Source organism: Clostridium sp. TF06-15AC, from assembly GCF_003481165.1.
In the GTDB taxonomy this organism is placed as follows: domain Bacteria; phylum Bacillota; class Clostridia; order Lachnospirales; family Lachnospiraceae; genus Otoolea; species Otoolea fessa.
Window position 1 is genome coordinate 410,121 of sequence record NZ_QUKS01000001.1, and the last position, 57,671, is coordinate 467,791.

44 protein-coding genes, 1 tRNA gene, 1 riboswitch and 1 other annotated feature (1 of these 47 only partly in view) are annotated in these 57,671 nt (G+C 50.3%); of the genes, 4 read left to right on the forward strand and 41 right to left on the reverse strand.

Translation table 11 applies throughout. The features are described from left to right. Positions 1 to 18 precede the first annotated feature (18 nt). Positions 19 to 1,197 carry a phosphoribosylaminoimidazolecarboxamide formyltransferase gene (locus DXC57_RS01840; protein WP_022358717.1) on the reverse strand — a complete coding sequence of 393 codons (1,179 nt, stop codon included), beginning with the start codon at positions 1,195 to 1,197 and terminating at the stop codon, positions 19 to 21. 122 nt (positions 1,198 to 1,319) lie between these two features. Beyond that, positions 1,320 to 2,033 carry an IMP cyclohydrolase gene (locus DXC57_RS01845; RefSeq protein WP_117795557.1) on the reverse strand — a complete coding sequence of 238 codons (714 nt, stop codon included), beginning with the start codon at positions 2,031 to 2,033 and terminating at the stop codon, positions 1,320 to 1,322. A 566-nt stretch (positions 2,034 to 2,599) separates the two neighbouring features. Between DXC57_RS01845 and upp the strand changes: the two genes are divergently transcribed. Next, positions 2,600 to 3,229: a uracil phosphoribosyltransferase gene (gene upp / locus DXC57_RS01850; protein WP_022358719.1), complete on the forward strand. Its 630-nt coding sequence runs from the start codon at positions 2,600 to 2,602 to the stop codon at positions 3,227 to 3,229. 91 nt (positions 3,230 to 3,320) lie between these two features. Here upp and DXC57_RS01855 read toward each other — a convergent pair whose 3' ends face one another. From DXC57_RS01855 to DXC57_RS01915, 12 genes are all read right to left on the reverse strand, one after another. Further along, positions 3,321 to 5,279, reverse strand: coding sequence for a fructose-1,6-bisphosphatase (locus DXC57_RS01855; RefSeq protein ID WP_118650920.1), 1,959 nt, complete (start codon positions 5,277 to 5,279; stop codon positions 3,321 to 3,323). A gap of 405 nt (positions 5,280 to 5,684) precedes the next feature. Beyond that, positions 5,685 to 7,088 carry a HAMP domain-containing sensor histidine kinase gene (locus DXC57_RS01860; protein ID WP_118650922.1) on the reverse strand — a complete coding sequence of 468 codons (1,404 nt, stop codon included), beginning with the start codon at positions 7,086 to 7,088 and terminating at the stop codon, positions 5,685 to 5,687. Then, complete coding sequence (locus tag DXC57_RS01865; protein WP_022358722.1) at positions 7,085 to 7,789, reverse strand: response regulator transcription factor; 705 nt, start codon at positions 7,787 to 7,789, stop codon at positions 7,085 to 7,087. Before DXC57_RS01865 ends, DXC57_RS01860 begins: the two co-directional genes overlap by 4 nt. 85 nt (positions 7,790 to 7,874) lie before the next feature. Beyond that, the gene (locus tag DXC57_RS01870) at positions 7,875 to 9,398 is read right to left on the reverse strand and encodes a sulfite exporter TauE/SafE family protein (RefSeq protein ID WP_118650924.1); all 1,524 of its coding nucleotides are present in this window, start codon (positions 9,396 to 9,398) and stop codon (positions 7,875 to 7,877) included. A gap of 82 nt (positions 9,399 to 9,480) precedes the next feature. Further along, on the reverse strand, positions 9,481 to 9,963 hold the full coding sequence (locus tag DXC57_RS01875; protein WP_118650926.1) for a GNAT family N-acetyltransferase: 483 nt from the start codon (positions 9,961 to 9,963) through the stop codon (positions 9,481 to 9,483). Positions 9,964 to 10,350: 387 nt separating this feature from the next. After that, the gene (locus DXC57_RS01880; protein ID WP_118650928.1) at positions 10,351 to 13,002 is read right to left on the reverse strand and encodes a valine--tRNA ligase; all 2,652 of its coding nucleotides are present in this window, start codon (positions 13,000 to 13,002) and stop codon (positions 10,351 to 10,353) included. A 110-nt stretch (positions 13,003 to 13,112) separates the two neighbouring features. Beyond that, on the reverse strand, positions 13,113 to 13,304 hold the full coding sequence (locus DXC57_RS01885; protein ID WP_022358726.1) for a DUF6472 family protein: 192 nt from the start codon (positions 13,302 to 13,304) through the stop codon (positions 13,113 to 13,115). 131 nt (positions 13,305 to 13,435) lie between these two features. Then, positions 13,436 to 13,732, reverse strand: a binding site (T-box leader). A gap of 270 nt (positions 13,733 to 14,002) precedes the next feature. Then, a complete protein-coding gene (locus DXC57_RS01890; protein WP_207722904.1) occupies positions 14,003 to 14,935 on the reverse strand; it encodes a prepilin-type N-terminal cleavage/methylation domain-containing protein in 933 nt (310 codons plus the stop codon). A 194-nt stretch (positions 14,936 to 15,129) separates the two neighbouring features. Beyond that, positions 15,130 to 15,996 carry a MetQ/NlpA family ABC transporter substrate-binding protein gene (locus tag DXC57_RS01895; RefSeq protein WP_118650930.1) on the reverse strand — a complete coding sequence of 289 codons (867 nt, stop codon included), beginning with the start codon at positions 15,994 to 15,996 and terminating at the stop codon, positions 15,130 to 15,132. Between the two features lie 98 nt (positions 15,997 to 16,094). Next, positions 16,095 to 16,760 (reverse strand): methionine ABC transporter permease, encoded by a 666-nt coding sequence (locus DXC57_RS01905; RefSeq protein ID WP_022358729.1) that lies wholly within the window; start codon positions 16,758 to 16,760, stop codon positions 16,095 to 16,097. A gap of 1 nt (position 16,761) precedes the next feature. Next, positions 16,762 to 17,775 carry an ATP-binding cassette domain-containing protein gene (locus DXC57_RS01910; protein WP_118650932.1) on the reverse strand — a complete coding sequence of 338 codons (1,014 nt, stop codon included), beginning with the start codon at positions 17,773 to 17,775 and terminating at the stop codon, positions 16,762 to 16,764. Positions 17,776 to 18,190: 415 nt separating this feature from the next. Beyond that, complete coding sequence (locus DXC57_RS01915; RefSeq protein ID WP_118650934.1) at positions 18,191 to 19,282, reverse strand: glycosyltransferase family 2 protein; 1,092 nt, start codon at positions 19,280 to 19,282, stop codon at positions 18,191 to 18,193. 307 nt (positions 19,283 to 19,589) lie between these two features. Between DXC57_RS01915 and DXC57_RS01920 the strand changes: the two genes are divergently transcribed. After that, positions 19,590 to 20,729, forward strand: coding sequence for a DUF362 domain-containing protein (locus DXC57_RS01920; RefSeq protein ID WP_106999989.1), 1,140 nt, complete (start codon positions 19,590 to 19,592; stop codon positions 20,727 to 20,729). A 113-nt stretch (positions 20,730 to 20,842) separates the two neighbouring features. On the opposite strand, the gene DXC57_RS01925 is transcribed toward DXC57_RS01920, so the two are convergent. From DXC57_RS01925 to DXC57_RS02035, 23 genes are all read right to left on the reverse strand, one after another. Next, positions 20,843 to 22,261, reverse strand: a complete 1,419-nt coding sequence (locus tag DXC57_RS01925) for a D-alanyl-D-alanine carboxypeptidase family protein (protein ID WP_118650936.1) — start codon at positions 22,259 to 22,261, stop codon at positions 20,843 to 20,845. A 195-nt stretch (positions 22,262 to 22,456) separates the two neighbouring features. Then, the gene (locus tag DXC57_RS01930) at positions 22,457 to 23,443 is read right to left on the reverse strand and encodes a diaminopimelate dehydrogenase (protein ID WP_117795607.1); all 987 of its coding nucleotides are present in this window, start codon (positions 23,441 to 23,443) and stop codon (positions 22,457 to 22,459) included. 181 nt (positions 23,444 to 23,624) lie between these two features. After that, positions 23,625 to 25,490 carry an ABC transporter ATP-binding protein gene (locus tag DXC57_RS01935; protein WP_118468696.1) on the reverse strand — a complete coding sequence of 622 codons (1,866 nt, stop codon included), beginning with the start codon at positions 25,488 to 25,490 and terminating at the stop codon, positions 23,625 to 23,627. Further along, the gene (locus DXC57_RS01940) at positions 25,487 to 27,169 is read right to left on the reverse strand and encodes an ABC transporter ATP-binding protein (protein ID WP_107000415.1); all 1,683 of its coding nucleotides are present in this window, start codon (positions 27,167 to 27,169) and stop codon (positions 25,487 to 25,489) included. Before DXC57_RS01940 ends, DXC57_RS01935 begins: the two co-directional genes overlap by 4 nt. A gap of 105 nt (positions 27,170 to 27,274) precedes the next feature. Beyond that, positions 27,275 to 30,502 (reverse strand): SNF2 helicase associated domain-containing protein, encoded by a 3,228-nt coding sequence (locus tag DXC57_RS01945; protein WP_118650938.1) that lies wholly within the window; start codon positions 30,500 to 30,502, stop codon positions 27,275 to 27,277. 22 nt (positions 30,503 to 30,524) lie between these two features. Next, entirely contained in the window at positions 30,525 to 32,294 is a 1,770-nt protein-coding gene (argS, locus tag DXC57_RS01950; protein ID WP_118650940.1) for an arginine--tRNA ligase, read from the reverse strand. Positions 32,295 to 32,490: 196 nt separating this feature from the next. Then, entirely contained in the window at positions 32,491 to 33,267 is a 777-nt protein-coding gene (locus DXC57_RS01955; RefSeq protein ID WP_118490748.1) for a peptidoglycan recognition family protein, read from the reverse strand. A 305-nt stretch (positions 33,268 to 33,572) separates the two neighbouring features. Further along, entirely contained in the window at positions 33,573 to 34,130 is a 558-nt protein-coding gene (efp, locus tag DXC57_RS01960; RefSeq protein WP_022358740.1) for an elongation factor P, read from the reverse strand. Positions 34,131 to 34,368: 238 nt separating this feature from the next. Further along, the gene (locus tag DXC57_RS01965) at positions 34,369 to 34,884 is read right to left on the reverse strand and encodes a YqeG family HAD IIIA-type phosphatase (protein WP_118650942.1); all 516 of its coding nucleotides are present in this window, start codon (positions 34,882 to 34,884) and stop codon (positions 34,369 to 34,371) included. Further along, a complete protein-coding gene (nrdR, locus tag DXC57_RS01970; RefSeq protein WP_118472763.1) occupies positions 34,884 to 35,381 on the reverse strand; it encodes a transcriptional regulator NrdR in 498 nt (165 codons plus the stop codon). Before nrdR ends, DXC57_RS01965 begins: the two co-directional genes overlap by 1 nt. A gap of 122 nt (positions 35,382 to 35,503) precedes the next feature. Then, positions 35,504 to 35,755 carry a YlmC/YmxH family sporulation protein gene (locus DXC57_RS01975; protein WP_106999996.1) on the reverse strand — a complete coding sequence of 84 codons (252 nt, stop codon included), beginning with the start codon at positions 35,753 to 35,755 and terminating at the stop codon, positions 35,504 to 35,506. A gap of 87 nt (positions 35,756 to 35,842) precedes the next feature. Then, positions 35,843 to 36,766, reverse strand: coding sequence for a hypothetical protein (locus DXC57_RS01980; protein WP_118650944.1), 924 nt, complete (start codon positions 36,764 to 36,766; stop codon positions 35,843 to 35,845). Positions 36,767 to 36,771: 5 nt separating this feature from the next. Further along, positions 36,772 to 38,001: a sirohydrochlorin cobaltochelatase gene (locus DXC57_RS01985; RefSeq protein ID WP_118293199.1), complete on the reverse strand. Its 1,230-nt coding sequence runs from the start codon at positions 37,999 to 38,001 to the stop codon at positions 36,772 to 36,774. Positions 38,002 to 38,042: 41 nt separating this feature from the next. Continuing rightward, positions 38,043 to 38,220, reverse strand: a riboswitch (cobalamin riboswitch). 297 nt (positions 38,221 to 38,517) lie between these two features. Continuing rightward, positions 38,518 to 39,279 (reverse strand): hypothetical protein, encoded by a 762-nt coding sequence (locus DXC57_RS01990; protein ID WP_147354067.1) that lies wholly within the window; start codon positions 39,277 to 39,279, stop codon positions 38,518 to 38,520. 86 nt (positions 39,280 to 39,365) lie between these two features. Continuing rightward, positions 39,366 to 40,067 carry a (d)CMP kinase gene (gene cmk / locus DXC57_RS01995; RefSeq protein WP_118650948.1) on the reverse strand — a complete coding sequence of 234 codons (702 nt, stop codon included), beginning with the start codon at positions 40,065 to 40,067 and terminating at the stop codon, positions 39,366 to 39,368. A 23-nt stretch (positions 40,068 to 40,090) separates the two neighbouring features. After that, positions 40,091 to 41,356, reverse strand: coding sequence for an NAD(P)/FAD-dependent oxidoreductase (locus tag DXC57_RS02000; protein ID WP_118650950.1), 1,266 nt, complete (start codon positions 41,354 to 41,356; stop codon positions 40,091 to 40,093). A gap of 37 nt (positions 41,357 to 41,393) precedes the next feature. Then, on the reverse strand, positions 41,394 to 41,810 hold the full coding sequence (locus DXC57_RS02005) for a VOC family protein (protein WP_227589675.1): 417 nt from the start codon (positions 41,808 to 41,810) through the stop codon (positions 41,394 to 41,396). 298 nt (positions 41,811 to 42,108) lie between these two features. Further along, the gene (pap, locus tag DXC57_RS02010; protein ID WP_118650952.1) at positions 42,109 to 43,617 is read right to left on the reverse strand and encodes a polyphosphate:AMP phosphotransferase; all 1,509 of its coding nucleotides are present in this window, start codon (positions 43,615 to 43,617) and stop codon (positions 42,109 to 42,111) included. A gap of 52 nt (positions 43,618 to 43,669) precedes the next feature. After that, positions 43,670 to 44,170, reverse strand: a complete 501-nt coding sequence (locus DXC57_RS02015) for a DUF3783 domain-containing protein (protein WP_118650954.1) — start codon at positions 44,168 to 44,170, stop codon at positions 43,670 to 43,672. 235 nt (positions 44,171 to 44,405) lie between these two features. Continuing rightward, complete coding sequence (locus DXC57_RS02020) at positions 44,406 to 45,521, reverse strand: hypothetical protein (protein ID WP_118650956.1); 1,116 nt, start codon at positions 45,519 to 45,521, stop codon at positions 44,406 to 44,408. Between the two features lie 378 nt (positions 45,522 to 45,899). Then, complete coding sequence (locus tag DXC57_RS02025; RefSeq protein ID WP_118472754.1) at positions 45,900 to 49,664, reverse strand: phosphoribosylformylglycinamidine synthase; 3,765 nt, start codon at positions 49,662 to 49,664, stop codon at positions 45,900 to 45,902. A gap of 169 nt (positions 49,665 to 49,833) precedes the next feature. Then, positions 49,834 to 50,460, reverse strand: coding sequence for a histidine phosphatase family protein (locus tag DXC57_RS02030; protein WP_118472753.1), 627 nt, complete (start codon positions 50,458 to 50,460; stop codon positions 49,834 to 49,836). A gap of 6 nt (positions 50,461 to 50,466) precedes the next feature. Further along, on the reverse strand, positions 50,467 to 51,021 hold the full coding sequence (locus DXC57_RS02035; RefSeq protein ID WP_022359291.1) for a sigma-70 domain-containing protein: 555 nt from the start codon (positions 51,019 to 51,021) through the stop codon (positions 50,467 to 50,469). Positions 51,022 to 51,160: 139 nt separating this feature from the next. Here DXC57_RS02035 and DXC57_RS02040 point away from each other — a divergent pair, with 139 nt between their 5' ends. Further along, entirely contained in the window at positions 51,161 to 52,084 is a 924-nt protein-coding gene (locus DXC57_RS02040) for a LysR family transcriptional regulator (RefSeq protein WP_118472752.1), read from the forward strand. Here DXC57_RS02040 and DXC57_RS02045 read toward each other — a convergent pair. Together DXC57_RS02045 and DXC57_RS02050 are read right to left on the reverse strand one after the other, a co-directional pair. Then, entirely contained in the window at positions 52,020 to 54,404 is a 2,385-nt protein-coding gene (locus tag DXC57_RS02045; RefSeq protein ID WP_118650958.1) for an ATP-dependent DNA helicase, read from the reverse strand. The two genes, DXC57_RS02040 and DXC57_RS02045, sit on opposite strands and share 65 nt — an antisense overlap. A 355-nt stretch (positions 54,405 to 54,759) precedes the next feature. Next, complete coding sequence (locus DXC57_RS02050; protein WP_118472750.1) at positions 54,760 to 55,002, reverse strand: HPr family phosphocarrier protein; 243 nt, start codon at positions 55,000 to 55,002, stop codon at positions 54,760 to 54,762. 493 nt (positions 55,003 to 55,495) lie between these two features. Between DXC57_RS02050 and DXC57_RS02055 the strand changes: the two genes are divergently transcribed. Further along, positions 55,496 to 55,566, forward strand: a tRNA-Trp gene (locus DXC57_RS02055). A 251-nt stretch (positions 55,567 to 55,817) separates the two neighbouring features. Here the strand turns inward: DXC57_RS02055 and radA are convergent. Next, positions 55,818 to 57,221 carry a DNA repair protein RadA gene (radA, locus tag DXC57_RS02060; protein ID WP_118651326.1) on the reverse strand — a complete coding sequence of 468 codons (1,404 nt, stop codon included), beginning with the start codon at positions 57,219 to 57,221 and terminating at the stop codon, positions 55,818 to 55,820. Between the two features lie 161 nt (positions 57,222 to 57,382). Then, a protein-coding gene (locus DXC57_RS02065) for a hypothetical protein (protein WP_022359635.1) crosses the window boundary here: on the reverse strand, positions 57,383 to 57,671 show its 3' portion. Its footprint extends 125 nt past the window's final position; 289 of the gene's 414 nt are visible here — the last part of the coding sequence; its start codon lies off the right edge, out of view — the gene reads right to left on this strand; it ends in the stop codon at positions 57,383 to 57,385.

A 57,671-nucleotide genomic window follows, 5' to 3' on the forward strand; every position in this document is an offset into this window, starting at 1 on the left:
TTCACACGCCCTTTTTCATTAATGATGGAACAGACGGATTCCCGTAAATGCCATTACAATACCATATTTATTGCAAACCTCGATTACATTGTCATCACGAACCGATCCGCCCGGCTGTGCGATGTACTGAACGCCGCTCTTGTGCGCGCGCTCAATGTTGTCGCCAAATGGGAAGAATGCATCAGAACCAATGGTTACACCCTTCATGCCGTCCAGCCATGCGCGTTTTTCCTCACGGGTAAATACCGGAGGTTTTACCTTGAAAGTTTTCTGCCATGCGCCCTCTTCCAGCACATCCATATATTCTTCTCCGATATAAACATCGATCGCATTGTCGCGGTCTGCACGCTTGATTCCATCCACAAACTGAAGATTTAACACCTGCGGAGATTGGCGCAGATACCAGTTGTCGGCTTTCTGACCTGCCAGACGGGTACAATGTACACGGGACTGCTGACCTGCGCCGATACCGATCGCCTGTCCATCCTTCACGTAGCAAACAGAGTTGGACTGTGTATATTTCAGGGTAATCAAAGATACGATCATGTCGATCTTCGCGTTATCCGGCAGCTCTTTATTCTCAGTCACGATATTTTCCAGCAGCTCACGGTTGATTGTCAGATTATTTCTACCCTGCTCAAAGGTCACGCCAAATACCTGTTTTCGCTCCACCGGAGCCGGTACATAATCCGGATCGATTTCAATGACATTGTACTTGCCATTTTTCTTTGATTCCAGAATCTCCAGCGCCTCCTTGGTATATCCCGGAGCAATCACGCCATCCGATACTTCTCTCTTGATGATGCGCGCCGTATCTGCATCGCAGACATCCGACAAAGAAATAAAATCGCCGAAGGAAGACATGCGGTCTGCACCTCGTGCTCTGGCATATGCACACGCAAGCGGAGATAAGTCTCCCATATCATCGACCCAGTAAATCTTACGCATCGTCTCATCTAACGGAAGTCCTACCGCTGCACCTGCCGGAGAAACGTGCTTAAAAGAAGTTGCCGCCGGAAGCCCGGTTGCCTCTTTCAGTTCTCTTACCAGCTGCCAGCCATTGAACGCATCCAGGAAATTGATATATCCCGGTTTGCCGCAAAGTACCTTGATTGGAAGCTCACTGCCGTCCGCCATAAAAATGCGGGACGGTTTCTGGTTCGGGTTGCATCCATATTTTAACTCAAGTTCGTTCATCTTCATTCCTCCTGTATACCCATTTAAACGCATGATTCAAATGCTGTATAAACAATTTTGTCTCTGACCTGTTTTCATTTTCAGACGGTTTTTGACTTTTTTAACTATTTTCCAGTCTGTTCCTACTTATTTTTATTAATGATCTTCGTCTGTGTCTCTCTGGTCGCAATATCAATATAGCGCACAAACAGAGATACCTTATTATCCGGGTTCAGATTCTCCCAGAGTGTCGCTGCAAACTCATCCAGGCTGTCCGGAATCTCGATCTTTTTCGGCTCACCCTCGAAGCTCGGAAGCGGATTGCCGTCGTGCATATAGGTGTGGATGAAATGTCCCTCGCCTGCAACCGGCTTCTCATACGCATATGTATAACGATGGCAGGAATCCGGATTGCCGTCGTTGGATTTCAGAATCGACAGCGCATAGTTGTAACCGCCATCCTCGATATGCAGGATACCGGAAATACGAGGTGTGTAGTTCGGCGCATCCGGCTCGAACTCGCGGCTTCTGAGGGACTGCTCAAAGGTCATCTGGCGATCCATTCCCTCATAAATCGTATCAGTCTGATCGCCGTTGGTCACGATCGTTTTATTTCCCAGCACACGGACCGGTGCATAGATAATCAGACTCGGATCTTCCAGCTTCGCCGGGTCAAATGCCTGTGTGCGGATGCCCTCACCTTCTTCTACAAACACACGGTTGCGGCTGTTCTCGCTTCTTCCCATGATAAAGTATGCCGTAACCGCCTTCTTTCCGTCCGGCGTCCGTCCAATGATAATTCCGCGTCCCGGATAAGAATTGTTTTTCAGTTCCTCTGCTATCGATACAGTCTTCATAATGGCAAAGCTTCCTCCTTCATTGTTGTGCAATAATTCACTACTTTATATTTTACCACATTCTATTCTCATTTCCAGTTAGATTTATTGATTTGTTTTCAGAAGTATTACTTATATATAGTACTGGTATTATTTTTTATTCTAATAAACATATAAAAGCACCTGCATCCTTTTACAAATGCTCTGCACTACTTCGTGACAAACCGCGTTACTGTTCACGCATACGTGCCCAGTAACGGAATTTGCCGTGGCTTCGCATTTAAATACGGCAAATTCCTGCTGCCACCACGTTTTCTTACGGCACTTTCGGTTCCAAAAGTGCCTACTTGTGAACAGTAACCAAACCGCTCTTTTACCAAAATACATCATAAAACAGACTGTTCAATCTGTACAATTCGGTGTATAATTAAAGAAAATATGCCATCAGGGCGATACATTTCACATATGTATACAGATTTTGGGAAATGACGGCATGAAGATAGCACAAAATTCGCAAGCGGTTTGCGCTATGCACCGTTACGAAAAAACGTTCATCATCAAAATTCAAGAAAAGGCAGGTTATGAATATGAAAAATGTAACAATTCTCGATCACCCGTTGATTCAGCACAAGATCTCGCTCCTCCGCAACAAGAACACCGGAACCAACGAATTCCGTTCCCTGACCGATGAGATTGCGATGCTGATGGGCTATGAAGCGCTTCGCGATCTTCCGCTGGAAGATCAGGAAGTAGAAACTCCGATCGAAACCTGCAGCACTCCGATGCTGGCTGGTAAAAAACTTGCCGTTGTCCCGATCTTACGTGCCGGTCTCGGTATGGTAAATGGTATTCTGGCACTCGTTCCGTCCGCAAAGGTTGGTCACATCGGACTCTACCGCGACGAGACAACCCATGAGCCGCACGAATACTACTGCAAGCTGCCAACCCCGATCGAACTGCGTACCATCGTTGTCACCGACCCGATGCTGGCAACCGGCGGTTCCGCAGTGGAGGCAATCGACTTTATCAAAGCACGCGGCGGAAAGAACATCAAATTCATGGCAATCATCGCTGCTCCGGAAGGATTAAAGAGACTGCATGAGGCACATCCGGATGTCCAGATCTATGTCGGTCATGTCGATCGCTGCCTGAATGAAAACGCTTACATCTGCCCAGGTCTGGGAGATGCAGGGGATCGGATTTTTGGTACGAAATAAATACTATAGCATTCACAAAAAATCGCTCTTCCCTCTTCCGGGTTGAGCGATTTTCCATTTTATCTTTATTTAAGATTTCGTTCTCAAATCGCTATCGCGTAAATTTCTCTGCTATAGCACCGCTATAGTACGCGTTCAGCAATTTTTCCAGATCCTTGATCTTCTCTTTCAGTTCCCGTCCGATATCGGTATCTCCGACACACTTACGCTCCGGCACCCATTTGACCATACGGCTCTCAGAATGGATGTCACTCTCCTTTTCGATCGCCGCCTCGGTGGACTCAAACGGATCGTGCGCGGCCAGAATCAGACCGTAGGAGTTGTATATCAGCGTATACCCCGCAATACCGGTTTCTTTCTGATATGCCCTTGAGAAACCACCGTCGATGACGAGAAGCTTACCGCCGCATTTGAGCGGACTCTCGCCGTCTTTGGATTTGACCGGGACGTGACCGTTGATGATGTGCGCGCCCTCCGGCTCCAGACCAAACTCACGGAGAATGCGGTCAAGCACTTCCTCATTTTCCAGCATATCGTAATACGGATTTTTTACTTCTTTATGTGTCTCTTTTTCTGCCAGAAAATAGCGCTCAAACGTTGCCATCTTGTCCTTGCCGAACAGCGGAGAATTTTCATTCAGCCAGATATACCACATCATATCCCTGCCTTTTTCCCGCTCTGCCTTATCGACCGCGACAAACCCCTTGCGGACATAATTGTCCAAAATATCGTACAGCGCCTTTCCCTTATATCGCTTGCCGTAGATCTCTACCTCCTTGAAGGTACCGTCCTTATTTAACGGAACACAGCCATGGTAGAGAAGGTTATTGTTGTATACTTTATAGAGACTTCCCTTCGCCAGCAAGAATTTCATATGCTGCTGCAGCTTCTCGCAGTTCATGAATGCACGTTCCAGACGTTCCATAATATCTGCTTCTTCCGGTGTAAATGCATATGGATCTTTCGGATCTACGGTCGGGAAATTCATATCGAGCATCTTGTACTCTTTGCCGCCCAGCTCCAGAACACCGCGTTCAAAATCAATATGATGCAGAAGATTTCGTTTCTCCAGGCCAAATTCCGGATGGCGCTTGATGATCTGCCCTTCCGCCTTGAACTGGATGATCGAGATCGCCTTGTGCATCTTCTGGTTCATCTCGCGCTCAGACGCACTGTAAGAGTCACTGCCCTTTAACTGGAAGCAGGTGCACGGGTCATCCCCATATGTATTGATCGCAAAGGTTGCCAATGGAAGAAGGTTGATGCCGTAACCATCCTCCAAAATATCCAGGTTTCCATATCGCGCGCAGATACGGATTGCGTTTGCAATACAGCCCATCTGTCCCGCTGCCGCGCCCATCCAGAGCACATCGTGATTGCCCCACTGGACATCAATCGAATGATAGGTCATCATCTTGTCCATGATGATATGCGGTCCCGGACCTCGGTCATAGATATCACCCACGATATGAAGATGATCGACCGTCAGGCGCTGAATCAGCTCACTTAGCGCTATGATAAAGGCTTTCGCCCGTCCCACACGGACAATCGTCTGGACGATCGCATCGTAGTAGGATTCCTTGTCCTGCAGATCGCCGCGCTCAGTCAGAAGCTCTTCCAGCACATAAGCAAATTCCTTCGGAAGCGCCTTGCGGATCTTCGAACGCGTGTACTTGCTCGCTGCCCGGCGGCAGACCGCAATCAGACGATAGAGTGTGATCTTGTACCAGTCATCCGGATTCTTCTCCGTCTGCAGAATCCGGCTCATCTTCTCCGCCGGATAGTAAATAAGGGTTGCCAGCGACTGCTTGTCCTGACGGCTCAGGGTATTTCCAAATACATCGTCAATCTTTCGCTTGACGGAACCGGAACCATTTTTCAATACATGGGAAAATGCCTCGTATTCTCCATGGATATCGGTCAGGAAATGTTCCGTTCCTTTCGGCAGATTTAAGATCGATTCCAGATTGATGATCTCCGTCGATGCCGCTGCAATCGTCGGGTAAAGCTCTGCCAGTCGATCCAGATAACGCGCCTGCAATGATTTCATGTTTTCTCTAACCCCTCCTGTTTGCGGACGCCCCTTTTGACCCTTTTTCACCCAATCCCGTGCAGCCTGCTTCCGATGCCCGTTATGCATATAAAACACACGCAAAAGATACACGCAGAAAGATGGAAAAGAATTTGTAATGCTTGTTGCAAACAATTACAAAAAATCGAAATGGCGTCTCATTTTTAATTCTGATACTTGTATCTTATCACACTTCTATTAAAAACACCATTTCGATTCCTATAATAAGTATTATTAGTATTTGCGCTGCCACCACGTTATCTTACGGCGCTTTCGGTTCCAAAAGTGCCTATTTATAAATATCCGGTCTCCACTTTGGCAGAATACCTTTGGTAGCCTCTGCTGCCGTGGTTTCCCGATCGTCATTATCGATGTCGCCCATACTCAATTTGACTGCCCTACCGGTAATATAACTATAAATTTACTTCCGCGCCCTTCCCTGCTTTCCGCCGTCACAGTCCCATGATGTGCCTCAACAATCGCTTTGACGATGGCAAGGCCGATTCCGGCGCCTCCAGTTTTGCGGTTTCTGGACAGATCGGTCCGGTAAAAACGCTCAAACACCAGTGGAAGATCTTCTTTTGAAATTCCAATTCCTTGATCCTCCACACTCAGTTCTGCGACCGTTTCACCGCAATTTACCCGTATCTGTATTTGCCCGTCCTCGTTTGAATACTTGACTGCATTGGAAAGTAGGTTATAAATCACCTGATACAGACGTCCCGCGTCTCCCTGCACGACTGCAGATTCTCCCTGAACCGTACATACAAGCTCTTTCTTCTTTAAATCCGGCTCAAAGGTCTTCTCCACCAGCCTGGATAATTCCAGCAGATCGACCGATTCCAGCACAAGCTCCAGCTTCTTATCTTCAACCTGACGCAGCTTCTCCAAATCAGCAATGATCCCTGACAGCCGCTCCAACTCCCCATAACAGTTCTGCAGCCGTTCTTTCGTCGGATCCCAGACACCGTCCAGCATCATTTCCAGATTTAGCGACACATTCGTCACCGGTGTGCGGAGTTCATGAGCTACATCTGAGGTAAGACGGCGGCGGAGCTTTTCTTGGCGTTCCAGGCTCTCTGCCATCTCATTGACCGATCGGCTCAGATTTTCCACTTCCTGAGTCTGCGCCCGTTCCGTCTGCAATCTCGCCTTATAATCTCCCTTTGCGATTTTCCTCGTCACTTCTGCCACATTCAACAACGGAACTGACAACCGTTTTGCCAGCATGGTTCCCATTGCCACCGCAGCCGTCAACACCACCAATCCAATCCCGATCAAAATCCGGTTCAAAGAATCCAGAAACCGAAAATCACTCTCATTAAAATAATAAGGACTGTAATAGCTCACATCCAGATACCCCACAATGGCATCCCTTTTCCGTATATCATAGCGGTACGTTGAAAATTCACCCTTTAACTGGGGGCGTTTCTCCTCCATTTCCGTGCGGATCTCCTGCATTACCTGATGGCATAACGTCATATCATGATTTTCAGCATCCCATACGACATGGTTTTCCCGATCCAACAGCCGGATCAGATATCCATCTTTCAATGCATACATTCCAATCCCATGGATGTAATCTACATTCCACTCACCATTCCTCTCATCATACTGGGATGGCAGTGATTCTGCCAGCTGTTCCGAAAAATTTTTCCTCTGCAACGCTACGTATCGCTCAAACTGACGGTTAATCAGACCATTCGCCACCGCTCCAATCAGAAGAACCGTGATCAGGACAATCAGTGCAAAACCGGTCGCCAGCTGCGTGCTGATTTTTTGCTTCATTCTGCCGTCCCTCCAAATTTATAGCCCATTCCATGAACCGTACAGAGATAAACCGGCTGCTTGGAATCGTCCTCTATCTTCTTCCGGAGATTTTTAATATGGGTATCGATTACCCGGTCATATCCAGAAAAATCCAGTCCAAAGACCAGCTCAATTAAATTTTCTCTGGTAAATATTTTTTGCGGATATTTCGTAAAGGCAGCCAGCAATTTCCACTCGATCGCTGTAAGCGCCACCGGTTCTCCTTTTTTCCTCACTTCTTTTCGGTCATAATCAATCACCAGATCTCCCTGATTCCAGGAAAACTGTCTGGCAAGCGGAACCAGATCCTCGGTCGAGCGCCGCAAAACCGCCTGCACGCGGGCAGATAAATTTTTCAGACTGAACGGCTTCGTAATATAATCATCCGCACCCAGATCCAGGCCATGAATCATATCATATTCCACATTTTTGGCAGTCAGCATGATGATCGGCACGCGCGACTGTTTCCGAATCCGGACACAGACTTCTTCTCCCGGCAGATCCGGAAGCATCAGGTCTAAAATCACCAGAGAAATCGGTTCTCTCTTCAAAATGTTCAGTGCCTCCTCGCCATTTTCCGCCCGAAAGACCTGGTAGCCCTGACTTTCCAGATAGGAAGCAACTGCCTCCCGAATCATCTCCTCATCATCTGCCACAAGCAGCTTCCTTTTCTCTGCCATTCTGCCCTCCTCTTGTCATGCCATATTCATTTTCCCATTCTGTCAATTATCCTGAATTCAGTCGCTTTTTGTTATTGTTTATAACTTAATAACCGCCACAGCAGCCCATTCCAAAATCACCTGCTTCCGAATCTTCGAACTCATCTTCACTGATTTCAGCATTTTTCGCCGGTTCCTCTGCCAGCGATTCTTTTTCTTCTTCATCCGTCACAAAAATCTTTCCACGGATCATTCCCATCCAGCAGGTATAATTAACGGTTCCTGTTTCTTCCGGCGTAAATTCAATTACATTTTCCCCCTCTGAAAACGTGTGCGAAATTCCGTACGCCCGCAGCACCATCCGGTAATTGCAACCATTCAGTGCTCCCTTCGGCACATCAATGATCCAGCGGACCGGAGTTCCTGCCTTTACCGTGATATTAGGGTATCGACCGCCGCTCAAGGTACTCCGCACAATCTGAACATCTGTTTTCTCCTCCGTGGCCGCCTCCGATTCGGATGAGGCAATCGATTCAGGCAGCGGTTCAGCTCCCATATTCGGTCCAGCCGAACGCAGGGTTTCTTCGACCTGGCTTCCTGCCGTCCCATCCAGAAGGCCCGACAAACTGAATCCCTGGGACAGCATCGCAAGCCCCAGAACCACTACCAGAACCGCCCCGATTTCCATGACCCGTTTCGTAAACCGTTTTCCAAGCAGCGATACGAACGAGCCCAGTCCCAGCATCAGTGGTACCGTTCCAAGACTGAACATAAACATAGAAAAAGCACCCGCCAGCGGATTTCCCGAAGCCAGCGCTACAATCTGCATCGACTGCAGCGGTCCGCACGGCATAAGCCCGTTCAACATCCCGACTATAAAAGGCTGTCGGTTGCCAACCTTTTTCTGGTTTACCCTGCCAGCCAGAAACCGTGGGATCTGTGGGGTAAAACGCCGCAGTCCCGGAAAAATACCCAGCATATTGATTCCCATGAGAACCATGAAAATACCGGCAATGATTTTCAAAATGCCCTGAAGAAAGAGCGAGATTCCCACACCGGAATCTCCGCCGATCAGCATTCCTGCAAATCCTAAAATTGCACCGATCACCGTGTAGGAGATCACACGTCCCAGGTTATAGAGAAGCGCCGACCCCAAAATCGATGCTCCGTTTCCTGTCTCCGTCCGCTTCTGCTGGATACACTGTGACAGGTTGATTCCGCCGCACATGGCAATACAGTGTACCGAAGTTAAAAGACCGATCACAAACAGCATCCCATATCCCATTCGGGTGTCCGCCAGCTGTCTTGGCACCAGCCGGTTCAGAATGCCCGAATTTTCAAGAAGCGCATAGAGTACCGCAATTACAATCAAAATATGAGCGGCTCTGCCCGGCTTCTGTTTGTTTCTGGCTTTTTCTGATAAAACCTCATATCCCGCGTCCCGGATCACCTGCTGGATCTCCTCCAATGTAATCCAGTCTGGATCGTAAACCAGATCGGCAGTACCATTCTGATAACTGACTCTGGCTGTCTCGATTCCTGCCGTATGGAGCAGAGCTGTTTCTATTTTATTCTGGCAGTTCACACAGGTCATGCCACCGATAAAAATCCTTGTTTTACTACGATTCATGCTTTCGCACCTCCTGACAGAGATACTAGCAAAAAAATGTGTGATTTTTATGTGGATTGTAAATGTCTGATCGCTTTCTTATTTAAAATTCATACCGCATCTGATACCAAGTCACATTCCCATGCACCGATTCCGAGATCCCTTCATTCTCAAATCCAAACTTGGCATAATAGGCTATCAATTTTTCCTTACACGTCAACACAAGTCCCTTCCTCCCCTTTTTTCTGGCATCCTCGATGGCGCACTGGAGCAACTGTCCCGCATAGCCATGTTTCCGGTATGCCGGGATCGTATTGACACCAAAAATCATCTGCCATGCGCCGTTTTCATCGTGCATTTCTGCCCGTTCGTACATCTCATCCGTCAGATCCGGCTTGTCTGTGACGAAACCGTCCACAAACGCAATCAGCTTTTCGCCTTCAAACATGAGCCAGAAATGATTTCCATAATATTTAATTCTCTCCGCAAACTCCTCTTTCGTTGCGGCTTCCGCTGCCGGAAAGCATTCTGCTTCCACGGCTGCAATCTGAGCCAGATCTGCTATTGTCGCTGTTCTTATCTCCATAATATCTCGTATAATCCAATTATCCTCGTTCGAGGATAAAAAAATAATCTCCTTTCTCTCTTCAAAGGCATTCGCCCATATAATTCAAGTCGAACGTCCGTGAGACTTGGCGCGTGATTCTGGTCAGCGAAGCTGACATATTCTTTACAGAATCACTGCGCATCCTCGCGGAGCGTTTATCTCAGTCGGAGAATGGACTCCCACTGAGACAAATTTGCTATTACTCACCACCTGAAGAGGTGGGAGTCTTCTCGACTGAGATAAAAAACAGAATAATTTCGGTTCCTTCTTTGCAAATAAGCCAATGCATATAGTTTTCCCCATACACATCGGCTTATTTCACGCATCAGGCGGATCTCTCGATCCTGCCTTTTACTTCATATTCAACTATTTCCGCAGCTGTGCCAGGCGCTCCTGTACCTGTGACATCATCTGGCGGTATTTCTCCAGCTTCTCGCGCTCTTCGGCAATCTTTGCCTCCGGTGCGCGGCTGACGAACTTTTCATTACTTAACATGCCCTCGGAACGGGCAAGCTCTTTTTTCAGCTTCTCTTCTTCCTTGCTGAGGCGTTCGATCTCTTTGTCCAGATCAACTAACTCTGCAAACGGCATATAGATGGTTGCCTTTGCAGTCACAGCCGATACGGCATCGTCTGCGATTCCGCTCTTGTCCTTCTGAAGGACAACCTCGCTCGCGTAGCCAAGAGTTGCGAAGAAGACACGGCTGTGCTCGAAGATGGCCAGAACTTCCGGATCCTCGGATACAACGTATACTTTTGCCTTCTTGCTCGGCGGTACGTTCATGGATGTGCGGACGCCGCGGATCGCGCGGACTGCATCCTTGATCGTCTCTACAGCTTTCTCCTCGTCTGCGAAATTCCACTCATCCTTGTACTCCGGCCAGGAAGAAATCATGATGGACGGTTCCTCATCCTGCAGGTTGCAGAAGATTTCCTCGGTGATGAACGGCATATATGGATGCAGCAGTTTCAAGGACTGGATCAGAACCGTTTTCAGGGTCCAGAGTGCAGCTGCCTTGGTGGTGTCTTCCTCGGACCAGAGTCTCGGTTTTACCATCTCGATGTACCAGTCGCAGAACTCCTCCCAGATGAAATCGTAAACCTTCTGGAGGGCGATTCCCAGCTCGTACTTATCCATGTTCTCGGTAACATCTTTTGCCAGCGTGTTGACCTTGGAGAGGATCCAGCGGTCAGCCATCTGTAGATCAGAAAGCTTCACATCCGTTACCGGCGCTTTTTCGATGTTCATCATAATGAAACGGGATGCATTCCATACCTTGTTTGCAAAGTTACGACTTGCTTCCACACGCTCCCAATAGAAGCGCATATCGTTACCCGGTGCGTTACCGGTCATCAGGGTCATACGAAGTGCATCGGCGCCGTACTTGTCGATAACCTCAAGCGGATCGATACCATTTCCAAGGGATTTACTCATCTTGCGTCCCTGGGAGTCGCGTACCAGACCGTGGATCAGGACGGTGTGGAACGGCTCTTTGCCCGTCTGCTCCAGACCAGAGAATACCATACGGATAACCCAGAAGAAAATGATATCGTATCCGGTTACCAGCACGTCGGTCGGATAGAAATATTCATATTCCGGTGTGTCCTTCGGCCAGCCGAGCGTAGAGAACGGCCACAGGGCGGAGGAGAACCAGGTATCCAGCGTATCCTCATCCTGATGCAGGTGGGTGCCGCCGCATTTCGGGCATACCGCCGGTGCGCTCTTGGCAACGATCATCTCGCCGCAGTCATCACAATAATAAGCCGGAATCCGGTGTCCCCACCAGAGCTGACGGGAAATACACCAGTCACGGATGCCCTCAAGCCAGTGCAGATAGGTCTTTCCGAAGCTCTCCGGAACGAATTTAAGTCTGCCGGATTTAAGTGCCTCTACCGCCGGTTTCGCCATCTCTTCCATCTTGACAAACCACTGCGGTTTTACCATCGGCTCTACGGTTGTGCCGCAGCGGTCGTGGGTACCTACGTTGTGGGAATGCGGAACGACTTTGACTAAAAGTCCCATTTCCTTCAGATCCTCTACCATAGCTTTTCTCGCCTCGTAGCGGTCCATGCCCTGATATTTGCCCGGTACGCTGATGGTTGCATCGTCATTCATGATGCAGATCTCTTCCAGGTTGTGGCGTTTTCCTACCTCAAAGTCGTTCGGGTCATGTGCCGGTGTGATCTTTACGCAACCGGTACCGAACTCTTTATCTACATACTCATCCGCGATGACCGGAATCTCTCGGTCGGTCAGCGGCAGTTTTAACATCTTGCCTACGATATCCTTGTAGCGCTCATCCTCTGGGTTGACAGCTACCGCAGTATCGCCTAACAGCGTCTCCGGACGGGTGGTTGCGATCTCGACGAAACGTCCCTCTTCGCCGACGATCGGGTAATTGATGTGCCAGAAAAAGCCGTCCTGCTCCTCATGCTCTACCTCGGCATCCGAAATGGAAGTCTGGCAGACCGGGCACCAGTTGATGATACGGGATCCCTTGTAAATATAACCTTTTTCATACAGTCTGGTAAATACTTCCAGAACCGCCTCGGAACAGCCCTCGTCCATCGTGAAACGCTCGCGGTCCCAGTCAGCGGAGGAACCCAGCTTGTGAAGCTGTTTTACGATACGGCTGCCGTACTCTTCTTTCCACTCCCATGCTTTCTCCAGGAAGCCCTCACGACCCAGATCATGCTTGTCAATGCCCTGTTCTTTCAGCTTATTGATAACCTTAACCTCCGTTGCGATCGCCGCATGGTCGGTACCCGGCTGCCACAGTGCCTCATAGCCCTGCATTCTCTTGTAACGGATCAGGATATCCTGCATGGTGTTATCCAGCGCATGGCCCATATGAAGCTGTCCTGTAATATTTGGCGGCGGCATCACAATCGTGAACGGCTTCTTGCCGTTTCTGCGTCCGCGCTCTGCATCGGCGTGGAAATATTTGCTGTCCAGCCATTTCTGATACAGGCGATCTTCAATATCCGCCGGATTATATGTTTTTTCCAGTTCTTTCATTGATCGATTCTCCTTTTGTGTTTTAACTCATCAAATGCTGTTTATCCTCGCATTCTATCATGAACCGCATCTTGTTTACCTTCATTTTGTGTAATTTCCGATGCAGTTTCTTACATCTGTTTCCGGACAATCTTGTACTCATCATCCGTCTGGTAGTACGGGCAGACAAAACGCTGGTTGCTTAAAAATGCCGCCATCTCGTCCTCATCCAGATCTGCCTCGCACAGATAATACCCATAATCATCGTCATAGACATAATTGCCGCACGTATCACAGCTTGTCAGCGGACCCTGTTTTTTCATCTGTTTTGTCCTTTCCGAAGCGCGTTTCCTATGAAAAAGAATGTGCCTTGGCGCATCCTCGCGGAGCGTTTTTTGTTTCATAGGACGTAATTTCCTATGAAATGAAAAAGCCCCTTGCAGACATATCATCTGCAAAGGGCGTCATATACGCGGTACCACCTTAATTCAATCAGGATTTCCGCCTGCCGGTGTTTTCTTTGCACACATCCAGATTTTATCCCAATCCTCTTGATTCTATAACGGGAACTCCCGTGATCTCTTATCCACCACTCTCTTTCACACCATTCCTAAGTCATAGCAGAACGCAGTTTTTCAGAAATCCGGCTCCGAAGCTACCTTCCACATCCGTTTCCCGAAACCGTCTCTCAACCTGCGCGGTTCTCTCTGTCAGGGCTTCTATGTGTACTCCTCTTCTTCACTGCCTTTCATTTTTCAGTTCCTTGTTATCATAGAGGTTTTTCGGGAAAATGTCAAGGTTTTCGGCACAGGTTGGTAAATGATATATGCCCGTTACTGTTCACAGGTAGGCACTTTTGGAACCGAAAGTGCCGTAAGAAAACGTGGTGGCAGCAGGAATTTGCCGTATTTAAATGCGAAGCCACGGCAAATTCCGTTACTGGGCACGTATGCGTGAACAGTAACATATGCCCTGGCTCCCCCCACTTTAAAGACGCCCACCTGTAACAGCTGCACAGCCCCTACTTCGGCAGCGTATCCTTATACTGTGGATACGTCCCATCCGTCACCAGCTTTGCGTATGCATCATATGCCTCCTGCAGATTCTTATACTTTTTATCCTCCGAAAGACATTCCCTATACTGTTGTGGAGTTAGATGATCGGCGATTGCTACATAATTACCAGCTGTATTCTTTCGAATAGCGGTAGTTGTTTCTGAAATATAAAACCTTCCATCTGCTGTACTGATAATAACCGGTATCTTCTTTCCTGCACCAACCGAATCTGAGGATATATCTACAGATGTCCAGAATAAATATCGCTTCGACCTATCCTTCGCATCTCCCAGATAGGCCCAGGTTCCCTTTTTTAACAGGCTGTCCTCCTCAATCTTTGCCTGTATCTCTGGAAGCATATTGGATTTTGTACAGTTGGAATCAATTTCAAAATTGTTGTTATTACCCAGCATTTCCAATACGCCGCTCTTATTCAAGGGCGCATGCATATCGCAATTGATATTAAACGTATATTTCTGTTCCGAACCGCCTGTACCATTTTTACCTTTCCAGTTAAAAAGTACTCCCGAATTTGGCTGATAGGAAACTTCACATTCCCCACCCGGAACCGGATAACCAATCCAGTTTGCCGTATCACCCTGATCATTATAATGCATCACTCCACCTATCGTCACCGGGTCATGCGACTGCCATTTTGCTTTTTTCTGCTTCAGCTTTACAACCTTCACTTCATTCTCTGTATCCTCAATCATGACCGCTGCCATCACCTCTGCATAGGCAGAACGGACATTGGCAAGATCCGTGGCCTCTCGGCTAGCCTCCAGCTGCCTGGTGAAAATAGGAATAGAAATTGCAACTAAAATGGCAACAATCGCAACGACTACCAACAGCTCCGCCAGCGTAAAGCCCTTTTTCCTATTCTGTATATGAATTCCCATTCTTATCACCCACCTGTCACCTTTATCCCTTTTTTGTTTTATTCTATCACATGATTCTAAAAAATTCACGCAAAACGTTTTGCATCTGACGCACATTCCCATAAATCGAAAGAAGAGGCCTCCGCCTGCGGTTTTCACCGCAAAGCATCCGCCTCTTCCCCATTTCATTGCTGTAATCAAATTCCTGCCGTCAATTAAAACAGCGGAACAACCGCTCCATCATACTTCGTCTCGATGAACTCTTTGATATCATCACTTGTCAGGACTTCCATCAGAGCTTTTGTCTTGTCGCTCTCCTCGTCACCTTCACGGACTGCTACGACATTTCCGTATGTCTGGGCTGCCAGAGAATCAGAAGCCTCTACTGCCAGAGCATCGGTTACCTTTAAACCAGCCTCGATTGCGTAGTTGCCGTTGATAACTGCAATATCAGCATCCTGTAAGGAACGCGGAAGCTGTGCTGCCTCAAGCTCTACGATATCCAGGTTCTTCGGGTTTTCTGTAATATCATTGATAGTTGCGGTCAGACCTGCATCCTCTTTCAGTGTCAGAAGACCCTGATCCTGAAGAAGCAGAAGTGCTCTTGCCTCGTTGGTTACATCGTTTGGCACCAGAACCTCTGCGCCGTCAGCCAGCTCATCTAAAGAATCGCTCTTGCCTGCGTAGATGCCGAATGGCTCATAATGAATTGCACCTGCACTTACCAGGTGAGTGCCATTTTCCTCATTGAAGGTATCCAGATATGGTTTGTGCTGGAAGTAGTTTGCATCCAGATCGCCGGACTCCAGTGCGTTGTTCGGCTGTACATAGTCAGTATACTCTACGATCTCCAGATCGTAGCCCTTGTCTGCCAGAAGGTCTCTTGCAGCTTCCAGGATCTCAGCGTGCGGTGCCGGGCTTGCGCCTACTACCAGCTTCTCCAGATCGCCGTCTGCCTCTTTAGCCTCTGCTGTCTCTGCAGCAGTCTCAGCAGTTGTCTCATTCGAGCTGTAAGAGCAGCCTGCTAAGGATGCAGCAGCCAGCAGTGCCAGGAATGTGGTTCCTAAGAATGATTTTTTCATAGTGATCTCCTCCTCTTTGTGTGTTTAAATTTATATTTCAGAAATGTCCTGCATCTGCCACAGACGATAGGCTGCATTTCATTTCTGTAAATATCTTATTAACGGATTCTCTTATCACTTCTTCTCGAACTCCGCGTAAAGATCTCCTGAATCAGTTGTGCGATAATAACGAGAATCACAACGGTAACCAGCATCATATCTGCCTGATAACGGTGGTATCCATATCGGATCGCCACATCGCCCAGACCGCCGGCGCCGACACAGCCTGCCATCGCGGAATATCCGAGGATTGTCGTGATCGATATCGCTGCGCCGACTAACAGGGACGGCTTGGACTCCGGAAGCAGCACCTTGAAAATAATCTGCCAGGTTGAAGCGCCCATTGATTTTGCTGCTTCAATCACGCCTGCATCAATTTCCTTTAATGATGCCTCTACCATACGGCTGATGTACGGGAACGCCGCGATTACCAGCGGTACAACTGCCGCATTTGCTCCGATCGTCTTTCCCACGATCGCGCGGGTCAGCGGCATTACCATCGCTAACAGGATGATAAACGGCACCGAACGGAGCAGGTTGACAATCACGCCCGCCACTTTGTTGAACAGCGGCACCGGACGGATGCCGTCTTTATCGGTTACAACCAGCGCCACGCCGAGCGGGATGCCGATCAAATAAGAAATCAGGGAAGAAAGACCTACCATATATAAGGTTCTCCAGGTCTCTTTTACCAGCATACTGACTGTCTTCGCATCAAATACCATCTTAGCGCACCTCCTCATAGGTCACACCGACCGTTTTTAAATAATTGCAGATACGCCCTGCATCTACCTCGTCCTCCGGGAGCTGCAGAAGCATCTGTCCCATCGCCTTGCCCCCAATATCGTGGGTATCCGCGAGAAGGATATTGACCGGAACCTTGCAGGCTAATACCATATTAGAAATAATTGGCTCCGAAGATTCCTGTCCATTGAAAATAACGCGGATCTGGCGCGCTCTGGCAAAGCTTGTCTTCTGCCCTGCCGTCTCTCCTAGAATCAGCTGCCGCCCAATCTCCGACTTCGGACCGGAGAAAATCTCTGATACCTTGCCAGACTCTGCAATGTGGCTGTGGTCGATGATCGCCACACGGTCACAGATAGACTCAATAACTGCCATCTCATGGGTAATCACGATCACAGTAATGCCGAGTTCGCGGTTAATCTTCTTGAGAAGCTCCAAAATCGATTTTGTCGTATTCGGGTCGAGCGCACTCGTCGCCTCATCGCAAAGCAGCACCTTCGGGTTCGTGGACATCGCACGTGCAATCGCCACACGCTGCTTCTGTCCGCCGGAGAGCTGTGCCGGATATGCCTTCATCCGCTCTTCCAGACCGACTAATTTTAAAAGCTCAGCCGCCCGTTTCTTCGCCTCTGCTTTCGGGACACCGGCAATCTCCATCGGAAAGCACACATTCTGGAGTACATTTCTCTGTGCCAGAAGATTGAACTGCTGGAAAATCATCCCCATCGACTGTCTGGCTTTCCGAATCTCCGACTCCTTCATCATCGACAGGTTCTGTCCCTCAAAAATAACCCGTCCCGCCGTCGGTGTCTCCAGATAATTGATACACCGGACCAGCGTACTCTTTCCTGCACCTGACAGACCGATAATTCCAAAAATCTCGCCCTTCAGGATTTCCAGGTTAATATCATCTAACGCGGTCACCGTTCCGTTCGTTGTCTGGAATTGCTTTCCCAGTCCTTCCAGGCAGATGATCGCTTCCTTTCTCTGCTCCATTGTCTTTTCCCCTCTCTTTTTCCGAATATACAGCATTGCATAAAAGATGCCACTACTGTTTTTCTGTCACAGGAAGCAGTTAGTGCCTTTTTGTGTCATAAGGAATTTCAAGGAATTTCCTATGACACAAAAAAGCCGCGGATCCAGTACGGATCGCGGCTTCCTATGCTATACTTACAGGTCTATCCGACCAGCCCGTTCCGTCTTTCATGCACACAAATATGACAGCACATCATACACATGCCGTTCATCATCATATTCATCTGCATGGCTTTACTCTGACGCATCGGACCTGTCCCCTTTCAGCTTATATTCCCTTATTCCTGATAGGAATTACTTGTTTATGAAGATACACCCATTTTCCGGGTTTGTCAAGTGTTTCCTGAATTTTTAAGAGCTATTTTTTAGAGCTATTTCACTCCTGCTCCGGTTTTTGCACAGCTTCTCTTCTTTTTGATATCTGGAGTTCCCGTGCTTCTGCACGGCCGCGGCGCAAATTTTCTCCTGGCATCTCCTGTTTCCGGCTGCGCCCTTTCTCACGCTCGCGGATGCGATCCGGCGTGCGGCTCTCAATGATATAGCGCGGGCGGTGCTTCGACTCCAGATAAATCTTTCCGACATACTCTCCGACGATTCCGACCGAGAGAAGAAGCAGTCCGCCGATAAACCAGAGCGATACCATCATGCCCGCCCAGCCGGTGATCGTATTGCCCCGGAAGAAATCAACTACCGCCCAGATAAGGAATCCAATACTGACAAAAAATGCCGCAATTCCCATGAACGTAATCATCCGGATCGGCTTTGTGCTCAGCGAAGTGATGCCCTCGATCGCAAAAGCCAGCATCTTTTTCAGCGGATATTTGCTCTCCCCTGCTGCCCGCTCTTTACGGTCATAATATACCACATCGGACGGATAACCGATCATCGGGACAATCCCGCGCAGAAACAGATTGACCTCCGAAAATTCCGCCAGCCCTTCCAGTGCCCTCCGGCTCATCAGGCGGTAATCCGCATGATTATACACGGTGTTCGCTCCCAGCGCATTCATAATCTTATAAAATCCCAGCGCAGTTGTACGCTTAAAAAATGTATCCGTCGCCCTGTGGCGGCGCACACCGTACACGATGTCACAGCCAGCCATATACCGCTCGATCATCGCGTCGCATGCGTCCACATCATCCTGCAGATCGGCATCCATCGAGATCGCCGCGTCACACCGCCGTCTCGCCGCCTCAAAAAGCCCGGCTAAAAGCGCGTTCTGATGACCGCGGTTGCGGCTCAGCTTCACACCTGCAAACCGCTCGTCCTTCTCATGGAGTTCCTCGATCAGCTTCCATGTTCTATCCTTCGAACCGTCGTCTACCATCAGCACCCGGCTTCCCGGATGAATCCGGCGGCTGCGGGTTAAATCATCTAATTTTTTACCTAAAAATTCTGCCGTCAATGGCAGAACTTCCTCTTCGTTGTAGCAAGGCACCACGATATAGATAACCGGTGCATTTCTCATACTGTCATCTCCTGCCCGGGTCACTGTCCCTTCTATGCAGACAAGTCCCCTCGTATTTTCAAAAGCAGGTTTCCAGATACAGGTATCTTGCCAGAATCCCCCTGCAGCTGAAATCTGCTTTTTCCGTATTTTCCTATTATATAGGAACTACATTAAAAAGAAAAGTAAATTTTTGACACATCCACCCGATTCCGGTATAATAGAATTGATATTTTTATCACTTTACTATTACTCGCCACCTAAAGAGGTGGGCGTCTTCTCGACTGAGAAAAAAATCAAAAAAAGCCATCTATCAGGAGGTATTCATATGTCAAAAAACGAAAAAGCAAAGGTATATTTTACAGATTTCCACACCATTGCATTTGGCGACGGTCTCCCTACCAAATTAAAAAAACTGATCCGTAAAGCCGGGATCGGTTCCATCGATATGGATGGTAAATTTGTCGCTATCAAGATGCACTTTGGTGAACTTGGAAATATCAGTTATCTGCGTCCGAATTATGCCAAAGCCGTTGTTGATGTCATCAAAGAACTGGGCGGCAAACCATTTTTAACAGACTGCAATACGATGTATCCAGGCAGCCGCAAGAATGCGCTCGAGCACCTGGAATGCGCCTGGGAAAACGGATTTACCCCGTTGACTGTCGGATGTCCAATCATCATCGGTGATGGATTAAAAGGCACCGATGACATCGCTGTTCCGGTGGCCGGAGGCGAATACATCAAAGAAGCTAAGATCGGCCGCGCCGTCATGGACGCCGATGTCTTTATCAGCCTGACCCATTTCAAGGGACATGAGATGACCGGCTTCGGCGGTACGATCAAAAATATCGGCATGGGCTGCGGTTCTCGCGCCGGTAAGACCGATCAGCACAGCAGTGGAAAACCACACGTCAAGGAAAAGCTCTGCCGGGGCTGCCGCCGCTGTCAGAAGGAATGTGCCAACGGCGGTCTCGTTTTCGATGAAGCCTCCAGAAAAATGCACGTGGATGCTGAGCACTGCGTCGGCTGCGGACGGTGTCTCGGCGCCTGCAATTTTGACGCAATCGAATTTGACAACAACGCAGCCAACGAGCTGTTAAACTGCCGTATGGCGGAATACACAAAAGCCGTTGTGGATGGACGTCCAAACTTCCATATTTCCCTGGTCGTTGACGTCTCCCCGAACTGCGACTGCCACGGTGAAAATGACGTACCGATCCTTCCAAATCTTGGTATGTTTGCTTCTTTCGATCCGCTGGCACTCGATCAGGCCTGTGTGGACGCCTGTCTGGCCGCTGCTCCGATGCCGGGCAGCCAGCTTGCAAAACATCTTGCTGATCCGGATTTCCACGATCACCATGACCATTTCACAAATTCCACACCAGAATCTGAGTGGAAAAGCTGCCTGGCACACGCGGAGAAGATCGGTCTGGGAAGCCGGGAGTATGAATTGATCACACTATAATAACATCACCCCCATCTGCCAGCTATGCCGCCGGTCTTTTTGCGACCGCAGAGCTGTGAAAAACGGAGCCGCCCCGGTCTTTTCTGCCGGTCGGCTCCGTTTTATGCTCTTCTTTATTTCTGAATCCAGACACCATTCGCATCGACTCTATATCCGTCCGGTGTCGTTCCATTGACAAACAATGCTCCGTCAGCACTCACATAATACCAGTATCCATTCGTCTGAATCCAGCGGCTCTTCGCCATAGCCCCGCTTTCGGTATAATAATGCCAGGAGCCGTTTACCATCTGCCAGTCACGCGCCATCCACGCATCTGCATGGAAATAGTATGTCTCTCCCTTGATCAGGAGACTCTCATTTGCCGCGTAGGTTCCGTTTGCTTTCAGGTATTTCCATTCATTTCCAAACTGCTGCCACGCACCGTCGCCCTGAGCAGCTGTATTGCCAGCTCCAGAGCTACCCGGTCCGCCCTGACTGCCGGAAGAAGAGGTATTTTTGCTGGTCGTATTGCCGGACGGCTTGCTGGAATTTGACGTACTGTTGTTCGCCGCATCCGATACCGAGGTGTTCGTGCCAGCCGGTGTGCCGGATGCGCTTCCCGCCACTGCAAAACCATAGTCCAGCAGCTTTTTCGTATCGTCATAATGGGTCTGCGAACTCTTTAAAATAACTGCAATCAGGCGCACGCCATTTCGCTCTGCACACGTTACCAGCGTGTTGCCTGCCAGGGAGGTATAACCGGTCTTTCCGCCTATGATTCCCTCATAGTACTGGGAATTTGCCGGATTGAGCATCTTATGTCCCATCGTAAGCGTCCGCACCGTCGGCACGCTGGCAGTCGCCGGGAAATCGTAATGCAGGGTCGATGCAACCTGACGCACCGTCGCATTATTGAATGCAGCATTTGCAATCAGCGCCATATCATGTGCGGTTGTAAAATGGTTCGCATTGTTCAGACCGTTCGGGTTTGCAAAATGCGTATGCGTGCATCCTAAGGACGCTGCCTTCTCATTCATCTTATCCGCAAACGCGCTGACACTGCCGGACACGTGCTCCGCCAGTCCGTTTGCCACCTCATTTGCCGATTTTAAAAGCAGACCATAGAGACAGTCCTTAACCGTAAAGGTATCACCCGCCTTGACCTGCAGCGTCACCGCGCCCGATTCCAGATTCGAAACTGCCGTCTGGGAAAAGGTTACCGTATCACTCAGATTACAGTTTTCCGCTACCAGAAGCGCCGTCATCAGCTTCGTGATGCTGGCTGGATAATACTGCGTATCTGCATTCTTGGAAAACAGGAACTGGTTGTGCGTCGCATCATAGAGCACTGCGCCCTGCGCTGCCACCGTCGGCTGAGCTGCATTCTGTAAAGTAACCGTTGCTCCCGAAGGAACTGCGCCGGAGACCGTGCCTCCTGCCGCCTGTCCCGGACCGGTCGCCCCGTCTGTCGCAGCAAATGCAGTCCATGACACAGACATCATAAGTGCCATTCCCAGGCAGAGGGAACGCACGGATTTTTTCCATTTATTCATCGTATATTGTCCTTCCTGTATGTATTTTCGCTTTTCTCCTACCCGCCAGCTCCCGCAAACGTAAAGTTACGTTCACTCATTGCGCGGACTTTAACGGATTTTGCCAGTGCTGCGCAGGTACAAATCATGCAAATCTGTCTTACATTTTACTTCATTTTAAGCGACAATACAAGTTGAAAGGAAAATTTGAAATTATTACAGATACTTCTTCCGCAGATCTGCCCCACTCTCTGCCGACAGATATGCCGGTGCCACATCAAAGACGGTCTTGCAGCCTTTCTGGCCTTCCTGGTTCATCTTGTATGCCGCGCGTGCGTATGCCACGATGATGGAGGAAGTAAATTCCGGGTTGGAATCCAGCTTTAAGCTGTACTCGATGATATGGTGGTTCTCTTTGTTCCAGCCGGTCTTACCGCTGCGGAGTACAAAACCACCGTGCGGGAGACGGTTGTGATCGCGTTTCAGTTCTTCTTCGGTGATGAAATGAACCGTTGTGTCATAATCAGAAAAGTAGTTCGGCATGGTCTTGATCTCATTCTCGATCTTTGCCTGATCCGCGCCCTCTTCTGCCACAACAAAGCACTCTCTGGTGTGTTTTTCGCGGGTGGTCAGCTCTGGGCTGCTGCCGCTTCTGACTGCCTCCAGTGCACTCTCAACTGGGATTGTGTACTGTCTGGCATCCTTGACGCCCTCGATCCGGCGGATCGCATCGGAATGTCCCTGGCTGACGCCCTTGCCCCAGAATGTATAATTTTCGCCCTCCGGCAGGCATGCAGCTGCATAGAGACGGTTCAGGGAGAACATACCCGGATCCCAGCCAACGGAGATGATGCCAACCTTTCCGGATTTCTGTGCGGACTCATCGACTGCTGCGAAATGCTCTGGAATCTTTGCATGGGTATCGAAGCTGTCCACTACGTTAAACCACTGTGCATATTTCGGAGTCTGGACCGGCAGATCCGTAGCCGAACCGCCGCAGAGAATCAAAACGTCGATCTCGTCTTTCTTCGCCTCTGCCTCATCTACATGATAAACCGGTACGCCCTCGGTCAGGATCTTGACCGTTTCCGGCGCACGCCGTGTAAATACTGCTTTCAGTTCCATATCCGGATTCTGGCGGATCGCACACTCCACGCCGCGTCCCAGATTTCCATATCCTAAAATTCCAACTCGGATACTCATAGATATTCCTCCTAAAGGTACAAAATTTGCCACGGATCCGGCTCTATTTTCCAGCTTACGTGATCCGATTTTACTTAAAAATTTCAAGTGTTCCCATTATACACTAGATCCATCCGTTTTTCAATATAGGTGAGTTCACGCGTACAGGAAACAAATTCTCATTTAATTCTCAACGAAAGCCTTATTCCAGCTCCTTCATTCCGGTATACAGCTCAAAATACCGCCCTTTCTGCGCCAGCAGATCTTCATGGTCGCCGCGCTCAATGATCTGCCCGTGCTCCAGCACCATGATCGCATTGGCGTTGCGGACTGTCGAAAGCCGGTGGGCGATGACAAAGGTCGTCCGGTCCGCCATCAGCCGGTCCATGCCGTGCTCGATGTGCTTCTCCGTCCGCGTATCGACCGAACTCGTCGCCTCATCCAGAATCAGGATCGGTGCTTTAGAAACTGCTGCCCGCGCAATGTTTAATAGCTGGCGCTGTCCCTGGCTTAAGTTTGCACCGTCGCCCTCCAGCATCGTGTCATACCCATCCGGCAGACGCATGATAAAGGAATGCGCCGATGCCGTTTTTGCCGCCTCAACAACTTCTTCATCCGTGGCATCCAGCCGCCCGTATCGAATATTTTCCCGTACCGTGCCGGTAAAAAGATGCGTATCCTGCAGAACCATCGCGATATTTTCCCGCAGCTCCTTCCGGTGCATCCGGCGGACATCGACGCCGTCCACCGTGATCGAGCCGCCCTGTATATCATAAAAACGGTTGATCAGATTCGTGATCGTCGTTTTTCCGGCTCCCGTCGAGCCGACAAAGGCGATCTTCTGTCCCGGCTTCGCATAGAGCGAAATATCCTTCAAAATCACCTGCCCCGGCTCATAGCCGAACGTCACATGGTCAAGCACCACCTCACCGCGGATCGGCGCGATCGAAACCGCATCCGGCGCATCTGCCGCCTCCGGTTCCGCATCCAGCACTGCAAACACGCGCTCCGCGCCTGCCAGCGCCGAAAATACGTTTCCAACCTGCATGGAAAGCTCGTTGATCGGTCTGGAAAATTGCCGCGAAAAACCTAAAAATACGGTCAGTCCACCGACATCAAAGTTCCGGAACACACAGAGCAGACCGCCAATGCAGGCTGTCAGTCCATAATTTAACTGGCTTAAATTGTTCATGACCGGTCCCATCACACCGCCGAAAAACTGTGCCCGGATCTGTTTTTCTTTCAGATCCGCATTGAGCCATCCAAATTCTTCCTCTGCGATCTCCTCATGGCAGAATACCTTGACGACCTTCTGCCCCTGCACGGTCTCCTCAATATAGCCGTTCATCGCGCCAAGCGCCGCCTGCTGGGCAGAGAAATATTTCTGGCTCCGTCCGGCAACAAATTTACCGGCACGCAACATCACCGGCATCATGGCAAGCGTAATCACCGTCAGCCACACGTTCGTGTAAATCATCAGCACCAGCGTTCCCACAATACTGAGTGCGCCGGATAAAAGCTGCACCAGCGTACTGCTGAGCATCATGCCGATCGTATCCACATCGTTTGTAAAACGGCTCATCAGATCGCCGTTGCTGCCGGTATCATAAAACCGGAGCGGAAGCGTCTGCATATGGTTAAACAGCTCTTCCCGCAGCCGCTGCAGCGCGTTCTGCGCCACCTGCAGCATGATGCGCGACTGCATATAGGCAGCGGCAACGCTAACTAAATAAACCGCTCCCATCACGCACAGGGAACGGAACAGCCCCACCACATCGCCCCGGCTGCCATCTAAAGGCACAATATACCGGTTGATGATCGGGCGCAGCATATAGGCGCCCGCCAGATTCGTCACCGTCCCCAGGATCACACAGAAAAAGGCGACTGTCATCGCCATCCGGTCGCGTTTTAAGTATGAAAGCAGGCGCAGCATCGTCTGACCGCCCGCCTTGGGCTTTCCGCCCTTCATGACCGCCATCCGTTCCGGTCCCCGGCGGCGTTTCGGCGCGTCGGCTATGCGGCTGCCATATCGGCGTTTCAGGCTTTCAATCTGTTTTTCATCCATCATGCCATCCCCTCCCCGTCTGCCCGTTTTCCATATTGCGTCTCATAGATCTCCCGGTACGCCTCACAGGATGCCAGCAGCTTCTCCTGCGTTCCCTCTCCGATAATCCTGCCGTCCTCAAGGACGAGAATCCGATCCGCGTATTCCAGCGAACTCAGCCGCTGTGCGATAATAAATTTCGTCGTATCTTTCAAATCTTCCCGGAATGCCGTCCGGATCGCCGCCTCCGTTGCCGTATCGACCGCACTGGTGCTGTCGTCGAGAATCAGGATCTTCGGCTTCTTTAAGAGTGCCCTTGCGATGCACAGCCGTTGTTTCTGACCGCCGGATACATTGACGCCGCCCTGTCCCATCTCCGTTTTGTAGCCTTCGGCAAACGAATTCACAAAGGAATCTGCCTGCGCATACACTGCTGCCCGCCGCACTTCTTCCTCCGTCGCCGTCTCATCACCCCAGCGCAGGTTTTCCTCGATCGTGCCGGAAAACAGGACGTTTTTCTGTAAAACCATGCCAACGCCGTCCCGGAGATTTTTCAGGGAATACTCCCGCACATCGATACCATCCACCCGCACACTCCCCTCTGTCACATCATAGAGGCGGGGAATCAGCTGTACCAGCGACGTTTTTCCGCTTCCGGTCGCACCGAGGATGCCGATCGTCTCTCCCGGCTCTGCCGTCAGGCTGATGTGGGATAGAACCGGCTCACCGCCTTCGCGGTAGGAAAAGGAAACATCCTTAAATTCCACGCGTCCTTTCTCAACCTTCCGGTCCTTCTGTGATGCATTTTCATCGCTCAGATCAATCGGCTCATCCAGCACCTCATCGATTCGCCGGATGGACGCCATCGCGCGGGAACTCTGCAAAAATACCATTGAGAGCATCATAAGTGACATCAGAATCTGTACAATGTAGGTCGTAAATGCCGTCAGATCCCCGACCGCCATCCGTCCGCCGATAATCAGGTTTCCGCCGAACCAGACAACTGCCAGTGTCGTCACATTCATCGCGAACATCATGACCGGCATCGTCGCAATTACGATCTTCAGCGCCCGCAGCCCTGCCTCCTTGAGCTCCCGGTTCGTGTCGGCAAACCGCTTTTCCTCGTAGTCTTCCCGCACAAAGGATTTCACCACCCGCACGTTCGTCAGCACCTCCTGGATGCCGCTATTGAGCGTATCCAGCGCTTTCTGCATGGCTGTAAACCGCGGGTAGGCAGTCCGTAGGATCCAGACGATCGCCGCCGTCAGAAGCGGAATCACCACCAGGATGACAGCTGCCAGTTCCGCATTCATCCAGAATGCCATCACAAGCGCCCCCAGGAACATGCCCGGCGCGCGCAGCATCATCCGAAGTCCCATCATAATCAGGTTCTGTACCTGCTGGATATCGTTCGTCAGACGGGTTACCAGCGATCCCGTGCTGAACGTATCGATATTTTTAAATGAAAACTGCTGCACTCTGGCAAATAAGTCGCGGCGCAGATCGCTGGTAAAGGAAATCGACGCCTTCGCTGCAAAATATGCCCCCAGAATGCCGCCTGCCGCCATCAAAAAGGAGGTAATCGCCATCACAAGTCCCATTTTGAGAATGTATCCGCCGTCTTTCTGCGCCACGCCATGGTTAATAATCATCGACATAAATTTGGGCAGCAGAATCTCACCCAGCACCTCCGTTACCATCATGAGCGGTCCCAGAATAAAGGCGCTCTTATATGGCAGTATATATGATTTGTATCGTTTCCATTGCTTCACGCTTTTTCCTCCTGCCCGTTATTTCTGCAAATTTTTTTATGGATTCTGTTCAAACAGCTCCATCAGTTCATTCTGGCTCAAATCGCCCAGTGAAACCATTCCCTCTGAAACCACCTGCGCCGCCAGCGCAAGTTTCGCATTCTGCAGCTTCAAAAGATTTTCTTCTATCGTATCCTTTAAGATCAGTTTGTATACCGTGACCGGCTTTTCCTGCCCGATCCGGTACGCGCGGTCGGTCGCCTGGTTCTGCGCTGCCACATTCCACCACGGATCGTAATGAATCACGATATCTGCCGCCGTCAGGTTGAGTCCCGTTCCCCCGGCTTTCAGGGAAATAAGGAACACCGGAACCTCATCCGAGGCAAACGCCTGCACCATCCGGCTGCGTTCTTCCTTCGGGGTCGCGCCGACCAGAAGATGGGACGAAATGCCCTCCTGTAAAAGGCGTTCCCGAATCCGCTCCAGCATCGAGGCAAACTGGGAAAAGAGCAGGATCTTATGTCCCGCCGCAGACGCCGATGCGATCAGCGAAACACAGGTCTCCAGCTTCGCCGATTCCCCCGTATAATCTTCAAAACAGAGTGCCGGATCGCAGCAGATCTGGCGCAGCCGCATGAGCTGGGAAAGCACTTCCAATTTTCCATTACCCGACCACGCGCCACCAGCCAGCGCCTCTTTCAGTTTCAACGCCGACGCCGTATAAAGCTTCTGCTGCCGCCCCGACGCCGCCGAATAAACGATCCTCTCTTCCTTGCCCGGAAGCTCCCGCAGCACATCCTTTTTCAAGCGGCGCAGGACAAACGGTCCCGTCATCCGCCGCAATGCCGTCAATGCTTCCGGATCCTGATTTTTCACGATTGGCAGCTCATACCGCTCACGAAACTTCCGGTAACTGTATAAAAATCCCGGCATCAGGAAATCAAAAATGCTCCAAAGCTCGCTGAGCCGGTTTTCCACCGGCGTTCCCGTCAGGGCGAAACGGGCATTCGCCGAAATCTCCTTTACCGCCTTCGCTCCCTGTGTCTTTGCATTTTTAATGACCTGCGCCTCGTCAATAATCTCATATTCAAACGTGCGTCCCAGATACGCTGCCCGATCCCGTTTCAACAGATCATAGGACGTGATGATCACCTGCGCCCCCTCAGACGCCTCCATCCGCATCTGCTCCTCCAGCTGTTCCTGCCGTTCTTTCGCCGTCCCGGCAATCAGAAGCACGCGGATCTCCGGCGAAAACCGGGCAAATTCCTGTCCCCAGTTGTAGACGAGCGACGCCGGGCAGACGATCAAAGACGGAAGAGGTAATTCTGACCCACTGCCTTCATTTCCAGCCGCTTTCTGCTCGGTTTTTTCCTGATAAAATGCCGTCAGAAGCGCAATCACCTGCAGCGTTTTTCCCAGTCCCATATCATCTGCCAGGATCCCGCCGAAATGATACCGCGCCAGCGTCCGCATCCACGTATATCCGATCTTCTGGTATTCCCTCAGCGTCTTTTCCAGCACCGCCGGAACCGCATAGCTGACACTCTGCGCCGTTTTTAGATCGCGCACCATCATCCCGTAGGCTTCATCCCGCTGAAACAGTTTCATCCTGCCGTCGCCCGAGAGACTGTCCAGATAAAAAGCACGGTAGGCAGGTATCTTCGCCTCCCCCGCCTGAAATTCACTCTTTGTCAGTCCCAGATCCGCAGTCAGACTGTCAAGCGCCTGCAGGCCGCCGCCCGAAAGCTGCAAAAATTCGCCATTTTTCATGCGGTAATATTTCTTTTTTTGGCGGTATTCACTGAGTACCTGCAAAAGCTCCGCCGGGTCGATTCCCGCCGTCTCAATCTTCAGATCCAGCCAACCGCCTCCAAGAGAAACCCCCATCGACACTTCCGGCGGGGGCAGGACGCGCAGATGGCGGACAGACTCTGACAGCCATACCTCTCCCACCTCCTGAAACTGCGGCATTCCCTCGCTCAGAACCTGGTACAGCGCTTCTTCATCCCCGCGGATCACCAGCTCGCCGCTCTCATCCTCCCAGTAAGAGAAGTACCGCGTGATCAGGCGGCTGATATAAAATTCCGCCGGTACATCCCGGCAGATCTCCCGCGGAACATGCTCGTCCGCCAGCGGCGAAAACGTAAAATCTCCATAGGAAAGCGTCGGACGCAGACGCAGCTCGTCCGGCGAATCACTGTCAAACTCAAACCGGGCTTTCAACGCCTCTGGGCGGTATTTCTCCCAATCGATCTCCGTGCTCTGCAAGATCCCAAGTGCCTCCATGCCTTCCAGCACCCGCGCATAAAAGAGCGGAATATCCCGGCTTCCAACCAGCAGCTCCCGCTTCTCTTTCCGGCTTCCGCACTCTCTTCCGCCCTGTTCCATCTGCTCCAGAAAAACGCCCATCGTTTCTGTATACAGTTCACTGCATCCAAACAGATGCAATCCATCTGCCACATACAGACGCTGTTCTCCCCGGAACGAGGTTAGAGCCGATGGAATCGTAACCGCAATTCCATCGCCCCTTGCTTCCACCTCCACCGGGAAACGCGGATCCTTGCGCTCAACCCGGCACACACGTTCAGCACCTTTCTCGTCCTCCGTCTGGACTTCTTTTCCCTCTAAAAGATCAAACAGCCGATCCCTCGCTGCAGATCCCAGCGTTAACGCCCGCATCACCGGAAGCGGCAGCCCCGCATGACCGCGCATCTCCTCATAATGGCGTATGTAGGCATCCGCCTCCTCCAGCAGAAGATCTAAAAATGGGCGGCTTTCCGGCGCAAAGGCAGACGGGACGTGTTCAAACGCCATGCCTTTTCCGTATTCCACCCGTTTTCCGCTGTGAACCGCCTGCGCAAATTCCAGCAGGTTTTTCACAATATACCGTTTTTCCCGTCCGATCCGTGCCTCCAAAAACACTTCGCCGCGCCGGATCTGTAAATAGGGATGCAGATAGACCGGTTCCCGCTCTTCCTCGCCCAGAATCCGCGCTACTTCCCGGTTCGTGTACTCCCGGATCATCATCCGGATCTCCGGCGAAGTCGAAACCGGCAGTGTATGCTCGGCTTTCTGCTGGCGGGCAAACGCCTCCTGAAGCGCTTTTGCATGCACGCAGGGACCCCGGAATGAATTTCCCTCCGCACAAGAACAAGAGTAGTCATAGATCTGACTACCCTTGATAAAAATTCTTGTCTGATATACCTTTGTCTCATCCTCAATCTGTCCCTGTACCCGTACTTCGCCCTTCCAGAAGGTATCTACGGACATTTTTATTATTTTCATGAGGATTCCTCCATATTACAGATTACATGTGTTCCGGCGATTCCATTCCGAGCAGATCCATACAGGTATCCAGCACCCGCTTGGTCAGCGTGATCAGGCTGATAAAGGCTGCCTGCTTCGCCGCGTCCTCCTCGGAGAGGATCTTATTTTCCAGATAGAATGCATTGAACGCATCCGCCACTGCCGCCATGTATTGGCAGAGCTTATGCGGCGCCGTCTCATAGAATGCAGATTCTGTCACCTCGCCGAAACGGCAGAGCGCCATCTGAAGTGCTTTCTCTGTCTCGCTCTCAGCCGGACGGATCGGAACCACTTTAGCATCCGCACCGCGCAGTTCCTTGTATTTCTCCAGAATGGACTTGATGCGGACGATCATATACTGGATATGTGGACCTGTATTTCCCTCGAAGGAAATAAAGCGGTCTACATCGAAAATGTAATCTTTGGTCGCCTGATTCGAAAGATCGGCATATTTAAGTGCCGCCAGACCGACAATCTCCGCCGTGCGTGTCATCTCGTCCGCCGGAACCTTCTGCTTCTCCTGAATCTTCTCATATACCTTCTCATCGATATTCTTGATCAGGTGCTCCAGACGCATAACACCGCCCTCACGTGTCTTGAACGGACCACCGTCCTTGCCGTTCATCGTACCGAATCCCAAGAAGATCATCGGCGTATCTTCTTTGACGATGCCCGCCTTCTTCGCCACACGGAATACCTGGATAAAATGAAGCTCCTGGCGCTTGTCTACGACGTAAATGTAGCGGTCCGGATGGAAATCCTGCTCACGTTCGATGATCGTCGCCAGATCGGAAGTCGCATACAGCGCCGCACCATCGGATTTGCGGACGATACAAGGCGGATATTCCTTCGCATCCCCTTCCTGTGCGATATCGACAACCAGCGCGCCATCGCTCTCATAGGCGAGACCTTTTTTCTGTAAATCCTCGATCAGTCCCGGAATATATGGCTGCGCATCGCTCTCGCCCTTCCAGAGGTCGAACGATACATTTAAATTGCCATAGTTTTTTTTCAGATCCTTCAAGGACACGTTCATGATGTGCTTCCAGATCGCATGGAACGGTGCATAGCCACTCTGCAGTTTGAAAGTTGCTTGCTGTGCCCGCTCACGGAATGCCGCATCTACCTTGGATTTCGCGCTCGCTGCCGGATAGATATCCTCCAGCTCGGAAATCGTAAACGGCGGCTCCGACGGATACTCGCCGGTATAATCCGGGTCAAAATATACCAGATCCGGCTGACGGTCATGCAGCTCCTCGATGATCAGTCCCATCTGCAATCCCCAGTCACCCAGATGCACATCGCTGATGACATGGTGTCCCATATAGCGGCTGATGCGCTTGATGCTCTCTCCGATGACCGCGGAACGTAAGTGTCCGACATGCAGTGGTTTTGCTACATTGGCTCCGCCGTAATCGATGATGATCGTCTCCGGCTTCTTAGCTGCGTTGAGTCCCAGCTTTTCATCCTCTGCCACCTTCTGTACATAGGATGCCAGGTAGCACGGATTCAGGCGGATATTGATAAATCCAGGCATCACGGCGTTGATCTCAGAAAACATCTTGCTTCCGGCTGTCTTTTCCACCACCTCATTGGCAATATCGATCGGTTTCTTTTTATACGCTTTGGCAGCTGCCATCGCGCCGTTACACTGATACTCGCAGAGATCCGGGCGGTTTGATACCGTCACGCGGATATACTTCTCATCGTACCCGCAGCCGGTAAACGCCGGTTTCAGTTCTTCCACGATCAAATCTAAAATCGTTTTCATACTAGATTCCCTTTCATAATTTATATCGCATATTTTCAAGAATGCCTCTGCATTCTTGCTGCGAGATGCGTGTCATGCAAAGCATGACATATTTCTTTTGCGCATCTTAAGCAATCCTGCCGGAGGCTATATCAGATGGGAGACCCACTCCCACCACTGATACTAATTTGCTCCTCGCCACCTGAAGAGGTGGGAGTCATCTCTCATCTGATATATCCTTCCGCATTGCCTTTTTCACATCCTTGCGGAACTGCTTCCAGGCATCCTCATGATCCACGAAATACTTCGGGCACGCCTTTCCAGTCACATCATAATGACGGATCACGTCTTTCGGACTTAAATCGAGCTGCTTGCACAGCCATGCAGTCAGTTTTACCAGCGAGTCATACGTCTCGTCTGTGAACTTTCCGTCTGCCGCCGGATGGCAGCACTCAATCGAAACGGTGTCCGCATTCCTCTCATTGGAGGCATATGCCTTCTCCCCGACCGGAACGCACTCAATGATCTCGCCGTCCAGACCGATCACGAAATTGCTGCTGACGGAAACAGTGTTACTGCCGCTCTGATCTTTCAACCCCTCAAAATAATCATGGTTCTGCTGTGCCGTCGTCCCAGGATTGGCCACATAGTGAATCACGATCCCGTTGATGACCGGGATATTCGTCCCCGGTCTGGAATATCGGTTGACCGTGAGAAGCTGCTCATCAACCCAGTTTGGCATCTCGATCGTGGACGGATCGATCAGCTTGCGGATCATTTTCCCGCGCAGTGTCCAGCCTGTTCCCGCACCCAGGAGGAAAATAAGCAGACACAAAAACAGCCGCATCATCACACGGCGCTTCTTCTGCTGCCTCGTCCGCTCCCGGCGGATTGCCGTCTGCCTGCCGGATGTACGCCTCTTCCTGCCACCAGATCTGCGCCCCGGCTCATCCTCTTCCCCCAGACGCAGACGGTCTTCTCTTCCGTTCTCCATATTTATCACTCCCCATGAGCACCGCTCACTCCGAACCTGCTCTCTGAGATGAACCAACGGACGCGTCATAGACGCCTCCCCGATATGTTAAGCAAAAAAACTGTTGTAAAATCTCGACGTTTCCTCCGGATCTTACAACAGTTTCTCTGCTTGCTACTGTTCATGCGCTGCATAACCAGCAAAGGAAAATGCCTGCCACAAACAGTAATCTCTGTTTCCAGTCAGAAACCTGTCAGTGACACGACTGCCTCCCCACAAGGGTACAAACGGTATCGTGAAGACCTTTCTGACGTATATGTTATAACTTAGACTCTGGACAGATATTCACCAGTACGTGTATCGATCTTGATCTTATCGCCCTGGTTTACGAATAACGGTACATATACAGTAGCGCCAGTCTCTACAACTGCCGGTTTGGTAGCGCCTGTAGCGGTATCGCCCTTGAAGCCCGGCTCTGTATCTGTGATCTCAAGCTCTACGAACAGCGGCGGTTCTACGGAGAATACCTTGCCGTTGTAAGAACAGATCTTGCACATCTCGTTCTCTTTTACGAACTTGAGTGCGTCGCCGATTGTCTCCTGGTTTAAAGCTACCTGCTCATATGTGTTTACATCCATGAAGTTGTATAAGTCGCCATCGGAATACAGATACTGCATATCAACTCTGTCGATTCTGGCAGACGGGAACTTCTCGGTCGGACGGAAGGTTTTCTCTACAACGCCGCCATTCATTACGTTCTTAATTTTAGTACGAACGAACGCAGCTCCCTTTCCCGGTTTTACGTGCTGAAATTCCATGATCTGGTATACGTTGCCATCAATCTCCAGTGTGATGCCGTTTCTAAAATCGCCCGCTGATATCATAAATGATGCTCCTCCTTGAAAATACTCGCTTTATCTTTTTTATTTTATACTATAAAATCTTCTTTTTCAACTACTTTTTTGAAAACGCAGGGCACATCATGTCAATTCCGCCCCTTATTTTTCTAAAATTGCCGATATTTTTTCTGAAAACAACTGATTTTCCACCGTTTCCGGCACTCCTGTCAGCATCCGGTTCTGCCGCCTGGCAAGCTCTTTCAAACCGTTCAAAAACACCCGGCTACAACCTTCCGCTATTTTTTTCCTGTCTTCTCACATAGAACCACAGGACAATTTTCTCCAGATACCGCTTTAACACAATCTGGATCTCTTCCTTCGGATTGATCGGCTTTACAAGAATCGAATAGATGCCTGTCCGCCTCGCCCCGTACACATCCGTAAAGAGCTGATCCCCGACAAACATCGTCGAGCGCTCGCCCGTTCCCATCCGGCGCATCGCCTGTCTGTATCCGCTGCGCTTCGGTTTTCTGCCCTTGTAAATATAATCCGAACCTATCTGTCCGGCAAACGGGGCGACCCGCGCCTCCTTATTATTCGAGAGCAGACAGGTGTGGAACCCTATCGCCCGCAAACGTTCAAACAGCTGTACTGCCCGCTCGTCCGCCGGGGCACCGTGCGGCACCAGCGTATTGTCAATATCAAATATGATACCCCGCATTCCCTTCTGGTAAAACTGCTCATACGGGATATCATACGCAGAATCCAGCCATTCATCCGGATAAAACGCATTTCCCATCATCTGGTCTCTTCCCCGTTCTTTCCAGACTCATACGACGGCACATTCCGCTGCTGTATCTTCTGCAGTTCCTCCATAAATGTATCGACGTCTTTAAACTCCCGGTATACCGATGCAAACCGCACATAGGTAACCACATCCAGATCCTTTAACCGCTCCATCACAAGTTCCCCGATCACCGCGGTCGAGATCTCCCGTTCTTCCCGGTTAAATAAATTGTTTTCCACATCGTCGATCAACGCCGAAATCTGTCCCTGAGAGACTGGGCGCTTGTGGCAGGAATGCAGGATTCCCGCCTCTATCTTCGCCCGGTCGTACATCTCCCGGGTATTATCCTTTTTGACAACCATCAGAGGGATCGTCTCAAGTTTTTCATATGTGGTAAAACGCTTTCCACAAGTCTCGCACTGTCTCCGGCGTCTGATAGAACTGTTGTCATCCGCAGGCCGTGAATCGATTACTTTCGTGTCAGCCGCGTTGCAAAATGGACACTTCAATCGCTCTTCCCCTTTTCTGGTTTTATTGATATGCCCCCACCAGGTTTTCATAACATATCATACTTATTATAATATCGCAGGAAGTGCGCTTCTGCAAGCAGAAGTTTTCCGCTATTCCTTCTTTATTCCTTCTTTTCTCTCTCTTCTTTCAGCCTCACCAAAATAATGTCATCCCCTATCTGGCAGATGTCGCAGAATGGAATTATGTACTCTTTTTCCCGCCCTAGAAAGCCCCAGACACAGCCCGGTCCCGGCACGATGATCGCAAGCATTTTTCCCGTGCTGATGTCAAAATCGACGTCGCCCACAAAACCAAGGCGCTTGCAATCTTTTACATTTATAACTTCCCGCTGTTTGAGTTCACAGATACGCATAGACATAAACCTCCCGGATCCTTCTGTAATCAAAATATGTACAAAAGGATCGGGAGGTTCTTCCTGGACAGGTATTTCTATCTACTTTTATTTCGTAACTTCTGATAACGTCACGCTGTCAAAATGCAGCGTATAATCAATCAGATGCGGCTGGCTCATCGCCACCGTCAAGGCACTGACCGCCACATCCTCATCCAGCGTTACCGGAATCTGGAACTCGGAATTGCCCTCGGTCTGGATCGGATCATACTGCACGTCATCCACCAGCATATACTCATAGTTCGGGCTGCTCCAGACAATATCGGCAGTCACCTTTCCATCCTTGACGATAATGGTCGCCGGGCTGTCCACCGATGCTCTGCCGGAACCTCCCTGCAGGGTTACCTCACAGGTATAAGTGCCGTCTGCCACATCTGCAGTCTGCCCTGCCGGTTTCTGGGCATCTGCCGCATCATCGCTATTCTCCGTCTCGGATGATGCCGCTTCCGCGTCCTCTGCCTCTCCGGAAACCGGATTTTCTACCCTTACTTTGTGGTCGTACCAGGTGCCCTTCTTACCAATCAGAGCCAGGTCAAATTCTTCTCCGAGCGCCGGAACCGGCACATCGAAGCCGTTGACCTCCTCGCTCAGACCGTCGCTGTAAGTAACCGTGTCTACGGTTGGCTGCAGCCAACCGGCTTCATCTTCCTTTGCCTCGTCCGCAGTACCCAGATACAGGTTCACGATGTTTTTCGAGGTCAGGCTGATATGAAGTGTCGCCTCGCCATCCTTGACCGTCAGGACGCCTTTTCCATTTTTCGATTCATTGACCTTGAACATGCTGCTGTCCGTCTTAAAATCGACGGTGTAGACGCCGTCTGCAAGGTCAATGCTGCTCTTTTGATCGGCATTCTCGGTTTCTGCGCTCTCTGTCTGCGCCACGGTGTCAGCTGCGTCCTGTTTCTGTCCTCCGCACGCTCCGAGAAAAGCGGCAGCAAGCAGAAGCGCCGCTAAATTTAATTTCTTTTTCATATACATTATTTCACAATAGAATCAATGGCTGTCCGTGTATGAGCAACATAGAATGATTCTACTGCTTTAATTCTGCCCAGACCGGAAATCTGAGTATCTACCTTGTCAAATGCACCTGATGCCTCAAACTGGCTCTTCCAGGAATCCTCGTCATCGCCTGCCATGTCGTTGTTTGCGTGATCACCTGCAACTACCATCAGCGGACGAAGAACGACATTCTTATAACCTGCTGCCTTCACTGCCTCGATAACAGACTCACAGGAGGTCTCTTCCGGCTCGCCCTCTACGGTACCGATAAATACATTGCTATATCCAAGATTCTGCATCTGGGTCTGCATCTGGCTGTAGGTTACCTTTGCAACGTGTGCGGTACCATGCCCCATCAGAACGAATGCAGTTCCCTGATCGGCTGCGTCAGCTGCATCTTTAAAACCAGCTTCCGAAGCTTCTTCTGCTACAACTGCTTTTGCAACTGCCTCTTTATCTGCATTGATAACGGTTGCATCGTCGCCAACCTCACCCAACAGCGGCTCTGCGACAGCTATCTGCTCGAATTTATCCTGATACTTCTCGAGCGCCTCAACCATCTCGTCATACTCAGCACCGTGCATCAGGTGGGTCGGCTGGACAACCAGCTCTTTAACTCCGTTCTCCACGGCGCGCTCCAGTGCCTGATCCATATTGTCGATGCACTCGCCGTCACGAGCCTCAACGTGGTTGATAATGATCTGTGCGGTAAATGCACGGCGGACTGCCCAATCCGGGAATGCATCCTGGATGGAATCCTCGATACTCTTGATATCTTTCACACGGCTGTCGTTGAAGGAAGTACCAAAGCTGACTACCAGGATCTCTTTGTCGCCAATCTCATCCTGATTGCGCGGATCGTCCAGGCTCGCGTCGCCGGTATCACGACCAAAATAATCTGGATCTGCGTTCTCGCCTTCTACCAGCTCCTTCTGCTCGTCAGTCAGGGCATCCCATGCCTCTTTGGCTGCCTTGCACTGCTCATCCGTATCATCGGTGCGCTCCTGTACATAGATGTCATCGATCAGCTTTGCCACCTTATCTGCCGCTTCCTGATCGGAATCGGCGCTCTCAGCTGCCTCGGTCTCTGCCTCAGAAGCCGCCTCCGTCGAGGTTGCCTGGCTGGATGTACTGCCGCCGCAGGCTCCAAGCAATACGGACATCGTAACTGCCGCTGCACTTACAACTACTTTTTTGTTTTTTCTCATGTTTTCCTCCTTGTGTGACTCGCACAAAAATAGTTTTAACCGATATGTTCACGACAGCCGGCAGGTTTCCTGGCTTTCGGGTCATCATGCACGCCGCGCCTTCTCACTTTCGCAATGGCATCTGCAGCGCCACTCTCCGGTTCACAGTGACGAGATCGCACAGGTTTTGCACCTGTTTCCCTTTTACCCCCTGTCCATGCCTGTCAATCCGAGCAATCTGACTGGTCTGGCACAAACAGCGGCACCCACTGCCCATATCAGCTTGTTTCATTATAGATGGGGTATGTTTAAAAGTCAATTTATCCCGGAAATTATATTGAAAAAGAATGTGCCTTGGCACATTCTCGCGCCGAGCGCGGTCGCTTGCGACATGTTTCTGCTTCGCGCGAGTGCGCATCATTGGCACGTTAGTGCCTTTTTGTGTAATAGGGAGTTCCAAGGAATTTCCTGTTACACAAAAAAGCACCTCTCAGCCGGATAAAAGGTGCTCTCCTCCTCTTAATGATTTTATATCTTTTATGGCATAAATTTCCGGTAAATCGAAATAATTTTCTCATTCTTCACCGTCACAGCCGTGTTGTATGGCTTAAACTCCCCGATCAGCCGATCACGGATCGCGAATAATTCTTCCGCGGTATACACCTGCGGCGGTGTATCCGGGTCAGAATCATCTGTCAGGACAAAGTTCTCATCCATCTGCAGCGTAACCTCTCCCAGCTTATGGTAACTTCTCCCGACTGCCATCTCCGAGCCATAAAAGGAATCCTCCTCTACCATTCTCAGCTCTTCTCCCCCCTGTGCCGGACCACCATTGATCTCGATCCGCCCAGACTCCTGTCGGTCAATCGAAGTAATGAGACATTCTTTCCCATCGATGAGCAGCGTATCTCCCGCCTGCGGTTCATCGATATCTGCCTTATGAAAATGCTCATAGTCATAGACCGTCAATGTGATGATAACATTGCTTTCATCCTGATGGATCTGCTGCGGTTTGAACCCAGCTGCAAAGGTACAGTTGTCAAAATGCGTCATATTGAGGGTTTCCCGGACTGGTTCAACCGTGAGCGGTTCCGTCCGCTCAGTTTCCTGCATTTTATCCCGTTCGGGCTGCTCCTGCGCCTGATCATTTTCAGCCACAGCCTCACGGATCGCCCCCTGGCTCTCCTCATCGACAGCCCCTTCCTGTGTGGCTGTCTCCGATGCCGCGCCCGCACAGGCGGTCATCCATACACTCATCCCAAGTGCTGCGGCGATCCATGTTTGTTTCAATCGTCTCATGTTTGCTGCCGCCCCTTTTCGGCTTCTCCTTTTTCCTGGCATTTTCGTAACTGTTCAGTACCTTCACAGTCACGCGCAAAAATCCATCAAAAATTGCCTACGGCAATGGGATTTTTCTGCTTTTTCTTCGCCGCCTCAACCAACTTCTCCATCTCCCGCATTACCTCTTCAAAATTCAACGCAGAAGTATCCAGTAAAATGGCGTCCTCCGCCTGCTTGAGAGGCGACAATTCCCGGTGCATATCGCGGTAATCGCGCTCGATGATATCCTGCTCGATCGCCTCCAGGGAACAGCTTTCCCCGCGTTCGGTCAGCTCTTTATAACGGCGTCCAGCTCTCACACGGCTGCTCGCGGTCAGATATACTTTCAGGGTCGCATCCGGCAGAACCGCCGTTCCGATATCCCGGCCATCCATCACGACATCCCGGCGTCCGGCTAATTCACGCTGCAGCTCCACCAGTTTTTTGCGGACCGGCGCATAGACAGAGGTATTCGAAGCCATATTTCCAACCGCCTCCGTCCGAAGCTCGCTGCTGACATTCTCCCCATTTAAATAAACCTGCTGGATCCCATTTTCATATTCCAGTGAAATGGAAACCGTCTCACAGGCGCATCCGATCGCCGCCTCATCATGGCTGTCGATGCCCTGGCGCAGAAAATACAATGCCATCGCCCGGTACATCGCCCCCGTATCAACATAAATATATCCATAATCTTCCGCCAGCTTCTTTGCCACTGTGCTCTTTCCAGCCCCGGCTGGTCCATCAATCGCTATATTAATCGGCATTTCGTTTCCCCTTTTTCATATCGTTATAATTCATGATTTTCCGCTGCGCTCCGTCCCGCCAGCATGCCGGTCGACCACGCAATTTGTAAGTTGTAACCGCCCGTGACTGCATCGAGATCCAGCACTTCCCCTGCAAAATAAAGCCCTGGAAGCTTCTTCGACTCCATCGTGGATGGATTAACTTCTTTTACTGTCACACCGCCCTGGGTAATGATCGCCTCATTGAAGCCTCGCAGCCCGGTCAGCGTCAGGGTAAAATGCTTTGTCACCTCCGCCAGCCGTCTCCGCTCTTCCTTCGTCACGGCGTTGACCTGCTTGTCCGGCTCAATGCCGCTGCGGCGAATTATGACCGGTATCAGTTTTGATGGGTACAGATGGTTCAGCGCATTTTTAAACTGTTTATTCTTCTCCGCCTCAAAATCGCGCAGAATCCGCGCATCGAGCTGTTCCATGGAAAGCGCCGGTTTCAGATCGATCATCAGAGTCAGCGGACCCTTTTTCAGTTTTTTCGCCGCATAACTGCTGGCACTCAAGAGTACCGGACCCGAAACGCCGTAATGGGTAAACAGCATCTCACCAAATTCACGGTAAACCTCTTTCTTTCCATTTAAAACAGCAGCTTCCACGTTCCGCAGGGAGAGTCCCTGCAGCTCCTTCACATCTTCCTTCGTCTCAAACGGAACAAGCGCCGGCGAAAGTTCCGTCACCTTGTGCCCTGCCGCCTCCGCAAACCGGTAACCATCGCCGGTTGAGCCGGTCGTCGGGTAGGACAAACCGCCCGTCGCCACGATCACTGCATCCGCAGCTATGTAGGAGTCCTTTTTCCCACGCTCATTACCGCCCTGAGCCAGAATCACACCTTTTAATACACCATCCTCCAGCCACAGTTCCCGAACTCCCTGATTCAATTCTACTTTCACGCGCAGTTCCCGCAGCCGTCTTGCAAACGCCGATGTCACATCCGACGCCCGGTCAGACACCGGAAAGACACGGTTGCCGCGCTCCACCTTAACATGACAGCCGTTCGCCTCCAGAAAATCCTTCATATCCTGGTTACTAAAACCGTAAAATGCACTGTATAAAAAGCGGCTGTTTGTCACAACACTGTCAAACAGACCTTCCATATCACAGTCATTCGTCACATTGCATCGCCCTTTTCCCGTGATATAGATCTTTTTTCCCAGTTTCTCATTCTTTTCATAGATCGTTGTCGCGCAGCCATTTTCCGCCGCCGCAATCGCAGCCGCCATGCCGGCTGCCCCGCCGCCGATCACGATTATTTTTTTCATATTGCTATCCTTTTCGTTTTTATATCGCCTGGTGCTATCAATCCTGTACCAGGTGAATCGCAAATCCGCCGACTTCTTCTTTAAAATAGGCGAAAATACAGCGACCCTGCTCATCAAAGCGCTTCGTCTCTTCCCGAAGCGTCATACCGCGGTTCACAAAGTATCGGATCGCCGCCTCGCAATCATTTACGCCAAAGCCAATATGGCCGTAGGTTCCGTGGCTCTCCACCTTCATATTTTCCGTCAGGTCACCGCTGAACACCGCTTTCTCCGTCTCGCGTGGCATCAGCCCCATCAGGCGCGCCAGTGTCTCAGCAACCTCCCAGGCCTCGTCTTCCGATTTTGTATTGATTCCCACGTGTTTTACGTGCATATGAAATAATTCCATCGGGGTTGGATCCCCCGCATGCTCTGCCATAAATGCTAGTGTGCGCTCTTTTGCTGTCTGCTCCATTTTGTCCGCTTCCTTTCTATCGCTACACTTAACGCAAAGTTACACAAATGTTTGTGTTTTTCAAAATTGCCGTCTTTTTCTTTAAATATTGATTTTACTGTATCTTACGAAGAATTGCAACCGCGCTTCTTCATATTTCCACACATGATTACCAAATTCGTTACTGTTCACGCATACGTGCCCAGTAACGGAATTTGCCGTGGCTTCGCATTTAAATACGGCAAATTCCAGCTGCCACCACGTTTTCTTACGGCACTTTCGGTTCCAAAAGTGCCTACCTGTGAACAGTAACCCAAATTCACTTACGCAGCTTTTTTACCTCACGGATCTTCTCCTCCATCGCCTCCACAACCGTTTCCAGCACCTTGACGCGCGCGAAATATTTGGAATTTCCTTCTATGATCGTCCACGGGGCATAGGTAGTAGAGGTCCGCACCAACATCTCATTGACTGCCTGCTCGTATGCATCCCATTTTTCACGGTTGCGCCAGTCTTCGTCCGTGATTTTCCACTGTTTTGCCGGATCCTCCATGCGCTCCTTAAAGCGGCGTTCCTGCTCATCTTTATCAATATGAATCCAGAATTTCACGATCACCGCGCCAAAATTCGCCATGTGCTCTTCCATCTCGTTGATTTCCTGATATGCCCGTTTCCAGTCCGCCTCACTGCAGAAGCCCTCGATCCGCTCCACCATCACGCGCCCGTACCAGGTGCGGTCGAAAATCGCAATATGCCCCGCTTTCGGCATCTCCCGCCAGAAACGCCACAGATAATGGTGTACCTTCTCCACATCATTCGGTGCCGCCGTCGGATTGACCTTGTAGCCGCGTGGATCCAGGTGGCTTGTCAGGCGCCGGATCGCACCGCCTTTTCCCGCCGCATCCCAGCCTTCAAAGCCGATCACCACCGGAATCCGCAGCCGGTACAGCTCGCCGTGCAGCACCTCCAGCTTTTTCTGCAGCTTATCCAGACGTTCCTTATATTCCTCGCGTGTCAGCGTTTTCGTCAGATCCACGCCGGAAAGCACGCCATTTTTAAACCGCTCATCTGGAAGTTTGACCGGCGGATGCACCGCCCCTTCCTCGCGTTCCATTCGGCGACGGTTCAGCTCATACTCCAGCCGGTCTGTGACGGTGGATAAAATCTTGACTGCCGCATAATTTTTATCAGTCGCTTCCACGATCGTCCACGGCGCGTACCCGGTATCCGTCCGCTGAAGCATTTCCTCATTCATCTCCAGAAATGTATCGTAATCCTTGTTGCGCTTCCAGTCCGCCTCCGTCACACGCCACGCAGTCTCTTTGCTTTCTTCCAGCCGTTTAAAGCGCTTTTTCTGCTCGTCCCTGGAAATATACAGAAACAATTTGATCAGAATCATGCCGGAATCTGCCAGCTGCTTTTCAAATGAAAGGATATCCCGGAACGCCCCGTTTAGCTCCTGCCGCTTCGTCTCTTTGTCAAACCGGTCAACGGTAACCTTATCGTACCAACTCTTGTCAAAGATCATCATTCGTCCATCTTCCGGTGTCTTCGTCCAATACCGCCATAAAAATGGACGCATCCGTTCCTCTTCCCCCGTCTCCCGGCTCGCATAAACATCAAAGCCGCGCGGATCCAGCGGCTGGATCAGGCGGTTGATCTGCGTTCCCTTACCGCCTGCCCCGAAGCCGTCAAATACGATGACAACCGGGATCTTTTCCGCCTTACAGGCGCGCTGCAATTCTCCCAGCTTCACATCCATCTCTTCCCGAAGCTTCTTGTAGTTTTCCTTATCCACTGATTTATTCAAATCTACTTTTTCCAGCATCTTTCCACCTCCACATCAAGCAGTAAAATGACCTTTCACCAATCCCATGGCATCACAATGCTTCGTCTTTACCTTTCCCCGTCATCATCTCATGCTCTTTTTTGATCTCTTCGTATAATTGTACCGAATCCCACTTCATATTATACGGTGTCAGGACTGCTTTATAATCAATCCGTCCGACTCCCTTTTTTCGGAGTGCATGGATAAATGCATCGATCTGGGCGGAAGAAAAGCCTGCCATGATCGCCATCTCATCTGAGAAATCCATTTTCCTGGAAGAATCGTTCTCCGGCACTTCTCGCTGCAGCCTCCCGTCTGCCTGTTTCTGAGCGGACTCTTCTTTTTGCGTTTCCTCCACAGCCTCTATTGCTTGTCCGGCTTCCTTGAGGACATCCTCATTCAGTCCTTTCACACCAGCCAGCACGCCCACCGGCAGCCCGTACTCCTCCTTTGTCACTGCCCTTAAGCGGAATCCCAGCGGCATAAGCGCCTGCTGCACCTTCATTTTTCTTTTGGAATCAGTAAAATTATACAATAATACAGTTGGTTTCATCGTAATTTATCGATTCTCCTCTCTGTTTCTTATTCCCGCCTCATCAATTCTCCGGCTTCTCAATATGATTCTCTATTATATCCTTTTTCCCCCCTTCTGTGCAAGAAAAACAAAAAAACAGCGGCATCAGCCACTTGCTTTCGCTCGTCCGCTGTCTGCCGCTGTCTGATTTTTATTTCATTTATGTATGTTTCCGCATCTCAGATCCTCTTCCGGTCTGCTGCCAGATAGCTCCCTAGTGAAGAACACCATTTGCATCCGCTACCATACCGTTCGGAGTTACCATGTTCGTCCAGAGTGCTCCGCTATTCAGGTCAAACAGATACCATGCGCCATCGATGAACTGATAGCCTGTCTTTCTTGCACCACGGGTACCGTCGGATACCGGATTCAGATAATACTTGTACGGTCCAATCTGCTGCCAGCCGGTCAGCATCTTGCCTCTCGTACCATCGGATACCGGGTTTAAATAGAACCAGTTATTATCAGTATAGATCCAGTCTGTATCCATGAAGCCGTTTGCATTCAGATGATACCACTCATTATCAACATATACCCAGTTGTTCTTAACCGGTACACCATTGATGTAGTAAGACCAGCCGTAAATGCTGTTTACCCACTGACCATTCGCATTTGCCGGAGTGGAACCACCGGAAGAGCTGTTCGAAGAATTATCGGTCGGAGGTGTACCTGTATACACATCCGAAGAATTCATATAATATTCATCGGACTCATCACTCCACTCACCCTTGTCGCTTCCGTCAACCGCGCGTACCTTAAAGGTATAATCGCCGGATTTCGTCATGTATGGGTAGAAATTGTAGCTGCTGCCTGTGGTTGTAACAGTCGTTACGGTAGAACTGTTGCGGTACAGTTTAACTTCATACTTGCTTGCATCCGATACGCTGTCCCAGGTTGCGGTACGATTGCTCCAGCTAAGATCTTCGACCGTATCCAAATCGCCGTCAACAGCTGACATCGTAATCTTAACTTTCCACTCGCTCTTATCGCCAGATCGCTTCGTAACTTTGTAAGCCGACTTGGTTGCAGAAAGCTTTGTGCCGGATAACTGATAACCGTCCTTTGCCTCGATCGTCAGGTAGATGACCGGCTTATCACCTCTCTCCCACTCGCTGTCGTCATTGTCAAACTCCTGCTCGGTAATCTCAACATTACCCTTCGTAACTTGTACATCCGGATCCCCGATGCTGTCGCCCGCTTCCGGTTTCGCATTGACACGGAACTTAACTTCCGAGATCTTTTTGTCAGCCGCGTATGCCGGAATACTCATAGCCAGTGCCGCCATGATAGCAAGAGCGGAAACCGCCGCTGCCTTCAGGTTATGTCTCATATCCCATCCTCCTTTTTTAATGTACTCTCGCGTACAAACTCTTGTTTCCATTATAACAAACATATCTGCCTGCGTCAAAATAAACTGTCGGTATTTTCAAAATTTTCCCCTTGTTTTTTTGAAGTAAATGTCTGCTTTCTGTTATTGACAGGATAGCACACTTTTATTACCTGAGAATAACTTTTTGTTTAAGGTTTTCTGACATTTTCGTCAATGGTAGAATTTATATCATAATTGATATTTCCTGTGACATAAAAAAGAATGTACCTTTTTGTGTGATGGGGAATTCCAAGGAATTTTCTATCACACAAAAAATAGACCGGGGCAGATTTCTGCGATCCGGTCTATTTCTACCTTACTTAAAAGCAGGTGTTCATTTTATTTGAAATACTCCACACCTGAAGCAAACAGCTGCATATCCTGATTTCCATAGATATTCATGCCTGTATCGCTCCAGCAGCGCTCGTTGTGACCCATCTTACCAAGAATACGTCCATCCGGGCTTGTGATACCCTCGATGCACTGGTAGGAACCGTTCGGGTTCCACTCCTCGCTGACGGATAAGTTTCCGTTCGGATCGCTGTACTGGATCGCGATCTGACCATTTGCGCGAAGTTTTGCAAGCCACTCCTCGTTGGCTACGAAACGTCCTTCACCATGGGACATCGGGTTGCAGTATACGCCTCCCAGCTCTGCTTTTCTGAGCCACGGGGACAGGTTAGATACAACCTTTAAGTATGCCATGCGGGAAATGTGGCGTCCAATGTTGTTGGTTGTCAGAGTCGGGGAATCTGCTTTCTGAGGCTCAATCTTGCCTCCGGTTAAAAGTCCCAGTTTGATTAATGTCTGGAAGCCATTGCAGATACCCAGTACCAGGCCATCCCGGTCATGAAGCAGTTTGTCGATCTCCTCCATCATCGCCTCGTTGCGGAATACCGTAGCGAAGAATTTAGCCGAACCATCCGGCTCATCACCTGCGGAGAATCCACCCGGGAACATGATGATCTGGGATTTCTTGATATCCTCTTTGTACTGCTCGATGGAAGAACGGATATCGGATGCATTCTGGTTGCGGAATACACGCACAATCGTCTCCGCTCCGGCTGCCTCAAACGCTTTCGCGCTGTCCAGCTCGCAGTTGGTACCCGGCATTGCCGGAATAAATACAGTTGGTTTTGCCACTTTATGTTTACATACATATACCTTATCGGTATTGTAAAGTGTCTCTTCTGCTGCCTTCATCGGTGCGCCGGAAGCGGTCGGGAACACTTTCTCCAGGGTTCCGGTCCATGCTTTCAGAGCCTCTTCCATGGAGATCACGGTACTGCCATACTCGAAGGTTCCCTTGTCGGTTACCTCACCGATCACGGTGTACGGAATGGACAGCTCGCCTACCTTGCCGTCCGGAACCTCGCAGACAATATTGCCCCAGCCAGCAGCGAAGAAGTCTCTCGGATCTACATTGTGCTCAATCTTTACGCCCAGGCGGTTACCAAATGCCATCTTGCTGACAGCCTCTGCCACACCTGCACCCTCAACCGCATATGCGGAAATAATCTTTCCAGACTCCATATCGCGGTAGATTTTCTCGTAACCATCCATGATCTGGCTGTATACCGGCAGGTCATGTGCATCTTTCTCGATGGTAAAGAGAACAATCTTGCTGCCCGCTTTCTTAAATTCCGGAGATACCACGTGTTTGGTATCGGAAATATCAACTGCAAAGGAAACCAGTGTCGGCGGTACATCGATTTCGCCGTGCTCTTCATCATAGAAGCTGCCGGACATGCTGTCCTTGCCGCCGATGGACGGAAGTCCAAATCCGAGCTGCGCACTGTAAGCACCGAGCAGAGCGGAGAACGGTGTGCCCCATCTCTTCGGATCTTCCGTCATACGTTTGAAGTACTCCTGGAAGGTAAAGCGGATCTTGTGGAAATCACCGCCGTTTGCCACGATCTTAGCAACAGAATCCAGCACTGCGTAAGTAGCGCCGTGGTACGGGCTCCAGCTGGACAGGTACGGATCATAGCCGTAGCTCATCATGGTAACAGTATCGCATTTGCCCTCGCTCATCGGCAGTTTTGCCACCATCGCCTGTGTCTCGGTCATCTGGTGGACACCGCCGTATGGCAGGAATACACTGCTTGCGCCCACGGTGCTGTCGAACATCTCAACCAGACCCTTCTGGGAGCATACATTTAAGGAAGAAAGCATGGACAGCCATTTTCCTTTGACATCCTTTACTTCCTGTTTATCAAATACATTGCCTTCCCTGGTCGGAACCTCAACGGTAACGGTTGTCTCCTGATGAGCACCGTTGGTATCCAGGAATGCACGGCTTAAATCTACGATCGTCTTGCCTCTCCAGTTCAGAACCAGGCGCGGGGACTCGGTAACAACGGCAACCGGAACTGCCTCCAGGTTCTCTTCTGCTGCATAAGCAAGCATCTTATCAACATCTTTCGGGTCTACCACCAGAGCCATACGCTCCTGTGACTCGGAAATCGCAATCTCCGTTCCGTCCAGACCTGCATATTTCTTCGGAACCTTATCAAGGTCAATCTGAAGTCCGTCAGCTAACTCACCGATCGCTACCGACACGCCGCCGGCGCCAAAGTCGTTACACTTCTTGATCAGACGGCTGACCTCCGGGCGGCGGAACAGTCTCTGTAATTTACGCTCGGTCGGTGCATTGCCCTTCTGAACCTCTGCGCCGCAGACCTCGATGGACTCCTCGGTATGTACCTTGGAAGAACCGGTTGCGCCGCCAATACCATCACGGCCGGTACGTCCACCCATCAGGATGATTACATCGCCCGGATCGGAAGTCTCACGGATGACGTTTTTGCGCGGAGCTGCTGCCATAACAGCACCGATCTCCATACGTTTTGCCACATAATTTGGATGATAAATCTCTTTTACATAGCCGGTAGCAAGACCGATCTGGTTACCGTAGGAGCTGTAGCCATGTGCTGCATCCTTTACGATGCGCTTCTGCGGAAGTTTGCCGTGCAGTGTCTCCGACATCGGACGGGTCGGATCAGCCGCACCGGTCACACGCATAGCCTGATATACATAGGTACGTCCGGAAAGCGGGTCACGGATAGCACCGCCTAAGCAGGTGGCAGCGCCGCCAAACGGCTCAATCTCGGTCGGATGGTTGTGGGTCTCATTCTTAAAGTTTACCAGCCACTCTTCTTCCTTGCCGTCGATGGTAACCGGAACTACGATACTGCAGGCATTGATCTCCTCAGACTCCTCCAGATCCTCCAGCTTGCCTTCACGGCGAAGCTTCTTCATAGCGAGAACAGCCAGATCCATCAGGCAGACAAACTTGTCATCGCGATCTTTGTAGAGAACCTCGCGATCTGCCAGATACTGTTTGTAGGAAGCTTCCATCGGCTCATTGTAATCGCCCTTTGTAAAGGTAACGTCCTTTAACTCAGTCTGGAAGGTCGTATGACGGCAGTGATCGGACCAATATGTATCCAGCACGCGGATCTCGGTCACAGACGGATCTCTCTTCTCTTCGTTTTTAAAGTAGTTGTGGATATGCTCGAAATCCTTGAACGTCATCGCAAGGTTCAGGGAATCGTAGAGTTCTTTTAACTCTGCCTCGCCATAACCGCAGAAACCATCGAAAATCTTGACATCCTCCGGCTGCTCAAATACCGTTACCAGCGTTTCCGGCTTTGCGTTGTTATTCTCACGGGAATCCACCGGGTTAATGCACAGGGACTTGATGCCCTCGATCTGCTCCGCGGTCAGTGTTCCGGAAATAACATAAGTTGTCGCGGAACGGATCACCGGATTTTCCTCTTCATTCAGAAGTTTCACACACTGTTCTGCGGAATCGGCTCTCTGATCGAACTGTCCCGGCAGGAACTCAACGGAAAAGATCGTATCGCCTTCCTTGGACGGGAATGCCTCCTCATAGACAAAATCAACCGGCGGCTCAGAGAAGATAGTAATCAGCGCTTTCTGATATGCATCCTCCGATACATCCTCAATATCATAGCGGATCAGTACGCGGACATCGGTGATCGTGTCGATCCCCAGATAGCTTGCGATCTCCTCTTTCAGATCGTGAGCCAATACGGCAAATTCCGGTTTTTTCTCAACGAAAATACGTCTTACGCTCATGTTTTCCTCCTGTTTTTTCGTATTTTAATGTTTCATGTTCTGTAAAATACATTCATTTTTTAGCATAAAAGGCAAATGCCTTCTTCTAGCATCTGCCTTTATCATACACAATTTTTATAGATTAGTAAAATTAATATATTTAATATTTTTTATTAACATATCTTATTGGTTACTGTTCCAACGTCCCTGTCTCATTCAGTGCAAGCAGCTTTCCCATCCCCGTCGAACGGTCATACGAAACAACCGACAGACTGGCATTCGCCACAATGATCTCCTGCGGCTCCCGATGGAAACGGAGCAGATAATTCATCAAAAAGACGAGGATCCCACCGTGCGCCACGATCACCGCATCCCCGGCTGTCTCCTCCAAAATCTGTCGGATCGCCCGTTCACTCCGCGCCTCGCAGGATTTTCTTGATTCTCCGCCGGACGGGATGCCGACCATCGGCTGTTCCCTCCACAGATGAAATTCATCCGGGTACTCTGCTTCCACCTGCTGCCAGCTTTTGCCTTCCCAGCATCCAAAATCGCGCTCCCGCAGCCCCGTCAGTCGGCGGAGCGGTAATTTTTCTTCCTTGGCCAGGATCTCCGCCGTCTGGAATGCACGCGCAAGCGGGCTGGCATAGACCGCATCGATCCGCGTTTTTGCCGGATAGCCGCTCCTTTCTTTCAGGACAGTGGCAAGCTGCTCCGCCTGCTGCCGTCCTGTTTCGTTCAGCGGAATATCCGTCGTTCCCTGTATCTTTCCCGCCCGGTTCCAGTCGGTCTGACCGTGGCGTACCAAATAAAACAGCATTTTCTATTACTCCTGTTCATCTATCTCTTTCTGAGCCATCTCTGCCGCCTGACCGCTGACCTTCATCGCGTCCATCGTCAGCTTCATGATGTCACGGATCTCATCCTCGCTCATCTTCATGCGCTCCGCCAATTCCGCAAGGGTCGCTTCACGTCCCAGCTCCCGCGCCATGCTCGCAGAAATATCCTTGAGGACATTAACACGCGCCGCCATCTCCTCCTCGATCTTCGTCTCGCGGTTCTGAATCTGCAGCGCATCCTCGATCGCCGCGCGCACCTTTTTCTCCATCTGCGCGTCGAAATCACCGTTTTCGTACTCACTTGCGAACAGAAACAGCGCCATATTTGCCTCCTGCACCAGATCGCCCGCCGGAAGTCCCCGATCGTGGTACTCCTCCGCGATCTGAACCGCCTTCGCCAGTTTTAACTCCGTCAGACGGGAAGCCGCTGTCTTGTCCCCCTCCGTCAGTTTTTTCAGAAGCGCCGCTTCCTCCTCCGGCGTGCCCTGCGGGAGATTTTTCAGTTCCTCTAAGTAAATATCATAAAATGTATTAGATTCCATGTGGTATTCCCTCCTAAAAAATACATACTTCTAAGATGATTCCGTCATTTTATCACAAACAAGACACAGATACAATCATTATTGACTCCGCCCTTCAATCATGTTACACTGAATACAGTTCTATAAGGAGGACTAATAAATGGATATCAACTATGAATTATATAAAGTATTTTACCACGTAGCCTCGACGTTAAGTTTCTCCGAGGCATCTAAGCAGCTTTTCATCTCCCAGTCGGCGGTCAGCCAGTCGATCAAGGTACTGGAGAAGAAACTGAACCAGACTCTTTTCATCCGCAGCACAAAAAAAGTACAGCTTACCCCTGAAGGCGAGATCCTACTCAAGCACGTGGAACCGGCAATGAACCTGATCCGTCAGGGCGAAAACCAACTGCTCGACTCTAACAGCTTAAACGGCGGTCAGCTCCGCATTGGCGCAAGCGATACGATCTGCCGCTATTATCTGGTGCCATTTTTAAGCGAATTTCACAAGCGCTACCCGAATATCCACATCAAGGTTACCAACCGTACCTCCATCGAATGTGCGCGGCTTCTGGACAACGGTCAGGTCGATTTTATTCTGACGAACTATCCAAACTCCGGGCTCGGTGGAACGCAGAATATCCATGTGCTGCGCGAATTCAACGATATATTCGTCGCCAATGAGACCTATTTTCCGATGAAAGACCGCCCGGTTACACTGCGCGAGCTGCAGGCGCTCCCAATCCTCATGCTGGATCGCAAGAGTACCACCAGCGAATTTCTGCACAACATGTTCCAGAAGCACCAGCTCGACCTCGTACCGGAGATTGAATTAAGCAGCAACGATCTGCTCATCGATCTGGCGCGCATCGGTCTCGGCATCGCATTTGTCCCGGATTTCTGTCTCCCGGCTGGCGAAAAGGAGCTTTATGCCCTGACCCTGACTGAAGCCCTGCCGCCGCGCCAGCTCGTCGTCGTCCACAATGAGACAATGCCGATCTCACAGGCATCGCGTGAATTTATTGAACTTCTGGAAAACGGCTCCAAAACGCCTGGAGCTCCTGCTCCAGAGACGAAAGACTGACTCGTTTGACATCGCTCCATTCCCTTGGAAATAATTCCCGGTACTCCCGACGCCAGAACCGGTCATCCAGTAAAAGGATGACGCCCTGATCGGACGCGGTCCGGATGACCCGCCCTGCCGCCTGGAGTACCTTATTCATGCCCGGATACTGGTAGGCATATGCAAATCCATCTTTTCCCTCTTCTTCAAAATATCCCTGCAAAATTTTCTGCTCCGTGCATACCATCGGGAGCCCGGTTCCAACCACGATCACGCCGATCAGCCGGTTGCCTGTCAAATCGATTCCCTCCGAAAACAGACCGCCCATCACGCAGAACGCCACCAGGGAGGTATCACGTTCAGCTGTTCGTTCGGGAGAAAATTTCTGTAAAAATGCTTCCCGTTCCTCCTCGGTCATGTGAGAATCCTGGATCAAAACTTCCATACTTTTTCCGGTTTTCCCAAAACGTTTTTCCACTTCCCGCACCCGGTTCATATACTGGTACGACGGGAAGAACACAATATAATTGCCTTTTTTTGCACTTGCCATCGCCTGGATGTAGTGCAGCACCCGCCGGTATTCCGTCTCATTGCGCCGCGTATACCGGCTCGTCACATCCGTCGCCGCCAGCAGAAGACGCCGCTCCTGCGGAAACGGGGACGGCACATAGACCGTATAGTCCTCCTCCTGATCCGACAGAAGCATCCGGTAATACCGGAGCGGCAGAAGCGTTGCCGAGAAAAAGACCGCCGCTTTCCCCTGCGACAGGCACTGCGCCAGATTTTCAATCGGATTGACACAATAAAGCCGGATGACAAATTCGCCGGACGGCAGAAGTTCCGTATAAATCCTGTAATGCTCATCGACCCGCTCATACATATTTAAAAAATGTCGCACCGAAAAATAAAAATCCAGAATCGTGTCCCGTCCATCTTCCCCACCCGGCTTTTCCAGATACTTTTCCATTTCTCCAAAAACACTGTTTAACACTGAAACCAGATGTCCGGCATCCTTAAGCACCTGGTAGCCGTCGCACTCCCGCTTCATCTCCAGAAGCGCCTTATTTAACCTTGTAAGCTGCCGCCCCAGCGCCGGCGCACGATGTCCCAGTACCTTTTTCGTCAAAAGCACTTCTTCCTTTATAATAGAAGCACTATACATTTCCCGCGCGCGCGATACCAGATTGTGAGCTTCATCCATCAGGAAGAAATAGTCTCCCTCCGCCCCATCCGCAAAATAACGTTTCAAGCGCACATCCGGGTCAAAGACATAATTATAATCGCAGATGATCCCATCCACAAACGAAGAAATATCGAGGCAGAACTCAAACGGGCAGACCTGAAATTTTTCCGCATACTCTAAAATTACCGAACGCGTGATTCCAAATTCCTGATGCAAAATTTCATACACCGCATCGTTGACACGGTCAAAATGCCCTTTCGCACGCGGGCACATTTCCGGATTGCACACCGGTTTTTCCAAAATACACAACTTTTCCTTTGCCGTGATCGTGACCGAACGAAAATACAGCCCGCGTTCCCGCAAAATCGCCAGCGCCTCTTCCGCCACCGTCCGCGTGATCGTCTTCGCCGTCAGGTAAAAGAGTTTCTGCCCATGCCCTTCCCCGATCGCTTTAAGCGCCGGAAATACCGTCGAAAGAGTCTTTCCAATCCCGGTCGGGGCCTGGACAAACAGCCTGCGCCCGCGCTCCAGCGTCCGGTAAACCGCCACCGCCAGCTCCCGCTGTCCCGCCCGGTACGGATAGGGAAATTCGAGCGCTTTGATTGATTCATCACGTCGCAGCCCGTTGTGATAGAGGTAACGCGCCCATTTGACATATTCATGGATCAGACCAGCAAACCATTCGGAAAGTTCGTCCATCGTCTGGATCTCCTGAAAGCGGCGGATCTCCTCCGTCTCCAGATTACAGTAGGTGAGCTGCAGTGTCACTTCGTCCAGCGCTTCCTGTAATCCATAGATATAGCCATAACAGCGCGCCTGCGCCATATGCACGCCAACCGCTTCTTCCAGACAGTTTACATCCTGGTAAACACACTTGATCTCATCGATCGTGACATCTTTTCCATCCCGGATGATTCCATCCGCACGCCCCTCGACCACGATTTGGAATCCGTCCTCCTCCACCGAATGGCGCAGCGACACCTCCGCCTGATACCCTGAGCCCATCCGCCGCTGTATCTTCCGGTGCATCCGTCCTCCAGCTAACATCGCCTCTTTCTGTGCACCCGCCGTGCGCCGGTTATCAATATCCCCCGAACGCAGAACGAACTCAACCAGATTGCGGACGGAGATCCGTATCTGCCTGCCGGTCAGCTCCATGTGTGGTTCCTCCCTTCCCCATACATGTACTCTCGGAATCTTTCTGTGCTTGATTTTGTGAAATGATTTTTTGTCAGTTGTGCCCAAATTTCTGAGGCGTACGCGGTGCGTACGTTGATGAAATTCGGGTGCGGCTGGCGGAAAATCAGCCACAAAAGCACGTGCAGAAAGACTCCGAGAGTACATATATATGTCTATCAAAAAGACTGCAGACACCATCTTCTCTCCGGCACCCGCAGTCTTTCTTTATTTTCGTACTATCAACTTTTCTTTCATCATACCGATTCGGGTCATACATATCCTTCCAAAATATCTATGATATCTATGTTCCGCTTGAACCAGCCTTCCAGCCCTTTTATGCCGCTGTCACATTGTTCGCTTCCATCGTGTCAAGAAACGCCTCATACTCTGCATCCTCGCCCATGTACTCAACGGTCAGAATCTGTGTCAGATCCAGGCTCATAACTCCCAGAATCGACTTGGCGTCAATGACAACACGGTTATAAAAAACATCAATATCAAAATCGCATTTCATAGAAGCATTGACAAATTTCTTTGCATCTTCTATCGTTTTCAGCATAATTTTTCTCTGTTTCATAATAAACAACTCCTTTTTACTGAATGTACCAACAGAATTTTTTCCTCCGTTTTTTAGGCACATTTAAAACCATAAAGATTTATTCAGTGTTTATAGCATGATTTTTGTCGAATGTCAATTTGATTTCTTTTATACCGCATATTTTTAATACATGATTTTTACCAAAAAAGCAGAGTGTTTCTTAGTAAAATATTCCGACGTCTAGAACTATCGTCGTATTCATTTCATGATATATTGTCATTATTTATATACATCAAATGGTTTAACGGATTGGTTTTGGGCAGTTGAACTAAATATTCATTGTGATTTTCCACCCAGCATGAGCACACAAATTCTCTTTTACCAAATTATCCTGATCTCTAGTTTCCATATAAAATGATGAATGATACTTAATAAATGGAAAAAAATATATTAAATCAAAAAAAATGAAAAATCACAAAAAAATTGTTGACTTTTCGTTATGGCTATGATATTATAACTGAGTCAGCAACGAAGGGGAATAGTTCAATGGCAGAGCAACGGTCTCCAAAACCGTTAATGGGGGTTCGAATCCCTCTTCCCCTGCTTCTAAAGGCGTCAGTGATTCAGAGATGAGTCATTGGCGTTTTTTGTTTTTTTAAACATTCAAGTTGAACGTCCGTGAGACTTGACGCGTGATTCTGGTCAGCGAAGCTGACATATTCCTATCAGAATCACTGCGCATCCTCGCGAAGCGTTTATCTCAGTCGGAGCCCCAACTCCCACTGAGACAAATTTGCTGTTACTCACATTACGCTAATATTATTTTTCTTAAATTTTCCCAAAATCCAAGCAACCTACAGCAGCCCAATCGCCTCCCGCACATTTGCCACCCCTTCCAGCCGGATATCCGACCTTGGTTTCAATTTACTGACATTGACCATCGGAAGAATGCATCTTGTAAATCCCATCTTGACTGCCTCATGGACTCTCTGCTCTGCCATCGAGACGGCGCGCACCTCTCCGGAAAGTCCGACCTCGCCAAATACGATCGTTTTCTCATCCAGCGGACGGTCTTTATAGCTGGAAATCAGCGCCATCACGATCGCAAGGTCAAGCGCCGGCTCGTTCATCTTCATGCCGCCTGCAATGTTGACATACGCATCGTACCCGGACAGGGCATAACGGCATCGTTTTTCCAACACTGCCATGAGCAGGTTCACACGGTTGTAATCGACGCCCGCTGCCGTCCGCCGCGGCAGTCCGAAATTCGTCTTTGACACCAGCGCCTGCACTTCCAGAAGAATCGGGCGGGTTCCCTCCATCGAGCAGGCAGTCACCGCACCGGATGCCTCCGCCGGGCGCCCTTCCAGCATAAATTCGGATGGATTCGGCACCTCCGCCAGTCCTTCCTCCCGCATCTCAAACACGCCGATCTCATTGGTCGAACCGAAACGGTTCTTCACTCCCCGCAGAATCCGGTAGGACGCATGGCGATCGCCCTCAAAATATAGCACTGTATCGACCATATGTTCCAGCATACGCGGTCCCGCCACAACGCCCTCTTTCGTCACATGACCGACGATAAAGACTGTCACGCCCAGTCCTTTTGCGAGCTGCATCAGGACGCCGGTGCACTCTCTTACCTGGCTGACACTGCCCGGTGCGGAACCTGCCGCCTCGATAAACATGGTCTGGATCGAGTCGATCACGACCACATCCGGGCGTACTTCCCGGATCACCTCCGCGATCGTATCCAGGTTCGTCTCACTCAAGAACGAAAGTGGTCCGCGCACCGTCCCGATCCGGCTTGCCCGCAGTTTGATCTGTTTTAATGACTCCTCGCCGGAGACGTATAAAACCTTTTGTTCCTGTCCTGCCAGGTTCCGGCAGACCTGCAGAAGCAGGGTTGATTTTCCGATTCCCGGATCTCCGCCGACCAGCACCAGGGAGCCACGCACCACGCCGCTTCCAAGCACCCGGTCAAGTTCTGCAAATCCGGTTTTCGTCCGATCCGTATCGGAAAGCTCAATTTCATCTAAGCTGACCGGCTTTGCCTGCGCGCTAACCCGTTTCCCCGGTGCCGCCGTCAGCGAAGCCGCTGCCGCATACCGCCCTGCTGCCGTACCGGATGATGCTGGTGCAGACGGCGCTTCCACCATCGTATTCCACGCCTTGCACGCCGGGCACTGCCCCATCCATTTGGAAGATTCATAACCGCATTCCCTGCAGAAAAATCCCGTTGATTTTGCCTTTGCCATGCTGATTCCTTTCCAAACACTTCTTCTCATATTTCTTATTACACAAAAAGCTGCTGCATGGCGGAAACCGGCTTCCGGCGCACACGTCCGCCATTCCTGCCATGCAGCAACTTTCATCTCACGCATTGTAACTTGTACGTAACGCTTTGTTTTTCTTTTCCTTATCTGGCTTCAATCCGGATTGCGGTTGCCTTGCCCGGGTTCAGCTCCACGCTCAGTACCAGTTTGCCGCTGACGTTGGTCTTCATACCACCAACCGATACGCCGTCTACATATACCTCATACTCACGCTCATCCTCTAACTGAATGGTAATCTGAGCATCCTTCTCGCCCTCAACCGAAAACTGTACGGAAGTATCTCCCGCCTGGAAATGATTGACTGCCGTGCCCGGTACCGACTCATATACGAACATTCCGTTGCGCTCCAGCTTGGTAATCTCGCCGAATGTT

Excerpts from the sequence above, each read along its gene's own strand:
- DXC57_RS01845 (WP_117795557.1), bottom strand. The coding sequence starts at position 2,033 with ATGAAGACTGTATCGATAGCAGAGGAACTGAAAAACAATTCTTATCCG.
- DXC57_RS01860 (WP_118650922.1), bottom strand. The coding sequence starts at position 7,088 with ATGAAGCAAAAAATCAGCACGCAGCTGGCGACCGGTTTTGCACTGATT.
- DXC57_RS01990 (WP_147354067.1), bottom strand. The coding sequence starts at position 39,279 with ATGAGACGATTGAAACAAACATGGATCGCCGCAGCACTTGGGATGAGT.
- efp (WP_022358740.1), bottom strand. The coding sequence starts at position 34,130 with ATGATATCAGCGGGCGATTTTAGAAACGGCATCACACTGGAGATTGAT.
- radA (WP_118651326.1), bottom strand. The coding sequence starts at position 57,221 with ATGGCAAAGGCAAAATCAACGGGATTTTTCTGCAGGGAATGCGGTTAT.
- DXC57_RS02015 (WP_118650954.1), bottom strand. The coding sequence starts at position 44,170 with ATGAAACCAACTGTATTATTGTATAATTTTACTGATTCCAAAAGAAAA.
- argS (WP_118650940.1), bottom strand. The coding sequence starts at position 32,294 with ATGAAAACGATTTTAGATTTGATCGTGGAAGAACTGAAACCGGCGTTT.
- DXC57_RS01910 (WP_118650932.1), bottom strand. The coding sequence starts at position 17,775 with ATGGAGCAGAGAAAGGAAGCGATCATCTGCCTGGAAGGACTGGGAAAG.
- cmk (WP_118650948.1), bottom strand. The coding sequence starts at position 40,067 with ATGCCGATTAATATAGCGATTGATGGACCAGCCGGGGCTGGAAAGAGC.
- DXC57_RS01840 (WP_022358717.1), bottom strand. The coding sequence starts at position 1,197 with ATGAACGAACTTGAGTTAAAATATGGATGCAACCCGAACCAGAAACCG.
- DXC57_RS01965 (WP_118650942.1), bottom strand. The coding sequence starts at position 34,884 with ATGGGAAATGCGTTTTATCCGGATGAATGGCTGGATTCTGCGTATGAT.
- DXC57_RS01905 (WP_022358729.1), bottom strand. The coding sequence starts at position 16,760 with ATGGTATTTGATGCGAAGACAGTCAGTATGCTGGTAAAAGAGACCTGG.
- DXC57_RS01920 (WP_106999989.1), top strand. The coding sequence starts at position 19,590 with ATGTCAAAAAACGAAAAAGCAAAGGTATATTTTACAGATTTCCACACC.
- DXC57_RS02045 (WP_118650958.1), bottom strand. The coding sequence starts at position 54,404 with ATGGAGCTGACCGGCAGGCAGATACGGATCTCCGTCCGCAATCTGGTT.
- DXC57_RS02030 (WP_118472753.1), bottom strand. The coding sequence starts at position 50,460 with ATGCTGTTTTATTTGGTACGCCACGGTCAGACCGACTGGAACCGGGCG.
- DXC57_RS01930 (WP_117795607.1), bottom strand. The coding sequence starts at position 23,443 with ATGAGTATCCGAGTTGGAATTTTAGGATATGGAAATCTGGGACGCGGC.
- DXC57_RS01975 (WP_106999996.1), bottom strand. The coding sequence starts at position 35,755 with ATGCGTATCTGTGAACTCAAACAGCGGGAAGTTATAAATGTAAAAGAT.
- DXC57_RS01985 (WP_118293199.1), bottom strand. The coding sequence starts at position 38,001 with ATGAGAAAAAACAAAAAAGTAGTTGTAAGTGCAGCGGCAGTTACGATG.
- DXC57_RS01885 (WP_022358726.1), bottom strand. The coding sequence starts at position 13,304 with ATGAAAAAACAGGGTCCGCTGACAAGCTGTGATACGTGCGGCAATTAT.
- DXC57_RS02040 (WP_118472752.1), top strand. The coding sequence starts at position 51,161 with ATGGATATCAACTATGAATTATATAAAGTATTTTACCACGTAGCCTCG.
- DXC57_RS02000 (WP_118650950.1), bottom strand. The coding sequence starts at position 41,356 with ATGAAAAAAATAATCGTGATCGGCGGCGGGGCAGCCGGCATGGCGGCT.
- DXC57_RS02005 (WP_227589675.1), bottom strand. The coding sequence starts at position 41,810 with ATGGAGCAGACAGCAAAAGAGCGCACACTAGCATTTATGGCAGAGCAT.
- DXC57_RS02025 (WP_118472754.1), bottom strand. The coding sequence starts at position 49,664 with ATGAGCGTAAGACGTATTTTCGTTGAGAAAAAACCGGAATTTGCCGTA.
- pap (WP_118650952.1), bottom strand. The coding sequence starts at position 43,617 with ATGCTGGAAAAAGTAGATTTGAATAAATCAGTGGATAAGGAAAACTAC.
- DXC57_RS01870 (WP_118650924.1), bottom strand. The coding sequence starts at position 9,398 with ATGAATCGTAGTAAAACAAGGATTTTTATCGGTGGCATGACCTGTGTG.
- DXC57_RS01980 (WP_118650944.1), bottom strand. The coding sequence starts at position 36,766 with ATGAAAAAGAAATTAAATTTAGCGGCGCTTCTGCTTGCTGCCGCTTTT.
- DXC57_RS01875 (WP_118650926.1), bottom strand. The coding sequence starts at position 9,963 with ATGGAGATAAGAACAGCGACAATAGCAGATCTGGCTCAGATTGCAGCC.
- DXC57_RS01865 (WP_022358722.1), bottom strand. The coding sequence starts at position 7,789 with ATGGCAGAGAAAAGGAAGCTGCTTGTGGCAGATGATGAGGAGATGATT.
- DXC57_RS01945 (WP_118650938.1), bottom strand. The coding sequence starts at position 30,502 with ATGAAAATAATAAAAATGTCCGTAGATACCTTCTGGAAGGGCGAAGTA.
- DXC57_RS02050 (WP_118472750.1), bottom strand. The coding sequence starts at position 55,002 with ATGAAACAGAGAAAAATTATGCTGAAAACGATAGAAGATGCAAAGAAA.
- DXC57_RS02035 (WP_022359291.1), bottom strand. The coding sequence starts at position 51,021 with ATGGAATCTAATACATTTTATGATATTTACTTAGAGGAACTGAAAAAT.
- DXC57_RS01925 (WP_118650936.1), bottom strand. The coding sequence starts at position 22,261 with ATGAATAAATGGAAAAAATCCGTGCGTTCCCTCTGCCTGGGAATGGCA.
- DXC57_RS01935 (WP_118468696.1), bottom strand. The coding sequence starts at position 25,490 with ATGATGGATGAAAAACAGATTGAAAGCCTGAAACGCCGATATGGCAGC.
- upp (WP_022358719.1), top strand. The coding sequence starts at position 2,600 with ATGAAAAATGTAACAATTCTCGATCACCCGTTGATTCAGCACAAGATC.
- DXC57_RS01955 (WP_118490748.1), bottom strand. The coding sequence starts at position 33,267 with ATGGAGAACGGAAGAGAAGACCGTCTGCGTCTGGGGGAAGAGGATGAG.
- DXC57_RS02020 (WP_118650956.1), bottom strand. The coding sequence starts at position 45,521 with ATGAGACATAACCTGAAGGCAGCGGCGGTTTCCGCTCTTGCTATCATG.
- DXC57_RS01915 (WP_118650934.1), bottom strand. The coding sequence starts at position 19,282 with ATGAGAAATGCACCGGTTATCTATATCGTGGTGCCTTGCTACAACGAA.
- DXC57_RS01895 (WP_118650930.1), bottom strand. The coding sequence starts at position 15,996 with ATGAAAAAATCATTCTTAGGAACCACATTCCTGGCACTGCTGGCTGCT.
- DXC57_RS01880 (WP_118650928.1), bottom strand. The coding sequence starts at position 13,002 with ATGAAAGAACTGGAAAAAACATATAATCCGGCGGATATTGAAGATCGC.
- DXC57_RS01855 (WP_118650920.1), bottom strand. The coding sequence starts at position 5,279 with ATGAAATCATTGCAGGCGCGTTATCTGGATCGACTGGCAGAGCTTTAC.
- DXC57_RS01890 (WP_207722904.1), bottom strand. The coding sequence starts at position 14,935 with ATGGGAATTCATATACAGAATAGGAAAAAGGGCTTTACGCTGGCGGAG.
- DXC57_RS01940 (WP_107000415.1), bottom strand. The coding sequence starts at position 27,169 with ATGATGGTAACGGAGGTGCTGGGTGAGATTCTGCTGCCCAAATTTATG.